Source organism: Streptomyces sp. NPDC107521 (genome assembly GCF_055598485.1).
This window is the reverse complement of record NZ_JBVKAT010000003.1, coordinates 336,652-391,872: the sequence shown is the minus strand read 5'-3', so window position 1 is coordinate 391,872 and position 55,221 is coordinate 336,652. Positions and strand designations below refer to the sequence as shown.

The following is a 55,221-nucleotide window of genomic DNA, read 5'->3' as shown; positions in this document are numbered from 1 at the left end:
ACGACCGGCGACCGGCGACCGGCGACCGGCGACCGGCGACCGGCGACCGGCGACCGGCGACCGGCGACCGGCGACCGGCGACCGGCGACCGGCGACCGGCGACATGGGTTCCGGCCCGGGTGCGGGCGGGCTCCGGTGCCCGGCTCCGGCCTCGGGCCCCCGGGCTCCGGCTCGGCTCCGGTCCCGGCCCCGGGCCCGATACCGTCCCGGGCCCGATACCGCCTCGGCCCCGGCTCCGGTCCCGGCTTCGATCCTGGCCGTGGCGCGGGACCCGGCCCCCGGTCTCTCGGCTCCGGCCCCCGCCCCGGCTTCGGTCCTCGCCCGGCGCCGGAACCGGCCCCGAGGGCGGGGCCGAGGCCGGTTTCCGCGTGACCGGTGGGCCTTCCGGCTGCGGCGCGGGCCGGGAAGCGGGCCCCGGCTAGGGTCTTTCGTGGATCAGGCCGGACCCCGCGAGCCCGGCGTGATCCGAACGAGAGGCCCTAGCTAGTGACCTGAGTCAGAGATATTCGGGTAGTTCTCGCGAGCTGCCCGGCGTGCCGGAGGCCGAATGTCAGCAGGCCGGGCCGGACCTGCCGGCCGCACGGCATCCGGCTGATGGCCGCGATCTGGCGAAGAATCTCTGACTCAGGTCACTAGGGTGTCGGCCCGGAGGCGGGAGCCGTCGAGGACGTCGCGACCGGTGCCGGTGCCGGTGCCGGGGCGGCGACCGGGGCCGGGTCGGCCTCTGACTCCGCCCCTGGCTTCGCTTCCGGCTTGGGCTCTGATTCCGCTGCGGCCTTCGCTTCCGCCCCCGGCTTCGCTTCGGGTCCCGGCTTCGGTTCCGGTGCTGCCGCGGGGGCGGGTGCTGCCGCCGCCGGAGGCTTCGGCGCTGCCGCGGGCTTCGGCTTCGGCTTGGGCTTCGCCGGGCCGCCGGTGAACTTCTCGTACTCCTTGAGCACCTCCTCCGTCGGCCCGTCCATGCGCAGTTCGCCCCGCTCCAGCCACAGCACCCGCTCGCAGGTGTCCCGGATGGACTTGTTGCTGTGGCTGACCAGGAAGACCGTGCCCGCGTGGCGCCGCAGCTCCCGGATGCGCTCCTCGGACCGCTTCTGGAAGGAGCGGTCCCCCGTGGCGAGCGCCTCGTCGACGAGGAGGACGTCGTGGTCCTTGGCGGCGGCGATGGAGAAGCGCAGCCGGGCGGCCATCCCGGAGGAGTAGGTGCGCATCGGCAGGCTGATGAAGTCGCCCTTGTCGTTGATCCCGGAGAAGTCGACGATCCCCTGGTACCGCTCCCTGATCTGCGCCCGGGACATGCCCATCGCCAGGCCCCCGAGGTGCACGTTGCGCTCACCGGTGAGGTCGTTCATCAGGGCCGCGTTGACGCCGAGCAGGGAGGGCTGGCCGTCGGTGTAGATGCGGCCGTTCTCCACCGGGAGCAGCCCGGCGACGGCCTTGAGCAGCGTCGACTTTCCGGAGCCGTTGGTACCGATGAGCCCGATGGCCTCGCCCCGATGGGCGACGAAGGAGACGCCGCGCACGGCGTGCACCCGGCGCACCCCGGCGGCCCGTTCGGCGGCCCCCCGGCGCAGGATGCGGTTGAGGGCGGCGGTCGCGGAGCCGCGCCCGGCGCCGGTGCCGTTGACCCGGTACACGATGTCGACGCCGTCGACGACGACGGTGGGGACGCGCTCGTCCCGCTGCGGGGTGGTGCCGGCGTTGTCAGCCACGACCGTACGTCTCCTCGGCCTTCCAGAAGTAGATGAAACCGCCGACGCCCGCCAGCAGGGCCCAGCCCGCGGCCAGCGCCCACACGTGGGGCGGCAGGGCGTCGGCGCCGAAGCTGTCGATGAGGGCGAAGCGCATCAGGTCGATGTAGACGACGGCGGGGTTGAGCTGGAGCAGCGGCCCGAGCCAGGACGGGCGGCCGCTGTCCGGGCCGGTCATGTGGTGGATGCTGAACATGACGCCCGAGGCGTACATCCAGGTGCGCAGCACGAACGGCATGAGCTGGGAGACGTCGGGGAGGCGGGCCCCGACGCGGGCCAGGACCATCGCCGCCCCGGCGTTGAAGACGGACTGGAGCGCCAGCGCCGGGGCCGCCAGCAGCCAGGACGGGCGCGGCGGCACGCCGAAGGCCAGCAGGATCACGGCCAGGGCGGCCATCGAGAACAGGAGCTGCTGGAGCTGCTGGAGGCAGAAGGAGACCGGCAGCGCGGCGCGCGGGAAGTGCAGGGCCCGGACGAGCCCGAGGTTGCCGGAGACGGCGCGGGTGCCCGCCAGGATCGAGCTCTGGGTGAACGTCCAGACGAAGACGCCGGTGACCAGGAAGGGCACGAAGTCCTCGACGCCGCGCTTGGTGTTCATCAGCACGCCGAAGACGACGTAGTACACCGCCGCGTTCAGCAGCGGCGTCATCACCTGCCAGACCTGGCCCAGCTTCGCCCGGCTGTACTGCGCGGTGAGCCGGGCGGTGGCGAAGGCGCCGATGAAGTGCCGGTGCGCCCACAGCCTGCGGGTGTAGTCGGGCAGGGAGGGGCGGACGCCGCCGGGGGAGAGGCCGTGGCGGGCGGCGAGCGCCGCGAGGTCGGTGCCGGGGCCGCGGTCGGCGGCGGCCCCGGCGGTGGCGGCCGGGGTGGTGGCGGCCGGGGCGGTGGCCGGCGGCGGTGGGGAGAGGGCCTGGCTCACATCCGCTCTTTCGCTCGGAGGAGGGGGGAGCCGCACGGGCCGCCGGAGAGGGGGCGCCGGTGCGGCGGGAGCGGCGCCGCCCCGCGTTCGCCGGGAGGACCCCGGACGTTCACTTACGTCGGGACGGCACCGTATCGTCGTGACGGGAGCGTAGGGCGTGCGGGCGTCGGAACGCAACCGTGCCGTCGTCCCGTCCTATGCTGGCCCGCATGACGACCGAAGCCGACGAGCCGCAGCCGCAGCCGCGCCCGCGCCGGGCCCCCGCCGGGGCGGCGGTGCTGCGCGAGGACGTGACGGAGGCGATCCGCGCGGCGGTCTTCGGGGAACTCGCGGCCGTCGGCTACGCGCGGATGTCCATCGAGGGCATCGCCCGGCGCGCGGGCGTCGGAAAGACCGCCGTCTACCGGCGCTGGCGCTCCAAGCTGCACCTGGTGCTCGACGTCGTCTCGGCGCTGGCGGTGCGGGGGCTGCCGGCGCCGGACACCGGTTCCCTGGAGGGGGACCTGCGGCTGCTGTACGAGGTCATGTCCCGGGCGCTGCGCCACCCGGTGGCCTCGCAGATCGTGCCCGACCTCCAGGCCGAGGCGGCCCGCAGCCCGGAGATCGCGGAGGCGCTGCGCAAGGCCCTGCGCGAGGGGCAGGACGGTGCCGCCGGGCAGATCCTCGCGGCGGCGGCCGGGCGCGGCGAGGTCCGCGCGGACCTGGATGCGGAACTGGCCCTGGACCTGATCTCGGGTCCGCTCTACTGGCGCGCGATCGTCATCCGCGCCCCCCGGCTGCCCGCCTCCCACCTCCCGGACCTGGCCAGGGCGACGGCCGCCGCGCTGAAGGCGCTCTGACCCCCGTCGCCCGTCGCCCGGCCCCGGTGCTGGCGCCCGGCGCGGGGGCCCGACGCCCGCGCGCGAGTCCGCCCGGCCCGACGCGCGGGATGCGGGGGCGCGGCGCGGAACGCGGCGGTAGGGGCGGCGGCTCCCGGTGTCATGGGGCGGCACCGGTGGGGAGGCGCCCCGGCATCGCTGCCGGGCCCGGCCACCGGCCCGCCCGGCCCCGCCGTGCCCCGGCCCGCCGCGGGCGACGCCCGGTGCGGCCGGGCGGGGGTACCGGTGCCTCGGCGCGGGCCCCGGAAGCCCCGGGGCGGGGAGCGGCGCGGCGCCGGACCGCCGGACCGCCCGTGCCGCCGGGACCGTGAACGCCCGCCGGCGGCCCGCCCGCGCCACCGGCGCCGGCCCGCCCCCCGATGTACGCCCGTCCCGGGCGCCGCGCGGTGTCCCGGCGCTCACCGTCCGCGGACGGTGCCGGGAGCGGGCGAACCCGGCACCGTGACCGGCACCGTGACCGGCCCCCGAGCGGCGCCCGAGCGGCGCCCCGAGGGCGGCGCCCAGCGGGGGGATGCCGAGGACCGGGCGCCCGCTGGGGCCTCTCGTTTGGATCAGGCCGGGCTCGCGGGCCCTGGCGCCGCACCTCGCCGCGTTGTCGTCGGTCGCCGGGGCTCCGCCCCGACCCCCTCCTCCGCCTCGCGACGCACGGCGCCGGACCCCGCTCCCCGATCCGGCCCGACCCGAACGAAAGACCTCAGTGACCTGAGTCAGAGATTCCTCGTCAGATCGCGGCCATCAGCCGGATGCCGTGCGGCCGGCAGGGTTCCGGCCCGGCCTGCTGATATCCGGCCTCCGGCACGCCGGGCAGCTCGCGAGAACCACCCGAACATCTCTGACTCAGGTCACTAGCCGCGGGCCGCCTCCGGGTGGCGGTGGAGCCAGCCCTCCCAGGCCGAGGTGATCATGGCCTGGACGTCGTACTTGGCCTTCCAGCCCAGTTCGGCGGCGGCGCGGTCGGCCGAGGCCACGACGCGGGCCGGGTCGCCGGGGCGGCGCGCGGTGACGGCGGCCGGGCGGTCGTGGCCCGTGAGGGTGTTGATCCGGTCGATCATCTCGCGGACCGAGACGCCCTCGCCGCGGCCGATGTTGAGGGTCAGCGCGCGGCCCGGGGAGGCCGTCAGGGCGCGGGCCGCGGCGACATGGGCCTCGGCGAGGTCGACCACGTGGATGTAGTCGCGGACGCAGGTGCCGTCCGGGGTCGGGTAGTCGTCGCCGAAGACGCGCGGGGCCTCGCCCGCGGTGAGCCTCTCGAAGACCATCGGCACGAGGTTGAAGACCCCGGTGTCGGCCAGTGCGGGGCTCGCCGCGCCCGCCACGTTGAAGTAGCGCAGCGAGGCCGTGGACAGGCCCGAGGCCCGCCCGGTCGCCCGCACCAGCCACTCACCGGCCAGCTTGGTCTCGCCGTACGGGGACATCGGCAGGCACGGCGTCTCCTCCGTCACCAGGTCCACGTCCGGCATGCCGTAGACGGCGGCGGAGGAGGAGAAGACGAAGGACGGGACGGCGGCGGCGGTGACCGCCTCCAGCAGGACCCGCAGGCCCTCCACGTTCTGCCGGTAGTAGTGCAGCGGCAGCTCGACGGACTCGCCCACCTGCTTCTTCGCCGCGAGGTGCACCACGCCGGTGATCCCGTGGTCGCCGAGGGCGCGGGCGACGCGCTCGCCGTCCAGCACCGAGCCCACCACCAGGGGCACCCCGTCCGGGACGCGGTCCGCGATCCCGGTGGACAGGTCGTCGTACACCACCGCCCGTTCGCCCGCCTCGGTCATCGCGCGGACGACGTGCGCCCCGATGTAGCCGGCGCCGCCGGTGATCAGCCAGGTCATGTGGGGTGGTCCCCTCGTTCGGTGGTTCCGGTTGGTCGTGCGGTGGTCCCGGACGGCCATGGTCCGTCATGGCGCTCGTCGCCGGAGCCCCGCCCCCCTACAACGTGCCGGACGGCCCGGTGGTGCCGTGGGCGTCCAGGGCGGCGGTGAGCAGGTCGAGGCGGGCGCGCAGGTCCGCGATGTCGGCCGCGCCGAGTCCGGTCGCCGCCATGACCCGGCGCGGCACCCCCGCGGCCCGCTCGCGCAGGGCCGTGCCCGCCTCGGTCGGGCCCACCCGCACCGAGCGCTCGTCCCGCGCGCTGCGCTCGCGCCGGACGAACCCGGCCGATTCCAGCCGCTTCAGCAGCGGCGACAGGGTGCCCGAGTCGAGGCGCAGATGCTCGCCGAGCCGCTTGACCGGCAGCTCGCCGTGCTCCCAGAGCACCAGCATCACCAGGTACTGCGGGTAGGTCAGCCCGAGGTCCTTCAGCAGCACCCGGTAGACGCCGCCGAAGGCGCGGGACGCGGCGCTCAGCGAGAAGCAGATCTGCTGGTCCAGGCGGAGCCGGTCCACCGGGTCCGCCCCGTCCGGGGAGAGCCCGGGGCCGGCCGGGTCCGCGGGGGCCGCCGGGTCCGGCGCGGGTGTGGCGGGCGTGGTCATGGCTCCAGCCTAGCTTTGGCGGAATTCGATCCCGGGCACCCTTTTCGCGCACCACTGGAACGCCCACAAGTGAGTTGTGCACAACTTAATTGTCTGATCTACTCATGGGCGCCCGACAACGCTTCCTCCGAGGGACGGTCACCCATGGACCCGCTCTACACCGCAGCAGCCACCGCCACCCACGGCCGCGCCGGCCGTGCCGTCACCTCCGACGGCAGGCTGGACCTCGGGCTCGGCGCCCCGGTGGAGATGGGCGGCGACGGGGAGGGCACCAACCCCGAGCAGTTGTTCGCCGCCGGGTACGCGGCCTGCTTCGGCGGCGCCCTCGGCCTGGTCGGCCGCCGGGCCCGGGTCGACGTCGGCGAGGCGGCGGTGACGGCCGAGGTGACCCTCGGCAAGGAGGGCGAGGACTTCGCGCTCGCCGTCACCCTGCGTGTCGAGCTGCCCGAGGGCATCGACGCGGAGACCGGCCGCAAGCTGGTCGAGGAGGCCCACCAGGTCTGCCCCTACTCGCGCGCCACCCGCGGCAACGTCCCGGTCGAGCTGATCGTCGAGTAGCCCTCCGCTCCACCCGGCCACCCGTCCGCCCCGCCGTCCGCCGTCCGCCGTCCGTCCGCCTCCGGGAGCGCCCGCGGGAGCGGGTCCGGCGCCCCCGGTGCCGGGGCTCAGCCCCCGACCCGGGCCAGCACCTCGCCCGTCCGGCCGCTCCACGCCACCACCACGGCCTCCCCGGGCACCCGCTGCCACCGGGTCAGCAGCAGCCAGCGCACGTGGTAGCGGCGGACGACGGCGGCCCGCAGGGCGGGGGTCGACTCCGGCGAGAGGTACGCCCGGACGTCGGCCACCCGCCGCCGCCGCTCCGTCTCGTCCAGCGCCGGGTCGGGCCAGGCGGGCGCCGCGAGGTCGGGCCCGTACCCGGCGATGAGGTGCCCCGCGTAGTAGCCGTCGGTGATCACCGCCTCGCCGGGGCCGATGTACCGGGCCGCCCAGTCGTACGTCGGCCAGCGCGGCGGCTGGTCGAAGCCCACCGGGTCCAGGGCGCGCGGCAGCACCGCCCCGGCCTGCACCGTGAGGAACCCCAGCAGCGCCCCCGCCCCCGCCACCGCGCCCAGCGCCCGCCGCCAGCGCGCCCACGGCCGGGGCGCGGCCAGCTCCACCGCCAGCGCGAACTGCGGCGGGACCAGCGCCAGCCCGAGGATGCGCCCGTAGGTGTAGTGGCCGCTCCACCAGCCGTACGCCACCACCGCGCACTCCAGCGCGAACATCAGCACCAGCGGATCGCGCGCCGAGCGCCGGGCGCGCAGCCACAGCGCCGGGAGCCCGAGCAGCGCCAGCCAGAACTGCCCCGGCAGGTCCCGGTACAGGACCCGGTGCATCGCGTCCACGCTGCCGTCCGAGGCCAGCGCGAGGACGTCGAAGTACGGCCAGGCCGCCGCCGACGCCACCGCCGCGGCCCCCGTCACCGCCCAGCGCGCCACCACCGGCCCGCGCCGGTCCCGCTGCCACCCGGCGACCAGCGCCACCGCGCCCAGCACCGCGGCCACCGCGGTGATCGGGTGCACCAGCAGGATCAGGCCGTACAGCAGGCCCAGCGCCGCGTACCCGGTGTAGCCGCGCAGTCCGCTCGGGCCCACGTAGCGCACCCGGTGCTCGTCGCGGGCCCGCGCCCCGGTCAGCGCCCACGCCCAGAAGGTCAGCCCGATCGCGAACGCCGAGGGGTAGCCGAGGTTGCCGGTCATCGACATCAGCCCGAGGTAGCCGCTCCACCAGGCCCGCTCGGTGCCCCACAGCAGCGTCATCGCGCCCAGCGCCAGCACCGGCGCCCACGGCCGCGGGGTCAGCACCCGCACGAAGCGGTTCAGCCCGGTCAGCAGCACCAGCAGGTTCAGCGGACCGGCCAGCCGCACCACCTCCCAGCCGCCCAGCCCGGTCAGCCGGGCGAACACGCCCTCGGCGAGCGCGTACGGCGAGTAGTAGGCGCTGCCCGCGCCCGGCAGGTCGGCCATCGGGTGCCGGGGCCGCAGCAGGGACGCCCGCAGCCGCTCGACGACCGCCGCGTGCTGGCCGGCGTCGCAGCACAGCGGCACCTGCCAGTAGGCCAGCGTCATCACCAGGAGGAACAGCAGACCGGCGGCCTGGAACGGGGTGGGACGCCACGAGCGGCCGCCGCGCAGCGCCGTCGCGCCGCGCACCGGCCGCCGGACGAGGAGGCCGCCGCTCACCGGGTGGACGGAGGAAGGGACTTTCGGGGCATTTGCCCTATGTTCCCGGCGAGGTCAAGGCTATGACCTCGCCTCACCTCAACGGGTGATCCTCAGCCGGGGGCGCCGACCCGCCGCGGCGGACCCTGCGCGGGCAGCGCCACCCGTCCCCGCACCACCGGCTCCAGCAGCAGCGGCACCCCCACCACCGGCAGCAGCCAGGCCAGCACGATCAGCCGCCCGCCCCAGATGGAGATGTCCGGGTGCGCGGCCTGGGTGAGGAACCCGGTGAACGCCGCCGCCACCAGGAACACCCCGGCCGCGCCGCCGCGTCGCAGCGCCCCCCACGCCCCCGCGCAGAGCGCCGCCGCGAACAGCGGCTCCCACGCCTGGCGGCGCAGCCACTCCACCCAGAAGTTCCCCTGCAACTGCCGGAACTCCGCCCAGGGGCGCTCCCGGTCCGGCCGCGCGAAGTGGTCGGTGAGCAGGTCCTGGAGGCTGTCGCCCTCCGACGGGTAGCCCAGCAGCCGCGCCAGGACCAGCGTCACCACCACCCCCGCGGCCCCCACCGCCGCCAGCGACAGCACCCCCCGGCCCGGGGGGCGGCCCCGCCTCCGGCGGCGCAGCGCGACCAGGGCGCCCGCCACCGCCAGGCACAGCCCCAGGAACATCGCCTGGGAGTGCTTGACCGTGAACAGCGCCAGCAGCGCCCCGGCGACCAGCGCCGGACCCGACCGGGTCCGCCCGGCCCGCAGCGTCAGCGCGCAGCCCCAGACCGCCACCAGGGTCAGGGCCATCAGCAGCCCCTCGGTCATCGGGCGCATCGCCGTCGTCCCGCACGGCAGCACGTAGTAGAGCGCCTGCCCCACCAGCGCCGACGGCACCGGCGCGGACAGCGTCCGCAGCACCAGCGCCACCAGGGCCCCGCCCGCGCAGGCGATCACCACCCCCGCCGCCCACAGCCCCCACACCGGCCCGAGCGCCAGCACGAAGGGGACCAGGAACACCGGGTACCCCGGCCGCGCCTCGAAGATCGCCATGTAGCGCTCCGTCAGGTACGGCACGGTGTGCCCGCCGGTCCGCCCGGCCGCCAGCCGCGGCTCCACCTGCCGCCACTCGGCCGCCCGGCACCGCTCCGTCACCGCGCCGGCGGGGTCGGCCCGGTGGAAGCGGACGACGTCCACGCCCTGCGCGCGCCGCGCGGTGTCCGCCCGGCTCGCGCACACGTAGTCGATGGTGGCCTCCGCCACCTCCCGCTTGCCCCCGCCGGCCAGGCTCAGCGCGTACGACAGGTAGTTCTTGGTGTCGGGGGTGTCCCGGCCGGTGACGTTGGCCAGTTGCAGCACGGCGAACAGCGCGGCCAGGACCAGCACCGGGGTGCGCGTCCTCACGGGGACGTCAGCAGATCGCGCCCGGCCGGTTCCGCACGGGAACCGGGCACCACCGGGCCCGGCGGCGGGGCGGGCATCTCCTCGCCCAGCATCAGCGTCCGCACCACCCGCTCGGCCGCCCGCCCGTCGTCGAAGGCGCAGAACCGGCTCCGGAACACCGACCGCCGGCGCTCCGCCTCCGCGTCCCGCCAGGCCCCCGACTCCAGCAGCCCGACCAGCTCCCGGTACGACCGGGAGACCGCGCCCGGCGCCTCGGCCGTGATGTCGAAGTAGGCGCCCCGGCTCGCCGTGTACGCCTCCCAGTCGTCGGCGTGGACCACGACGGGCCGGTCCAGCAGCGCGAAGTCGAACATCAGGGCCGAGTAGTCGGTGATCAGCAGGTCCGCCGCGAGCAGCACCCGCTCGGCGTGCGGCTCGTCGGTCGCGTCGATCAGCACGCCCCGCCGGTGCAGCTCCGACAGGCCCAGCCCGCGCGCCGGGCCGGTGGCCAGCGAGGGGTGCAGCCGCACCACCAGGGTGTGCCCCGGCCCCAGGTCGGAGGCGAGCCGCGCCGGGTCGATCCGCTCCACGTGGCCGCCGCGCCGGTACTCCCGCCGGGTCGGGGCGTACAGCACCACCCTGTCCCCGGCCGGGACCCCGAGCAGCTCCCGGGCCCGGCGCACCTCCTCGGGCCCGGCGCCCACCAGCACGTCGTTGCGCGGACTGCCGGTGCGCGCGGACGCGAAGTGGCACGGGTACGCCCGCTCCCACACCCGCTCCGAGTGCAGGTTGGCGACCAGGCTGTGGTCCCAGCGGTCCGCCCGGCGCAGCATCTGCGGCACGTCCAGCCCGTGCCGGGCGCCCGGCTTGCGCAGCAGGTCGGCGCCCATGTACTTCAGCGGCGTCCCCTGGTGGGTCTGGATGTGGACGCTGCCGGGGCGCTTGGCCAGCGCGCCGGGCCAGTTGACGTTGTTGACGAGGAACGAGGCCCGCTCCGTCACCCGGCGGTACTCCGCCCCGCCCACGACCACGTGTTCGGTGTCCGGCGGCAGCAGCGCCGCCGTCTCCTCGTCCCGCACCACCCACACCCCGCGCAGCCCCGGCGCGAACTCCCGGGCCGCGCGGTGCACCGCCGCCGGGTCGCCCAGCACGCCCCGGTGCGAGAACGCGGAGTAGACCACGAGGTCCGGATCGAGCGGACGGCGCCCGCGCACCGCGGTCCGCGCCCGTTCCAGCCGCCCCGCGACCGCGCCGCGCGCCTGCCCCGCCCGCCGCTCCAGCCCGGCCCCGGCCCGCCCGGCCCGCAGCCGCAGGCGGTAGGCGGCGTATCCGTGCTCCAGGACCCGCAGCCCGGCGGGCACCTCCGCGTCCGCCGGGCGGTGGCGGCGGAACATCTCGGCGGTGCGGCGGAAGAACTCGCCCTTGTCCGAGGGCGGCAGCCGGTCCGGCTTGGACAGGATGTCCAGGCAGTGCTCGCCCATCTTGGCGTGCAGGAACGGCCGCCAGTGCGCCAGTTCCGGGCGGGCGTCCACGAAGGCGAAGACCCGCTCGTACTGCTCGTGGATGTCGAAGTGCTTGCGGCTGGTGGTGGACAGGATGTTGCCGCTGCGCCGCTGCCGGTAGTTGAGGCAGACGCGGTCCAGGGCGGCGATCCGCCCGGCGCTGAGCATCACCGGGAACGTCCACGGGGTGTCCTCGTAGTAGCCCGGCGGGAAGGCGAAGCCCTCCGCCTCGACGAAGTCCCGCCGGTAGAGCTTGTTCCACACCACCATCAGCAGGTCGAGGATCTCCGGACGCCCGGCCGCGGTGAAGGTGCCGTCCCCGGCCTCCGCGAGGACCCGGGCCAGCGCGTTGCGCCGGGTCCCGCCCCACCAGTAGGTGCGCGCGTAGTCGAAGACCAGCACCTCCGGGTCGTCGGTCTCGGCGAGCCGGTCGGCCATCGCGGCCAGCGCGCCCGGGGTGAGGGTGTCGTCGCTGTCCAGGAAGAACAGGTAGTCGCCGGTGGCCGGCGGCATCCCGGCGTTGCGGGCCCGGCCGAGACCGGCGTTCTCCTCCAGGTGCAGCACGCGCACCCGCTCGTCGCGGGCCGCGTAGGCGTCGAGGATCGCGCCGCAGCCGTCCGGCGAGCAGTCGTTCACGGCGATGACCTCGATGTCCCGGAAGGACTGGGTGAGGACCGAGTCGAGGCACTCGCCGAGAAAGCCCTGCACCCGGTAGCAGGGGACGATGACGCTGAAGCGGGGCACTGCGGGGTCAGCTCCTTACGAGGGGGACGGCGGCGGGCGCCGGACGGCGCCGCGCGAGCGGGATCACGGGCGGGATCGCCTCCTGCGGCTCACCGAGCAGCACCCGGCGGACCACCCGCTCGGCGGCCCGGCCGTCGTCGAACGCGCAGAACCGCTCGCGGAACGCGGCCCGCAGCGCCGTGGCGCCGGGGCCCGCCCAGTCGCCGTCGCGGAAGACGCGGGCCAGTTCGCCGGGGGTGCGCGCGACCGGGCCCGGTGGCTCGGCCATCAGGTCGAAGTAGACGCCCCGGGTCTCCCGGTACACCTCCCAGTCGTCGGCGTACACGACGATCGGCCGGTCGAGGCAGGCGTAGTCGAACATGATCGACGAGTAGTCGGTGACCAGCGCGTCGGCGGCCAGGCACACCTCCTCCGAGGAGCGGTGCCCGGTCACGTCGATGATCCGGCCGCCACCGCCGCCGGGGGCGCCCCGGTCGTAGAAGTAGTGGGCGCGCAGCAGCACCACCACGTCCTCGCCGGCCGCCTCGCAGAACGCCTCCAGGTCCAGGCGGCCCGCGCCGAACCCGTCCTCGTGGTCGCGGTGCGTGGGCGCGTACAGCACGGCCGTCGCCCCCTCGGGGACCCCCAGTTCGCGGCGGACCCGGGCGACGTCCGCGGCGGTCGCCGTGAGGAACACGTCGTTGCGCGGATAGCCGTACTCCAGCTGCTCGTAGGAGCCGGGGAAGGCCCGCTCCCACATCCGGGTGGAGTGCGGGTTGGCGGACAGGTTGTAGTCCCAGCGGTCCACCCGGCCCAGCAGCCGGGTGAAGCTGCCGCTCACCGCCGCCACCACGGGATACGTCGACTGGTCCACGCCCATCGTCTTCAGCGGGGTGCCGTGCTGCGTCTGGAGGTGGACGCTGCCGGGGCGCTTGACCACGTCCTCCGCGAAGTTGGCGTTGTTGACCAGATAGGTGGCGCGGGCCAGCACGTCCCAGTAGCGGCGGCTGCCGATCACGGCGTGGTCCACCCCCTCGGGCACGGTGTGCGCCTGGTCCGGCTCGACCAGGAACACCCCGTGCAGGTGCGGGGCGAGGGCCCGCGCCTTGGCGTGGATCGCGGCCGGGTTGCAGGCGTAGCCCCGTCCCCAGTAGGCGCAGTACGCGACCAGCCGGGGGTCCAGCGGACGGCGCAGCCGGGCGCGGTAGTACAGCCGGGTGCGCAGCCCGCGCGCCCGCCGCAGCCGGGCGGGCAGCGCGCCGGCCACCCGTCCGGCCGCGCGCAGGGCGCGGAAGCCGGTGTACGAGCCGGCGGCCAGCAGCTGGTGCTGCACGCCGATCCGTCCGCCCGGGGGCCGGAACCCGGCGGGACGGTGGCGCCGGTAGAGGCGGCTCGCCCGGCGGAAGAAGGCCCGGCGCTCCCGGCGGGTCAGCCGGCGCGGATGCGTGGCCGTCTTCAGGACCGCGGCGAAGAGCTGTTCGAACAGCGGCCCGCGCCGCTCCGCCGGAAGGTTCCGCCCGGCGGCGCGGTCGAGCGCCTCCTCGGCCCGGTCCAGGAGTTCGGCGTGGTGCCCGCCGGGCAGCCCGAGCCGGCTGCCCTGGCGCCGCACCCGGTGGCGCACGGCCACCGCGCGCAGCACCGCCATCCGCTCGGCCTCCGCCGCGACCCGGGTGCCGAAGCCGATGTCGGTGAAGTGCCCGGCGGGGAAGTCCAGTCCGCGCTCCGTGAGGAACGCCCGGCGGTAGGCGGCGCTCCACGCCGGGAGGACGGCGCCGGTCAGCCGCGGGGCCCGGTCCGGGGCGAAGGCGTCCCGGGGGGCCCCGGCCAGCAGCGGTTCGGCGGGGTACGAGGGCTCGCCCTCCCACCAGGGGACGCGCTCGTGCCCGAAGTACAGGACGTCGGCGCCGGCCGTCTCGGCGAGCCGCGCGTCCAGGGCCGCCAGGGCGCCCGGCGCCAGCAGGTCGTCGCCGTCGAGGAAGAGCACGTACGTCCCCGTCGCCGCCCGCAGCCCGGCGTTGCGCGCCCCGGCCAGGCCCTCCGACGGTGGCGAGTGCACCGGGGCCACCCGGGGGTCGCGGGCGGCGCGTGCGGTCACGGTCTCCGCCGCCGCGGCGTCCGGCGCGCCGTGGCCGGACGTGCCGTGGCCGGACGTGCCGTCCGGGGCGTCCTGGACCGGGATGAGCTGGAGGTCGGCGAAGGACTGGCCGAGGACCGAGTCCAGGGCCTCGGACAGCCGCCCTGCGACCCCATGGGACGGGACGACGATGCTGAAGCGGGGCATTCTGCTCTTTCTCTCGATGGCCGGGGCCGGCGGGCGGTCGCCGCGGAACGGACCGCCCGGCGGCCGGGGCGCCCGGCGGGCGGCCGGGACGGAGTGGGCCGCGACGGGCCGCGGGGCACGCGGACTCCCGGAGGACGTACGGCGGTCAGGGGGCGTCGGCGGGCGGCCCGGCGGGGCGGGGCACGGCGGGGCGGGGCACGGCGCCGTCCGGGCCGGGACGCGGGTCGGGGGCGCGGGGCGCGGCCGCGCGGGGGCCCGGGGCACGGGGGTCCCCGTTCCCGGGCGGTCCGGCGGGGCGCGGCGGCGGTGGTCCGGCGGGGCGGACGGCGGCCCGGCCCGCGGCCGGTGCCGGATGCGCCGTGCCGTGCGCGCGCTGGTCCGCGCGCTGGCGTGTGGGGTGGTGCGCGCGGTGATGCGCGGCGCCGGGCGGGGGCCCGCCGCCCGGCGGCCGGCCGGGGCGGGGGCCGCGGACGGCCGCCGGGCGGTCCAGCGGGTCCGGGCCGAACGGCTGGACGGGGGTGCCCGCCCGGGTCCGCGCGGACACCGGCCCGCGCCGTCGGGCCGGGCGCGCGTCGAGGGCGTCGTCGCGCACCGGGCGGCGGCAGCGGACCGGCGCCGTCCCGTGCGCGGCCGTCCCCGGCGTCGGGCGGCGGACGCCCGGCGGGACGGTGCGGCGGTGGGCGGGCGCGGCGGCCCGGGTGGCCCGGGCGGTGCGGGCGGTGCGGGCGGTGCGGGCGGTGCGGGCGCGCGGGGCGATGTCGCGGAACGCCCCCTCCGGCGCGCCCGGGTCGCCGACGTGCCCCCGGTCGCCCCGGACGCCGAGGTCGCCGAGGTCGCCGAGGTCGCCGAGGACGGCGCGGTCGGCGCGCGGCGGCAGCCGGCGCCGCGCGCCGTGGCGCAGCCGCAGGGCGGTGCCGTGCGCGGCGCGCAGCAGCCGGGCGGAGCGCCGGGCGGCGCGGCGGCACAGGGCGGAGGCCAGCCGCAGGGTCTCGTAGGCGCGGCGCAGGCCCGGGCGGAGCAGGGCGTGGCGGAGCCGGGCGGGCAGAGCGGCGGGGGCGCCGGGGCCCCGGTAGCGGCGGCAGTGGGCGCGGGCGCGGCGCGCGAACTCGGCGCGCAGCGCCCGGGGCGCCCGGCCGGGCCGGGGGCGCACGGCCACCGGACGGTCGGCCACCGGACGGTCGGCCACGCTCCGGTCCGGTTCCGGCCGCCACCGGTCCGGCTCCGGGTCGGCTCCGGGGCGGGCGCCGATCCCGGCGAGCCGGTCCGCCGGCGCGGCCGAACCGCCCGGGGCGAGGGCGGCGCCGCCGTCGGGGAGGACCGGGCGGTCGCCGCGGGCCCCCTCCGCCCCTGCGTCGCGGGCCGGGCCGGGACCGCCGGGGGCGGGCTGGTGCACCGGCCGCACCCGGGGGTCCCGGGCCGCGGTCCCGTCGGCCGGGCCGCCGCGGGCGCCCGGGGAGCGGTCGTCCACGGCGATCGGTCCGGGGCCGGCGTACGACTGGGACGGCACCGGCTCCGGGCACGCGGGCGGATACGCCTGGACCTGGTACGCGGGGACGATGACACTGAACCGGGGCACGGGGACATCCATGGGTCGGCACGGGCGTTCGGCCCGGCAACGGCCAATGGAGTGACTTGGTTACGGCCCTCGTGGCATTCGGGCGACCGCACCCCTCCCCACGTGCGGCCGGACCGGTCAACGCGCCCCGCCCGCAGGGGTGGTGGCGCGGCGCCCGCTTGACGCCCCCCGCGCGCACGGCGGCACCCGTACGGCGGGGGGCGTCCGGAGGCGGCTACTTGACGGCGCCCGCCATCACACCGGAGACGAACTGCCGCTGGAACGCGAAGAACACGGCCAGCGGGACCACCATCGACAGGAACGCGCCGGGGGCCAGCACGTCGACGTTGCTGCCGAACTGCCGCACCTGCGTCTGGAGGGCGACCGTGATTGGCTGGCTCCCCGCGTCGGAGAAGATCAGCGCGACCAGCATGTCGTTCCACACCCACAGGAACTGGAAGATGCCGAGGCTCGCCAGGGCGGGCGCGCCCAGCGGCATCACCACCCGTGCGAACAGCCGGAGTTCACCGGCGCCGTCCAGCCGCGCGGCCTCCAGCAGCTCCCGGGGGATCTCCGCGAAGAAGTTCCGCAGCAGGAACACCGCGAACGGCAGGCCGAAGCCGACGTGGAACAGGACCACTCCGGCGATGGAGCCGAACAGGCCGATGGAGCCGAAGAGTTCGGCGATCGGGATGAGCGCCACCTGCACGGGCACCACCAGCAGGCCCACCACCGCGAGGAACCACCAGTCGCGGCCCGGGAACTCCATCCACGCGAACGCGTAGCCCGCCAGCGCCCCGATCACCACCACCAGCACCGTCGCCGGGACCGTGATCAGCGCCGTGTTGAGCAGCGACGAGGTGATGTCGCTGTTTCGCAGCAGGTCCGCGTAACTGCCGAAGGTGATCCGGGACGGCTCGGAGAGCACCTTCCACCAGCCGCTCGCCGCCATGTCCTCGGGCGAGCGCAGCGAGGACAGCAGCAGCCCGACCGTGGGCACCAGCCAGAACAGCGCCACGAGGACCAGGAACACCCGCACCAGCCCGCCGCTCGCGCGCTCCGCGAGCCGTGCCCCCAGCGGGCGGCGGCCGGCGGCCCTTTGGGCACCCGGGGGCGCCGTCCCCGCGGGGGAGTCCGCTGCCGTGGTCATCGCCGGACCTCCCGTCGCAGTCGCCGCACGTTGAACCACATCACCGGCAGGACCAGCAGCAGCAGGAACACCGCGATGGCGCTGGCCACGCCCGGCTGGTCGGCGGCGAAGCCCTTGCGGTACAGCTCCAGGGCGAGCACGTTCGCGTCGTCCTGGGAGGAGCCGGGGGCGATGATGAAGACCAGGTCGAACACCTTCAGCACGTTGATCATCAGGGTGACGGTGACGACCGCCAGCACCGGCGCCAGCAGCGGCACCGTGATCCGCCGGAACACCTGCCACTCGCCCGCCCCGTCCACCCGGGCCGCCTCCAGCAGCTCCCGGGGGACCCCGGCCAGCCCGGCCCCGATCAGCACCATCGCGAAGCCCGCCCACATCCACACGTACGAGCCGATGATCGCCGGGGTGACCAGGGAGGGACCGAGCCAGTCCAGGCCGTTGTACGGCTCCTGGAAGTTGCCGGCGGGCAGCCGCAGCAGCGCCCCGTCGGCCGCCGCGGGCAGGCTGAACGTGCCGTCGCCCGCCGCCCTGGTGGACGCCACCACCTCGCCGTCCCGGACGGCCTCGATCCGCATCCCCGCGTAGCCCACCTCGGAGGCGTCGACCGCGTTCGGCGTGCCGGAGCCCCGGCCGCGGGTGAAGTCCTGCCAGACGGTGCCGGTGATCCCGCCCTCCTCGGGCCGGGCCGCCGCGGCCGGTCCGGTGCCGTCCGGCAGCCGGTCCGGGGCGACGCCCACCAGCGGCAGCGCGACCGGCACACCGGCCCGCACCGGCAGCTTCGTGACGAACGCGCCGCCCCCGGCCGCCTCCAGCGGGGAATCGCGCCCCGGGTGCGCCCGGGGGAAGGCCGACGACGTGACGAACGTGTCGTGCACCCCGACCCACACCGCGTTCGCCACGCCCTTCTCCGGCGCCTGGTCGTACACCAGGCGGAAGATGATGCCCGCGGCCAGCATGGAGATCGCCATCGGCATGAAGACGACCAGCTTGAACGCCGTCGCCCAGCGCACCCGTTCGGTCAGGACGGCGAAGACCAGGCCGAGCGCGGTGGCGACGGCGGGCGCGAACACCACCCAGACGACGTTGTTCCGCAGGGCGGTGCGGATGCCGTCGTCGGTGAACAGCGCCCGGTAGTTGTCCAGTCCGGCGAAGGAGCCGCCCGACCGGTCGTAGAAGCTGCGGACCACCGAGTACCCGACCGGGTAGGCCACGAGCGCGCCGAGCAGCACCAGGGCGGGCAGCAGGAACAGGACCGCCAGCGTCCGGCGGGTGCCGGTCACGCTCCGGCGCGGCCCGCCCGCCCGGACCGGCGGGGCGGGAGCGGGCGCGGGGACGGCGGGGGCCGGTGGGGGCCCCGCCGCCGGGTTCGGCGCCACCGCGTCAGTTCCCGTAGGCGGCGGCGGCCTCCGCCTCCAGGGCCGCCTGGGCGCCCGCGACGTCCCGGGGGTTCTTCAGGAAGTCCTGGAGGATCTTCCACTCGCCCTTGCCGGGGGTGCCGCCGAAGGACTGCGGGGCCTGGTCCGACATGTCGAAGCGGACGTCGTCACCGGCCGCGACCAGCGCCTCGGCGATCCTGCGCTGCACCTCGTTCGGGTACACTGAGGGGTCCAGGGCCTTGTTCGGGGAGAGGAAGCCGCCCAGCCGCGCCTGGATCGCCGCCGCGTCCGGGGAGGCCAGATAGGTGGCGAGGGCCTGCGCCGCCTCGGAGTCCTTGAGGATCACCGCCGCGTCGCCGCCGGAGACCAGCGGCGCGGTGCCGCCGACCGCCGGGAAGGGGAAGACCTTCGCGTCCTCGCCCACCCCGGCCTTGGTCTCGGCGATGGTGACCTGCACGAAGTCGCCCTCGTAGACCATGCCGGCCTTGGGCTGGTCGCCGCCGGTGAAGGTCTGCGTCACGGAGGCGGGGAACTCCGTCTGGAGGGCGCCGTCCGCGCCGCCCGCCACGAAGTCCTTCTCGCCCCAGATCCCGGCGAGCGTGGTCAGCGCCTCCTTCACGGAGGGGTCGGTCCACTTGATCTCGTGCCGGGCGAGCCGGTCGTACTTCTCCGGGCCCGCCTGCGAGAGGTAGACGTTCTCGAACCAGTCGGTGAGCGTCCAGCCGTCCGCGCCGCCCACCGAGAAGGGGGTGACGCCGGAGTCGTAGACCGCCCGCGCCGCGCCGAGCAGTTCGTCCCAGGTCTTGGGCTCGGTGGCGCCGGCGTTCTCGAAGACCCGGGTGTTGTACCAGATCAGGGACTTGTTGGCGGCCTTGTAGTAGACGCCGTACGGCTTGCCGTCGACCGAGCCGATCTCCTGCCAGGCCCGGGAGTAGTTCCTGGCCAGCTCCCCGGCCGCCGTGCCGCCCAGCGGCTTCGCCCAGCCCTTGGCGACGGCCTGCCGGATGGCGCCGGGCTGCGGCAGCATCGCCACGTCGGGCGGGGCGCCGCCGGCCACCTTCGAGCCGAGGAAGTTGACGATCGGGTCCTGGGCGGGCACGAAGGTCACCTCGGCCCCGGTCCGCTTCTCGAAGTCGGCGAGGACCTTCTTGAAGTTCTCCTGCTCGGTGCCGGACCAGACGGCGGCGACCTCCAGCCGCGCGCCGTCCAGCTTCGGCAGGGCGAGGGCGGAGGCGGAGGCGCTCCCGCCGGTGGGCCCGGCGCCCTCGTCGTTCCCGCCGTCGTCGCCCCCGCAGGCGGTGAGCGAGAGCGCGAGGGCTCCCGCGGCGAGTACGGCGGCGATCCCGGTGGTTCTCGCGGGCCCCGTGGGCCGCCCGGCGGTACCGCGTTTCCGGATGGTGCTGCTTGCGCGCATCACTGCCCCGTTTCGTTCCTCGTCGAACGTCTGGCGCTGTCCCGTGCGGTCCGGTGTACGCCAGGGGGATGGGGGCGGCAAGGGCGCGTCGGCGGTTGGACAGGGGATCGTGATTCCCTTGTGATGAGTCCAACGGGCTTGTGGGCGTGTGCGGTTGGGTTCACCGGCACTTGTCGCGCCGTCGGCCGGGGTGCGGGGTGTGCCCCCATATGTCGTGCGGGGCGGGGGAGTCGGGTCGGAGCGGCACAACGCGCGCTCGGCGCAGGACGGCCGGGGAGGACGACGGGAGTGCGGGACCGCGGGTGCCCCGGCGCACCGCACCCGTCGGCCTCCCGCCCCGTCTCGATCCGCCGTACCCCGCCCCACCGTTCGGCACGGCACGGCACGGCACGGCACGGCAGGGTGCGGTGCGGCACGGCACGGTGCGGCACGGGCGCGGCACGGCGGGGTGGGTGCCCCGCCGTGCCGCGCCGTCGCGCGGGCCGTCAGCCGGAGAGGCCGCCGTTGACCTCGACGACCTGGCCGGTGATGTACGAGGCCCGGTCCGAGAGCAGGTAGGCGACCAGGTCGGCCACCTCCTCGGGCCGTCCCGCGCGGCCGAGCGGGATGTTGGCGAGGTGCCGCTCGGCCACCTCCGCCGGGAGGGCGGCCGTCATGTCGGTGTCCACCAGCCCGGGGGCGACGACGTTGGCCCGGATGCCGTAGCGTCCGCACTCCTTGGCCAGGGACCGGGTGAAGCCGATGATCCCCGCCTTGGACGCCGCGTAGTTGGTCTGCGCGGCGCTGCCGTGGACCCCGGCGATGGACGAGAGCGTGACGATCGCGCCCCGGCGCCGCCGCATCAGCGCGTAGACCGCCGCCCGGCACACGTGGTAGGTGCCGTTCAGGTTGGTGTCCATCACCTCCCGCCACTCGTCCTCCTTCATGAGGGCGAGCGGGCGGTCGCGGGTGATCCCCGCCGAGGTGACGACCGCCGTGAGCGGACCCAGCTCCGCCTCCGCCCCGGCGAGGAACTCCTTCACCCGGTCGAAGTCGCCGACGTCGACCGGCCGGTGGTGGACGCGGGCACCGGCCTCCTTGGCGGCGAGGGCAGTGCTCTCGGCGGCCCCGACGTCCGAGCGGTAGCAGAAGGCGACGTCGTAGCCCTCCCGCGCGAGCCGGAGGACGACGGCGCGGCCGATGCCCCGCGAACCGCCGGTGACCAGCGCGACCGGGCGGTCCGCGACCGGGCTGCCGGGCGGCCGGCGCCCGGTGGCGTCGGCGCTCATGCGGCCGGCTCGGCGCCCAGGCCGTCCGCGACGAGGTCGCGCACCAGGCGGAAGGTGCCCATCTCGGTGAGCCGGGACTCGTCGATCTTCACGCCGTAGTTCTCCTCGACGCGCACCGCGATCTCCAGCGAGATCAGCGAGTCCACCTCCAGGTCCTCCTTGAAGCGGGCGTCGTCGGTCACTTCCTCGACGGGAAGGTCCAGTGCTCCGGCGACGACGGAGCGCAGCTCCTCGACGTCGAGCGGCTTGCCGGTGCGTTCGGGCATGCGATGACTCCTTGTCTGGTACGGGCGGGTCCGGTTCGGGAGGGGCGGGGTTCAGGAGGCGCGGCGGGGGCCGCCGAGCACGACGGCGGCGACCGCGTCGTCCCCGGGCCCGCCGCAGGTGGCGAGGACGGTGTCGGCGGCGTGCCCGTCCAGGTGGGCCACGGCGGCGGCGGCCTGGAGCACTCCGCGCGCGCCCGAGCTGTGGCCGAGGAAGGCGGTCGGGTCCAGACGGCGGGTCCCGGCCCCGGCGGGCCCGGGGGCGCCGTCGTCCGCGAGGTCGGTCAGCCACAGGGCGGCGTCCGGGGAGGTCCGCTCCGCCGCCTCCGGGCGGGCTCCGGGGCCCCCGGCGCGGGCGGCGGCGACGGCGGCGTCCAGCGTCCCGGCGCGGGCGCACCCGGTGAGCGCGGCGCGCACGGTGGCGCCGCGCGCGGCGGCGTGCGCGGCGGACTCCACGACGAGGGCGGCGGCGCCGTCCAGGGCGTCCCCGCCGAGCAGCTTGGCGACGGCCTCGCCGTGCGGCTCGACCCCGATCACCAGGGCGGCGTCGGCCCGGCCGGCGACGATGAGCGCGCGGGCCCAGTACAGGGCGTCCAGCCCGCTGGTCGGCCCGTTGCACAGGGTGACGCTGGGGCCGCGCAGCCCGTGGGCCATGGCCACCGATCCGGCGACGACGTTGCTGGAGGTCTGCGGCAGGCCCAGCGGGCTGAGCCCGGTCACGGTGTCCCGGGCGATGATGTCGGCGAAGGAGCAGACGCTGTCCAGGATGCCGGCGTTGGTGCTGACCAGGACGGCGGTGCGGTCGCCGGCGCCCCGGTAGCCGTCGTCGCCGAGGAGCCCGGCGTCGCGCAGCGCGGGGGCGGCGGCGCGCAGCGCGAGCCGCGAGGCGCGGTCCTTGTGCCGCAGATCGCGGCCGGTCAGCCCGGTACGGGGGTCGAAGCCGCCCTCGCGGACGGTGCCGAGGAGTTCGTCGGGCAGGGTGAGGCCGGGGACGGCCAGGCCCACGCCGGTGACGACGGGCGGGCCGGGGGCGGGCCGCGCGGGAGCGTGTGCGGTGGTCATCGGGCAGCCTCCAGGATGGCGGCGGCGTTGATCCCGCCGAAGCCGAACGCGTCGATCTGGGCGAGCGTCAGGTCCGCGGTGGCGGCCCGGTCGCGGACCAGGCGCAGTCCGGCGGCCTCCTCGATCGGGTCGGTGAGGCCGAGGACCGGCGGGACCTGGCCCCGTCGCAGGGCGATGGCCGCCACGACCAGGCTGAGCAGTCCGGAGCCGCCGAGGGTGTGCCCGGTCATCGACTTGACGGCGGTCATCAGCGGTCCGTCGTCGCCGGGGAAGAACCGGGAGAGCACGGCGGCCTCGGTGGAGTCGTTCTTCGGGGTGCCGCTGCCGTGCAGCATGACGAGGTCGACGTCCTCGGGGGTGACCTCCGCCCGCCGGTGGGCCTCGCGCAGGACCCGGGTGATGCCCTCGGGGTCGGGCGCGGTGGAGTGGAAGGCGTCGCAGTTGATGCCGACGGAGCGCACCCGGGCGTGGACCGCGCGGCCGGGTGCGGCGGCGCGGGTGAGGACGACGGCGACGGCGCCCTCGCCCATCAGCATGCCCCGGTGCGAGCGGTCGAAGGGGCGCAGGGCGTCCGGCACCTCGTTCTGGACCCGGTCGAGGGTGCCGTAGGCGCTCTCCCCGATGGAGTCGGTGCCGGCCACGACCACGGTGTCGGCCTCGCCCAGGCCGATCAGGTCGGTGCCCATGGCGAGCGCGTAGAGGGTGGCGGCGCAGGCGTTGGCGAAGGTGTACGTCCGGGTCGCGCCGAATCGTTCCCGCAGGGCGGTGCCGAAGTGCAGGGAGGCCGGGTCGAGGGGGGCGCCGTGACGCCACCACAGCTCGGCGCTGCGCTGCTCCTGGAGGGTGGTGCCGACCAGGACGGGCACGTCGGCCAGGTCCTCGCCGTGCCCGGCGTCCGCGAGCGCCTGCTCGACGGAGGCGATCAGCCAGCGGGTGGCCCGGCCCGGCTCGTCGGTGCCCGGCACGGCCCGGTCGCCGATCTCGTACGCCTGCCGGGCGCGGTACTTGTCGTGGTCGAAGACCTCCAGCGGGCGCAGCCCGCCGCGGCCCGCGCAGAGCGCGTCGAAGATCCGGGACGGGGTGTCGCCCACGCAGGCGACCGCTCCCATCCCGGTGATGTCCCAGCTCATGCCTGCTCCCGAAGTCGGTAGGCGGCCACCTTGCCGGTGGTCGTGGTGGGCAGCGCGTCGACGAACTCCAGCCGGGCCGGGCGCTTGTAGGGGGCGAGCCCGGCGCGGATGCGGGACCGCACGGCGCGCCGGAGGCTGTCGTGGTCGGCGGCGGGATCGGTGGTGAGGAAGGCCACGGCGCTCTCCAGCCCGCTCGCGTCCGGGCTGCCGACCACCGCGCAGTCGCGCACCCCGGCGACCTGGCGGACGACCGCCTCGATCTCGGCCGGGGGCACCTTGTAACCGCCGAGGTTCAGCACGTCGTCGGCGCGGCACAGGTGGGTGAGGACCCCGTCGGGATCGCGCCGGACGAGGTCGCCGGTGTAGGCGCCGCCCTGAGCGAAGGTGGCGCGCTCGGCGTCGGGCCGGTTGAGGTAGCCGATGGAGACGGTGGGGCCCGCGATGTGCAGGCGGCCCTCGGTGCCGTCGGGCACCGGGCGGCCGTGCTCGTCGCGGACGGTGGCGGTGACGCCGGGCACGGGCAGTCCGGCGCGGCCGGGCAGCGGGCGGCCGGGCGGGGTGGCGATGACGACGTGCATCACCTCGGTGGCGCCCAGGCAGTTGAGCACCGTGGCGCCCAGGGCCTCCCCGATCCTGGTGTGCAGGGGGGCCGGGCAGCTCTCCCCGGCGGTCAGGCAGAGCCGCAGCCCGGCCGTGGCGGGGTCGCCGGGGGCGAGGGTGTCGAGCAGCGCGGCGTACAGCCGGGGCACGGAGCACAGCACCGTGGGGCGGTGGCGGCGCAGCGCGGCCCCGACGGCGTGCACGTCGACGGCGCCGCGGATCAGGGCGGTGGCGGCCCCGGCGTCGAGGGGGCACAGGACGGAGCTGCCGAAGCCGTAGCCGAAGGACATCCGCGCGGTGGACAGGACGACGTCGTCGGGGCGCAGGGCGAGCAGCGCGCCGAAGCCGTCGAGCATGGCGGCGATCGCGGCGGCGGTGTGCCGCACGCCCTTGGGGGCGCCGGTGCTGCCGGAGGTGTACTGGATCAGGGCGGCGCGGCCCTCGGGGTGGGGCGCGGGGGCCGGTGCGGCGAGGGCGGGGCGGTGGGCGGTGGTGGGGCCGCCGGTGCGCATCCCGGCGCGCACGTCGTCGCCGGTCAGCAGGACGGGGCCGGCCGGCGGGCCGGGCCGCTCGGGCAGGGCGTCCAGGTGGAGGACGGCGGCGTCGCAGTCGGCGGCGATGAAGTCCCGCTCGGTCTCCGCGAGCAGCGGGCTGACGGGGACCGGGACGCAGCCGTGCCACCAGAGGCCGAGCACGGCGGCGACGGTGGCGGCCGAGTCCTCGGCGACGACCAGCGCGCGGCTGCCGGGGGGCACCCCGTGCGCCCGCAGCGCACCGGCGTAGCCGAGGGCGGCCTCGTACAGGGCCCGGTAGCGGACGGTGCCGAGCTGGGGGTCGAGGTAGGCGGTCCGCTCGCCGTGCCCGGCCGCGAGGTGGCGGCCCACCAGCCGGTGGACCAGCCCGGTGCCGCCGGTGACCTCGCGGGCCCGGGGGGCGGCCGGGGAGGGGGGAGCGGTGCGGGGGAGAGCGGCGGAGGCGTGCGGGGCGGCGGGGGAGTCGGGGCTCCGCGTCGAGGGGTCCGCCGGCGTGCCCGCGGTCGCCGTCGCCGGGGCCGGGGCCGGGACCGGGGCCGGTGAGGACAGGACCGCCGGCCCGGGGAGGCCGTCGGGGGCGTCGGCGGCGGCGCTGATCAGGGCGGCGAGGTCCAGGACGCTGTCGGCCGAGCTGATCGCCTCGTTGCCGAGCAGCACCCCGAGGGTCTGCTCGACGCGCGCGGCGATCTCGACCTTCTCCAGCGAGTCCACCTTCAGCTCCCGCTCGAAGGAGGCGTCGGCGGGCACCGAGTCGAGGTCGAGTTCGAGGACGGACGCCACGATGACCCGCAACCGCTCCACAGGATCGGATATCCGCTCAGGCGGCATGGGTGCACTCCTTGTCGGGCAGGACGACTTGTCGGGCAGAACGACGGCAGGTCGGGGCTGGCTCCCGGAGGCCACAAGGACGGTATCCACGCCGGATTCGGCCCGTCAGCGGATGCGGAGGGAGTCCGTCAAGTCCGCCCGCACCCCCGCCCACCGGCCTCTAAAGGCTGTCAACAGGCTTGTGGGACAACGATATTGACGCGATGTCAGGATCGTTTCGCGCCGACCTGACGCACTGTGCGGGGCGCGCTGGCGACGGCCCCTGGCCCCCCCTAGCGTCGGGAGCCGAGCCGCCGGTGCGGGCTGCCCGCACTGGATCGCACCGGGGGCCGGACCGTCCGGTGCCCCGCGCCGGGACGCGCGGCACGCCGCGCGCCCACCTGCGTTCCGGCCGCGCGGCCCAGGCGGAGTCGGACGTCCACCGAAGTCTTCCCCCGATCGGAACCAGGTGATCCCATGCCGCTCACGTCCAAGACCCTGCTGCCCCCGGAGACCCGCGCCCGTCTCGCGGCGATGCCCGGACTCGGCGGCGGCAACGCCTGGCGGATCGCCGCCGAGACGAACCCGGCGGCCGACCTGCCCGTCCTGCTCGCCGACCGCCCCCTCACGGGCCTGGACGGACGCCCCAAGGAGGAGTTCAGCCTCCGCGAGCTGGACGCGCTCGCCGACGGATGGGCCGCCTGGTACCTGGACCGCGGGATCGGCCCCCGCGACCGGGTCGCCGTCTACCTCGCCGACACCTTCGCCTACCAGGTCCACCTGACCGCCCTGGCCCGGATCGGCGCCATCGGGGTGCTGATCAACGGCCGGATGGTGCCGGAGACCGCGCTCGGCCTGGTGCGCCGCACCGGCGCCGTCGGCCTGTTCACCGACGGTGAGCGCCGCGAGGGCCTCGCCGGCGCCGAACGCGCGCTGCCCGACCTGCGCTGGACCGCCCTCGACGAGGAGACCGGCACCCTCGGGGCGCGCGCCCCGCGCCCCGCCGACCTCTTCCGGCACAGTGACGACGACGCCGTCGTCATCTGCCACTCCTCCGGGACCACCGGCAACCCCAAGCCGGTGATATGGGCCCACCGGCAGAGCGTCTCGGGCGCCTGCTACCGGCTCCTCAACCACCCGGAGCCGGACACCGTGCGGGTGCTCGCGGGCGCCCCCCAGTCCCACTCCAGCGCCATCGCCTTCACCTTCTACTCCCTGCTCGCCGGGGTGCCCACCGTCGGCTGGTCGGACCCGACCGGCCCCGGCATCGCGCGCGGCAGCGCCACCCACCGCCCCACCGTCGTCCTCGCCTTCAACGAGGCCCTCTCCCACCTGGCCACCCACGAGCCCGACCCGGCCGACGTCGGCACGGTCGAGGTGTGGGTGAACCTCGGCGACTGCGGCCACGACGCGCACATGCGGCGCCTGATGGCGCTGGGCCGCACCACCACCCCGGACGGCCACGTCCCCGGCTCGGTCGTCGACGACGGCCTCGGCTCCTCCGAACTGGGCTGGGCCGCGCTGCGCAAGGTCCTCACCCCCGACTCCCCGGCCCGCGCCCGGCACCTGGGCACCGTCGTCCCGATCGCCGAGGTGGCGGTGCTGCGCGAGGACGGCAGCCACGCCGCCGACGACGAGGTCGGCATGCTCGGCGTGCGCGGCGAGGCCGTGGCGCACGGCTACTGGAACGACTCCGACACCACCTACCGCTCGATGCTCTCCGGCCACTGGCTCTCCGGGGACCTGGTGCGGCGCACGGCGGACGGCGAGTTCTTCCACGTGGACCGCGTGGTCGACCGCATCCGCACCGACGCGGGCGACGGCCACTCGGCGCTGATGGAGGAGGAGATGCTGATCGGCCTGCCCGAGCTGGCCGACTGCTCGGTGGTGGCCGGGCGGGACCGGGGCCGCACCGTCCCCGTCGCCCTGGTGACGCTCCGCGAGGAGGCCGACCCCGCCGACCTGCTGGCCCGTGCCAACAGGGTGCTGTCCGCCGCGGGCGAGCCGCGGCTCGCGTACCTGGAGATCGCGCCCTCCGCCGCCGACATCCCCCTCGGCCCCACCGGCAAGGTGCTCAAGCGCCGGCTGCGCGAGAAGTACGCCGCCCTGGAGGAGTACCGGCCCGCGGGACCCGCCGCCGCGGCCCCCGGCACCCCGGCCCCCGTCACCGCGGCGGCCGGCGCGTGAGCGCCCCCGCCCCGGAGGCCCCCGGCGGCATCCTCCCGGCCGGACCGCCCGAGGCGACCGTCGCCTGGGTCAACGAGGCGGGCGCCGGGACGCTGGCCGGCCGGATGGGCGTGACCTTCCAGGAGGCCACCGCCCAGCGGGTGGTCGCGACCATGCCGGTGCGGGGCAACACCCAGTTGCAGCGCATCCTGCACGGCGGCGCCTCCGCGGCCTTCGCCGAGTCCCTGGGCTCGCTGGGCGCCGCGCTGCACGCCGGGGAGGGGCGGATCGCCGTCGGCGTCGACCTCAACGCCACCCACCACCGCCCGGTCCGCGCCGGGACGGTCACCGGCGTGGCCACCGCCCTCCACCTCGGCGCGACCACCGCCAGCTACGAGATCGTCGTCTCCGACGAGGCGGGCCGGCGGGTCTGCACCGCCCGGATCACCTGCGCCATCCACGGCGGACGCGGCACCAGGGGCGCCCGCGGACGCGGCTGACCGGCCGGGCCCGGCCGCCACCGGCGGCGCGCACCGGGCCCGGCCGCCCCCGCCCCTCCCGGCCGGTGACGGCCCCGGACCCGCCCCGCACCACCCCGACACCACACCCCGAGGAACCCCCCATGACCACCACCCACGATCCGCACGAGACCCAGACCGGGGCGCCGCCGACCGTGCAGCGCACCGGCCCGGTCCTCCTGGTCCTGCTGTCGGCCATGTTCTTCGCCCAGTTCGACTTCTTCGTCGTGAACGTGGCCGCGCCCTCCATGGAGGAGAGCATCCACGCCACCTCCGGCCAGCTCGAACTGGTCGTGGGCGGCTACGCGTTCGCCTACGCGGCCGGAATGATCACCGGCGGGCGGCTCGGCGACGGCTTCGGCCACCGCCGCCTCTTCATCATCGGCACCCTCGCCTTCGGGGTCACCTCGCTGCTGTGCGGCCTCGCCGACACCCCCGCGCAGCTCATCGTCGCCCGCCTCGCCCAGGGCCTGGCCGGAGCGGTCATGGTCCCGCCGGTGCTCGCCGTCATCACCGCGTACTTCCCGGACGAGAAGAAGGGCCGCGCGATGGCCTGGTACGGGGTCGCCGCCGGCCTCGGCTCCATCGCCGGACAGGTCCTCGGCGGGGCGCTCGTCGCCTCCGACTTCGCCGGGCTCGGCTGGCGCACCATCTTCCTCATCAACGTGCCGTTCTGCCTGCTGATCGCGCTCGCCGCGCTGCGGGTGCTGCCCGCCCGCACCCGCCTCGGCAGGACCGGTCTGGACCCGGTCGGCGCCCTCGGCGTCTCCGCGGCGCTCGCCCTGCTGCTGGTGCCGCTGACCACCGGACACGCCTCCGGCTGGCCCGCCTGGACGTGGATCAGCATGGCCCTGGCCCTGCCGTTCGGCGCCGCCACCCTCTGGTACGAGCGCTCCCTGGCCGCCCGCGGCGGCAACCCGGTGCTGGTGATGTCCCTGTTCCGCAGCGAGTCCTTCCGCAGCGGCGTGATCGCCGGCGTGGCCTTCATGATCTACTTCGGCAGCTTCATGTTCACCCTGACCCTGCTGCTCCAGTCCGGCCTCGGCCTCGACCCGCTGGAGGCGGGCCTGGTCTTCTCCCCGATGGGCGTGCTCTTCACCGCCACCTCGATGATCGGCGGCCGGCTCACCGCCCGCTGGGGCATGAACGCCCTGGTGGTCTCCGGCGGGGTGACCGCGCTCGGCCTCGCCCTGCTCGCGCTGCGGCTGGCCGTCGCCGGGGCCGACACGGGCCTGCCCTGGATCGTGTTCTGCCTCTGCCTGATCGGCGGCGGCAACGGCGTCGTCCTGCCCGCCCTCTTCGGCGCCGCCCTCACCACGGTGCGCCCGCAGGACGCGGGCACCGCCTCCGGCATCCTCACCACCACCCAGCAGTTCGCCAGCGCCGCCGGTGTCGCGGCGGTCGGCGCCCTGTTCTTCGCGACGGCCGGCAAGGCCCCCACCGACGGCGACTGGGCGGGGGCGATGGCCTGGGCGACCTGGGTGTGCTTCCTGCTCGTCCTCGTGGTGATGGTGACGACCTGGACCTTCAAGCGCTTCAGCCCGCCCCCCGTCCGCTCCTGACGCCCCCGGGGGCGGGGTCCCGCCCCGCCCCCCTTCCCGCCCCGAGAGGTGGCACCCATGTGTGGAATAGCCGGCTGGGTCTCCTTCGACCCGGACCGTCCCGTCACGGCCGAGGCCGCCCGCGCGATGACCGCCACCATGGCGTGCCGCGGGCCGGACGCCGAGGGCCTCTGGACCACCCCCCTGGTCGCCCTCGGCCACCGGCGGCTGTCCGTCGTCGACCCGGTGGGCGGCACCCAGCCGATGTTCGTCGAGCACGAGGGCGAGACCGTCGTCGGCCTCACCTACAGCGGCGAGCTCTTCAACCACCGCGAGCTGCGCAAGGACCTGACCGTCCGCGGCCACGCCTTCCGCACCTCCAGCGACACCGAGGTCGTGCTGCGCGCCTACCTCGAATGGGGCGAGGACTTCACCGAACGCCTCAACGGCATGTACGCCTTCGCCGTGTGGGACGCCCGCACCCGGGAACTGCTCCTGGTCCGCGACCGCATGGGCATCAAGCCGCTCTACTACCACCCGGTCCCCGGCGGCCTGCTCTTCGGCTCCGAGCCCAAGGCGATCCTGGCCCACCCCGCGGTGCGGCCGGTGATCGACTCCGAGGGCTTCGCCGAACTCCTCGGCTTCACCAAGACCCCCGGCCACGCCCTCTACCGAGGCATGCGCGAGCTGCGCCCCGGCCACACCCTGCGCTGCGGGCGCGGCGGCACCACCGTGCGCCGCTACTGGGAGCTGCGGTCCCACGAGCACACCGACGACCTGCCCACCACCATCGCCCGGGTGCGGGAGCTGCTGGAGGACATCGTCGACCGCCAGCTCGTGGCGGACGTGCCGGTCGGCACCCTGCTCTCCGGCGGGCTGGACTCCAGCATCATCACCGCCCTCGCCGCCCGCCGCCGCACCGCGCTCGGCGCCGACCCGATCAAGTCCTACGCCCTGGACTTCGCCCGGCACGCCGACTCTTTCCACGCCGACGACTGGCGCGGCACCCCGGACGCCCCCTTCGCGGAGATGCTGGCCCGGCACGTCGGCTCCGACCACTCCGTGGTCTCCCTCCCGCCCGACGCGCTGCTGGACACCGCCGCCCGCGAGGCCGTGATGCGCGCCCGCGACCTGCCCTTCGACCTCGGCGACGGCGACACCTCCCTGTACCTGCTCTTCAAGGAGGTCCGCCGGCACTGCCGGGTCGTCCTCTCCGGGGAGTCGGCCGACGAGGTGTTCGGCGGCTACCGCTGGTACGCCCACCCCGAGACCGTCGCCGCGGACACCTTCCCGTGGCTCGCGCCGCCCTTCGGCACCGGGATCGCCGGGCCCGGCAGCGGCCCCGGCGAGTCACTGATCGACCGGGGGCTGCTCGCCCGGATCGACCTCCAGGGCTACCGGAAGCAGCGCTACCGGGAGGCCCTCGCCGAGGTGCCCCACCTGCCGGGCGAACCGGCCGCCGAGCGGCGGATGCGCGAGATCGGCTATCTGCACCTGACCCGGTTCCTGCCGTGGATGCTCGACCGCAAGGACCGGGCCAGCATGGCGGTGGGCCTGGAGGTCCGGGTGCCGTTCTGCGACCACCGGCTGGTCGAGTACGTCTTCAACACGCCGTGGGCGATGAAGTCCTTCGACGGCCGGGAGAAGAGCCTGCTGCGCGCCGCCACCCGCGACCTGCTGCCGGACGAGATCGCCGACCGGGTCAAGGCCCCGTACCCGATCACCCGCGACCCGCTGTACCTGGACGGGCTGCGCGCCTCCCTCAAGGAGGCCGTCGACGGACCCTCCTCCCGGGTGCGCGACCTGCTCGACGAGGAGGCGCTCGCCGCCGCCACCGCCGACGCCCCCGTCCCCGGCTACCGCACGGGCACCGAGCTGGTCCTCGCGCTGGACTTCTGGCTCCGCACCCACGAGGTCGACCTGGACCTCTGACCCGCCCTCCGCCGGAGCCCCGCCGGCCCCCGCCGGGGCTCCCCGCCCCGGCACCGGGGCCCGGCGGGTCCCTCCGGGTTCCTCCCCGGCGGGCGCGCCGGGCCCTTCGGACGGGGCCGCCCGGCGCCTCCCCCACGGCTCCCCCCCACGGCTCCCCCCACGGCTCCCCCCACGGCTCCCGCCGTCGGGCCGCTCCCGCGCCCGGCCCGGGTCCGGCGCCCCCTCCCGCGCCGGACCCGGGCCGCGCGTGCTCCGCCCGGCGCGCCGGTGAGCACCGGCCCGGGCGCGTCACCGCGGGCCGTCCACCGGCGGGCGCGGGACCCCCGGCGGCGCGGACTCCCGGCGGAGCCCGGCGTGCCCGGGCGCTCCGGCCGGACGGCCGGTCCCGGGACCGGCCCCGGGACTGGGACCGGGACTGGGACCGGGACCAGCACAGGGGCCCCGGACGCCGACCCGCCGTCCGCCGACCCGCCACCCGCCGGGCCGCAGCCCTCGGGGCCGCCGCGCCACCGGCCGGATCCGCGTGGCGAAGCCGCCCACGGCCCGACGACCCTTGGGGTTTACCGGAGGAGGGACGGGACCCGGGGGGCCGAGACCTGGCGGGAGGCCCGGTCCAGGGCGCTGGCCAGCAGGGCCAGGTCGGTCGGGCCGTTGCCCAGCTCGCGGACCGGGCGGCGGGCCGGGGGATCGCCCATGCGGTCCCACTCCAGGGCCACCACCGTCGGCCGCAGCGTCGCCGTGCGCGGGATGCGGCCCGTGACCCGGCCGCCCTGGAACCCCACGCCCCGCCCGTCCGCCCCGGTCAGCCGGCCCCGCCCGGGCGCCGGTTCTTCGGGACCGGCGGCGGGCGCGTCGAGCACCACCCGCAGCGCCGCGAGGCGCACCGGCTCCGTCCGGGCCGTACGCCCCCCGGGCCCGGTGGCGGCCACCAGATGCACCCCGAGCCGGTCGCCCTCCCGCGCCACGGCCTCCAGCGCCCGCACCACCGACCCGGCGGCGGGCCGCCCGGTGGAGCCGAGCGAGGGGGCGACGAGGTCGTCGAGGTCGTCCACGACCACGACCAGCCGGGGCAGCGGCGGCACCGGCTCCGTCCGGGCCCGCGCCGCCCCCGGCCGCAGCCGTATCGTGGAACTGGGCGGCGATTCCAGGTCCCCGGTGTCCGAGACGCCGGGCACGACACCGCCGGCGGTGCGCTGGGCGACCATCCGGCCCGACACCGCGCGCCCGGTGTGCCAGGTGGTGAAGTCCGACCGGCCGAGCAACTCGGCCCGCCGCTTCAGCTCCGCGCTCAGCGACTGCGCGAACTCCCGCATCAGCACGGGGTCGTTGGCGGCCAGATGGGTCGTCACGTGCGGCACGTCCGTGCACACCCGCAGTCCCTCGCCCGGGGCGCCGCCGGTGCCCGCGCCGTCCCGCCCGTCGATCAGCACGATCCCGAGCCGGTCCGGGCGCTCGGCCGAGGCCAGCGAGGCGACGACGGCCCGCAGCAGCTCCGTACGGCCGCTGCCGGGCGGGCCCTCGACCAGCAGATGCGGGCCCTCCGCCGCGAGGTCCACCGCGACCGGGCCGCGCGGCCCGGCGCCCAGCACGGCCTGCGCCCGGCCGCCCAGGGTCTGCGGATCGTCGGCCGCCGCGGCCCAGCGGGCCATCAGGGACGCGGGCGTGGCACGGGCCAGCCCCAGCTCGTCCAGCAGCCGGGCCGTCCGGGGCAGCGGCGCCGACACGCGCCGCCCGCCGCCCGCGCCGTCGGTGCGCAGCGGCGCCAGCGCCCGCGCGAACCGCTCGGCCCACGCCGGGGACACGGCGTCCACGGTGCCGAGGACGCCCTCCCCGGCCGGGCCCGGCGGCACGCCGGGGACCCCGGCGTCCACGATCCGCAGCAGCCGCACGGCCGTCGCCACGTCCCCGCTGAGCAGCGCCACCGCCCCGCACTCCCGGAGGAGCGGGGAGACGGCGCAGGCCGCCTCGTACGCCTCCGCCACCGGCGCGGCCGGGGCGGCGGGAGCCGTCTCGGCCAGGCACAGGACATGGATCCCGGCCCGCGGCCCCTCCACCGCCAGCCGCGCCACCGCCTCGCGCAGATCGGCACCGCCCGGGTCCCCGTCGACCACGACCACGGTGTACGGCCCCTGACGGCCGCCCGCCGCGCCGGGCGCCCCCGGGTACGGCTCCCGGCCGGAACCGGGACCGGACCCGGCCGCCTCCGCCCCGGCACCCGGTATCGCGCCGGGGGCCGGCGCCAGGGCGGGGGGCGGCGCCATGACCTGGCCCGGACCGTGGACCGGGACCGGACCGTGGACCGGGACCGGTGCCGGACGGGCCGGGACCTCCGCACGGGGGCCGTCATCCGGACGGTCCTCCAGGCGGCGCAGGAGCTCCCCGATCCGGGCGGCGGCCTGGTCCCGGTCGTGGGCGAGCAGCAGCCGGCAGTCCTGGCCGTGCCCGGGGCGCACCTGCGGCAGCCAGCCCAGCCAGGACCACTCGGCCACCCGCGCCTCCAGGGGCCGGGCGCGGTCCGCGCCGATCAGCACGATCTCCAGGACGTCGGGGGAGTGCAGCGCCGCGAGCTGGGCCAGCACCGAGCGGGCCAGCCCGGACAGCCGCGCCCGCGGCCCCGCCAGCCCCAGCGCCCCGGCCCCGCTCAGCCCGACGGTCACCGGCACGGCGGGCAGCGGCGCGGCCCGGCCCGGCACGGCCCGGTCGGCCGTGCCCAGCCGCACGGCCAGCGCCTCCGGGTGGGCGGCGCCGCGCTCCCAGAGCCGGGGGCCCGGCCCCAGGGCCGTCAGCAGCAGCGCGGCCGGGTCCGGCCAGGTCTCCGGGGCGCCCGCGACCCGCGACGGGACCGGCTCCCCGGGCCCGGGGACGGGGGCCTCGCCGTCCGGGACGTACGCCTCGGGCCCCTCCGCCTCCCGCGCCCCGGCACCGCGCCCGCCGGCCAGCCGCCGCGCCCACGCGCCGAGGCCGCCGCGCCGCCGCCCGCCCTGCGGCGCCCCCGCGCCGGGCTCCGAGGGGTCCCCGGGCTCCGGGACCGCGCCGGGACGGGTGTCGTGGGGGCCGTACGGCCCGGTGAGGGGGGTGCCCGGGGCGGGGGCGGGACCACGGCTCTCGATGCCCGGGGCGCCGCCCTGCCCGGGGACCGTCGGCGGCTGCCCGTACGCCGGGGCGCCGTACCCGCCGCCCGGGGCCGCCGCGCCCGGAAGCGCCGCCCCCTGGTGGACCGAGGTCCCGTACGCGTGACGGGTCGGCCCGCCGGGGGCCCCGGGGTATCCGGGCGCGCCCGCCGGGCCGTACGGTCCCGCCGCGCCGTCCGCCGCTGCGGGGCCCGCCCCGTCCCCGGACGGGCCCGGTGTGCCCGGGACCGGCAGCCGTACGTGCCCCTCGCCGTCCGGCGTGGCCCGCGGTCCACGGGGCTCCGCCTGCCCGGCGGGCACCAGCCGCAGCACCGACTCGCCGATCCGCAGCAGCGCCCCCGGCGGGAAGCGCACCGGGCGGGCGGTCACGGGCACCCCGTCCAGGGTGGTGCCGTTGGTGGAGCCGAGGTCCGCGACGGTGACACCGCCCCCGGCGTCGACGGTGACCGCGCAGTGCGTCCGGGAGACGTCGGGATCGTCCAGCGCCACGTCGGCGTCGGCGGCGCGGCCGAGCCGGACGCACCCCCCGTGCAGCAGGTGGACGCCGCCCGCGTCGGGCCCGGCGACCACGTGCAGCCGGGCCGGGAGGTCGCCGGGGTGCGGCTCCGGCTCGCCGGGGGCGCCCAGGGACAGCACGGCGCCGTCGGTCAGCGGGGGCTCGCCCAGGGTGCAGCGCTGGGTGTCCAGCCGCTGGGCCCCGGCGTAGAGGACCACCGGCCCGGTCCCGCCGTCGCCCGGCAGCGCCGCGGCCAGCGCGGAGGCGACCGCGGCCAGGGCCGTGCCCGCCGGTGCCGTGACCAGCACGTCGCGGCTCGGGGCTCCGCCCCCCGGGGCGGCGGGCGGGCCCTGCGGGTCTACGACGGTCAGCCGGATCTGCATCGCCGTCAGCGGTCCCTTCGCGCGGGCGCCCGCGATCCGGGGGACGAAGCCGTCCGACCGCGGTCCCCCACCACGGACTTCCCCCACCGTCACACGAGCACGTCGGCCAGTAACTGAGAGCATCCTCGCACCTGCCGCCGACACCGCGCCCGCCGACCGCCGTTGAATGATCTTGATTGGTCGGCTCTGCCCGCAAAAGTGCCCGTCCGGTGCCGCGCCGGTGACCGAAAGGCGTCCCCCGGACCGCGGGGCCCCGGACTCCCGGACCTCCGGACCGTCGGACTCCGGGGCCCCGGACTCCCGGACTCCCGGACCTCCGGCTCCTCCGGACCTCCGGCTCCTCCGGACCTCCGGCTCCTCCGGACCCCGCCCCCGGTGCCGGCTCGCCCGCGCGGCCGGGACCGCCCCTCGCGGGCCGCCCGGCGCGCCCGCCCCGGCAACCAACCCGTCCGCCGACGCGTCTTCCCCCCGACGGCGCGCGCCGGACGCTCCGCGGGGGCGCGCGCCCACCGCGCACCGGGCACGCCGGGGCGCGCGCCGGGGAACCGCGCGCGGTCCGCGCGGCGCGTCCGCGGGACGGGAGCGCGGCGGCGGGGAGCATGGGAGGCGCGGCCGCGCGGACCACCCGGTGCCGCACCCCTCGGCACTACAGTGTGTCGGAACAGCCAGCAAGCAACAGGGAGCGCATGACGTGCGGCCGGTCGGCAGCAAGTACCTCCTGGAGGAGCCCCTGGGCCGCGGTGCCACGGGGACCGTCTGGCGTGCCCGCCAGCGGGAGACCGCGGGCGCCGAGGCGGCCGTGCCCGGGCAGCCCGGGGAAACCGTCGCGATCAAGGTCCTCAAGGAGGAGCTGGCCGGCGACCCGGACATCGTGATGCGCTTCCTGCGGGAGCGCTCCGTCCTGCTCCGGCTGACCCACCCCAACATCGTCCGGGTCCGCGACCTGGTCGTCGAGGGCGAGCTGCTGGCCCTGGTCATGGACCTCGTCGACGGTCCCGACCTGCACCGCTACCTGCGCGAGAACGGCCCGTTCAGCCCCGTCGCCGCCGCGCTGCTCACCGCGCAGGTCGCTGACGCGCTGGCCGCCAGCCACACCGACGGCGTCGTCCACCGCGACCTCAAGCCGGCCAACGTGCTGCTGCGGCAGGACGACGGCGGGATGCACCCGATGCTCACCGACTTCGGCATCGCCCGCCTCGCGGACTCGCCCGGCCTCACCCGGACCCACGAGTTCGTCGGCACCCCCGCCTACATCGCGCCGGAGTCCGCCGAGGGCCGCCCGCAGACCTCCGCGGTCGACGTCTACGGCGCGGGCATCCTGCTGTACGAGCTGGTCAGCGGGCGTCCGCCGTTCTCCGGGGCGTCCGCCCTGGAGGTGCTCCACCAGCACCTCAGCGCCGAGCCCCGGCGCCCCTCCACGGTGCCCGACCCGCTCTGGACGGTCATCGAGCGCTGCCTGCGCAAGGAGCCCGACGAGCGGCCCAGCGCCGAGAACCTGGCCCGGGGCCTGCGGGTCGTCGCCGACGGCATCGGCGTGCACGCGAACAGCGCCCAGATCGCCGCCGCCGAGAACGTCGGCGCGCTGCTCGCCCCCGACCCGGCGCCCGCCGCCGCCGACCCCACCCAGGTCCTCCCGAACCACCCGGGCGCGCACGACCCCAACGCCGCCACCAGCGTCCTGCCGCACACCGGCGGGCCCGGGGGTGCCGCCGATCCCACCGCCGTCATGCCCCCGGTGCCGCCGGGGCAGCCCGGCGGCGGGCCCGAGGACCCGCACCCCTGGCAGAACCAGCTCCGTGCCGCCCGGGACCGCAACGACCAGACGCAGGTCCAGTACCTCGACCCCCGGCAGGACCCGCTGCGCCGCCGCCCGCAGCGCCAGGCCGCCCGCCCCCAGCAGCCGCCCCACCAGGCGCCGCCCGGCCCGCAGCCGTACCAGCCGGGTCCGGACGGGTACGGCTACCCGCAGCAGCACCAGTACCAGCCCCAGCAGTACCAGCAGCAGCGGTACGCGGCCCCGCAGCCGCAGCAGCCCCAGCAGCCGCCGCCCCAGCGCTACGCGCCGCCGCCCGCCCCGGCGGCCCCCGAGCCCCGCGCCCCCCGGCAGCCGCGTCAGCGCGGCGCCAACCCCATGCGGATTCCCGGCCTGGGCTGCCTCAAGGGGTGCCTGGTCACGATCCTCGTGCTGGTCGTCGCCGGCTGGCTGATCTGGGAACTGAGCCCCCTCCAGGACTGGATCGGCACCGGCCGGGGCTACTGGTCCCAGCTCGGCGCCTGGTTCGACACCGCCGGCGGCTGGGTCAGGGACCTGGGCGGAACCGGAAACTGAACCGTCCCGGGCCCCGCTCACCGTGCCCGCGCCCGGCCGCCGTGCCCGCGCCCGGCCGGACGCTCCCGTCGGCCCCCTGCCCGCGTACCGTCCGGTGGGCCACCGGCCCCGCCGTGCCCACCCGGCAGGCCCGGACCGGCCCCGTGTCCCGCCCGGTCTCCGGGGCCGTCCGTCCGGACACCCGGCCGCCGGGACACCGGTCAGGGGATTTGTCGACAACCGGCGGGTGATTTCCGCCTCCCCCGTGAAGGCGGGCTCCGCGGACGCGTAGGTTTGGCCGCAACACGCGTCGGTAGGAGCAGCCTTGGCACGGAAGATCGGCAGCCGGTACACCGCCCACCAGATCCTCGGGCGGGGCAGCGCCGGCACGGTGTGGCTGGGAGAGGGCCCCGAGGGCCCCGTGGCGATCAAGCTGCTGAGGGAGGACCTGGCCTCCGACCAGGAGCTGGTCTCCCGCTTCGTGGGCGAGCGCACCGCCCTGCTCGGCCTGGAGCACCCGCGCATCGTCTCGGTGCGCGACCTCGTCGTGGACGGCAACGACCTCGCGCTGGTCATGGACCTCGTCCGCGGCACCGACCTGCGCACCCGCCTCGACCGGGAGCGCCGCCTCGCCCCCGAGGCCGCCGTGGCCATCGTCGCGGACGTGGCCGACGCCCTGGCCGCCGCGCACGCCGCAGGGGTCGTGCACCGCGACGTCAAGCCCGAGAACGTCCTGCTGGACATGCAGGGGCCGCTCGGCCCCGGTGCCTCGCACCCCGCCCTGCTCACCGACTTCGGCGTGGCCAAGCTGATCGACGCCCCGCGCCGCACCCGCGCCACGAAGATCATCGGCACCCCCGACTACCTCGCCCCCGAGATCGTCGAGGGGCTGCCCCCGCGCGCCTCCGTCGACATCTACGCCCTCGCCACCGTCCTGTACGAGCTGCTCGCGGGCTTCACCCCGTTCGGCGGCGGCCACCCCGGCGCCGTACTGCGCCGCCACGTGACCGAGACGGTCGTCCCGCTGCCCGGCATCCCGGACGAGCTCTGGCAGCTCCTCGTGCAGTGCCTCGCCAAGGGGCCGGCCTCCCGGCTGCGCGCCTCCGAGCTGGGGGCCCGGCTGCGCGAGCTGCTGCCGATGCTGACCGGGATGGGCCCCCTCGACGTGGACGAGCCCGGCGACGACGCCGAGGACGGCCCCGAGGAGCCCGCCGCGGCGGCCCCGGCGCCCCCCGGCGACCCGGTCCGCCGCGGGACGGTCCCGCTGGTGCCGGGGGCCCGGCCCGCCGACGCCAACCGCGACACCCACACCTCGATGCGCGTCCCCGCCCCCGACGAGCTGGCCGGCGGCGCCCGCGGCACCGCCCGCGCGCCCCGCGCCGCCGGCGCCCCGCGCCCCGGCTCGGCCCGCAACCGGGTCGTCGCGCGCCGCCGGCGGGCGGTCCTGGGCGCGGGCGCGGTCGTGCTGGCGGCGGCGGTCGGCGCCGGTGCCTGGCTGGCCGGCGGGGGCGACGGGGACGACCCCGGCCCCCAGGACACCGGGAACTCGGCCCCGGCGGCGCCCTGAGGGGCCCGGCGGCCGCGACCGCGCACGCCCTGCGTGGGCCGGGCGGCGGAGCCGTTACGCTGGACACGTGGCAGTCGTCGATGTATCCGAAGAGCTGAAGTCCCTCTCCTCGACCATGGAGTCGATCGAGGCCGTCCTGGACCTCGACCGGATGAGGGCAGACATCGCCGTGCTCGAGGAGCAGGCGGCAGCACCCTCCCTGTGGGACAACCCGGACGAGGCGCAGAAGATCACCAGCAGGCTCTCGCACCTCCAGGCCGAGGTGCGCAAGGCCGAGGCCCTGCGCGGCCGGATCGACGATCTCGGGGTGCTCTTCGAGATGGCCGAGGAGGAGGACGACCCGGACACCCGGGCCGAGGCCGAGTCCGAGCTGACGGCCGTGCGCAAGGCGCTGGACGAGATGGAGGTCCGCACCCTGCTCTCCGGCGAGTACGACGCGCGCGAGGCGCTCGTCAACATCCGCGCCGAGGCGGGCGGCGTGGACGCCGCCGACTTCGCCGAGAAGCTCCAGCGGATGTACCTGCGCTGGGCCGAGCAGCACGGCTACAAGACGGAGGTCTACGAGACGTCGTACGCGGAGGAGGCCGGCATCAAGTCGACCACCTTCGCCGTGCAGTCGCCCTACGCCTACGGCACCCTCTCCGTGGAGCAGGGCACCCACCGGCTCGTGCGCATCTCGCCCTTCGACAACCAGGGCCGCCGCCAGACCTCCTTCGCGGGCGTGGAGATCCTCCCCGTCGTCGAGCAGTCCGACCACGTGGACATCGACGAGTCCGAGCTGCGCATCGACGTCTACCGCTCCTCCGGCCCCGGCGGCCAGGGCGTGAACACCACGGACTCCGCGGTCCGCATCACCCACCTCCCCACCGGCATCGTGGTCGCCTGCCAGAACGAGCGCTCGCAGATCCAGAACCGGGCCACGGCGATGAACGTCCTCCAGGCCAAGCTGCTGGAGCGGCGCCGCCAGGAGGAGCGGGCCAAGCTGGACGCCCTCAAGGGCGACGGCGGCAACTCCTGGGGCAACCAGATGCGTTCGTACGTGCTGCACCCCTACCAGATGGTCAAGGACCTGCGCACCGAGCACGAGGTGGGCAACCCCGAGGCCGTGTTCAACGGCGAGATCGACGGCTTCCTGGAGGCCGGGGTTCGCTGGCGCAAGCAGCAGGAGAAGTAGCGGAGGACCGGCACCGGCCGGCCCCGCCGCTTTGTCGACAAGGCAACTGCCGCCCCGAGTGCGGCAGTTGCCTTTTTTCCACTCGTCAACCAGGCATATACCCCCTCCCGGGGCATCACGTACGCAACGACCTTGACGCCGCTTTGAACATTGGGAAAGGTGAGCCGCGGCGTGCGTAATTTTCCGGGGCGCATGTGAACCGGGGGCTGAGCGGGCACCGTTGCCACCCCTGTCGATCACGGCCCCGTACGCGCCGCACCGACCATTCGCTACTGGGGGTAGCAGCTACATGACGAAGAAGACGCGCATCCGCATCGCGCGGGTGGCGGCGGGCGCCGTGATCGCCGCCGGTGCCTCGCTGACGGCCGCGGGCGCCGCTTCGGCGCTGGACATCAACATCGGCATCCAGTCCGAGGACGAGCCGTCCGGCCCGCCCACCACCATCCCGACCACGGAGGAGCCGACCACCGAGCCGCCCACGACGGAGATCCCCACCACGGAGCCCCCCGTCACGGAGCAGCCCACCACGGAGCCCCCCGTCACCGAGGAACCCACCGAGGTGCCCACGACGCCGCCCGTCACGGAGCAGCCGACCGGGCAGCCCTCGGGGACGCCCACCCAGGGCCCGACGGGCACCCCCGTCCCCACCCCGACCAGTGCCACCACGAGCCCCGGCGGCCCCGGCCCCGGCCCCGGTGAGACCGACGGCACCTCGCCCGACGGCGGCAACAGCGAGGTCGTCCAGGAGGAGGGCTCCTCCGGGCTCATCGACACCGGCGACCAGGGCCCCGGCACCGGCTCCGGCCCCGCCGCGCAGGGCAGCGGCGACGAACTCGCCGACACCGGCGCCGCCGAGAACACCTTCCTGCTGGTCGGCGCCGCCACGATGATCGCCGGCGGCATCGGCTTCCGGATGCTGCCGCGGATGATGAACGGCCGCCGCGGGGTGGCCGCCTGAGAGTGGCCGCACCACCACGCACGGTGAAGGGCCCGGAGCGCGTGGCGCGCTCCGGGCCCTTCCGTGTCCTGGGCGGCCGCTCCGGGCGGTCCCGTCAGACCGTCCGGTGGGCCAGCAGCGCCACCGCGGCGATCAGCACCGCCAGCAGGGCGACCAGCGCCATCGGGTTCACCCCGGCGAAGAAACTCTCCTGCTGCAACCGCTGCCGGTGGGCCCGGCACACCGGGCACCGGCCCTCACTGACGGGCGCCGCGCAGTTCGCGCACACCAGCCGGTCGTACGTCACGCGCCTCGCCTCCTCGCCGCCGCTCTCACTCTCTCCAACGCCCACACCCCGGTGAACGTTCCCGTTTCCCCTCCACTGTGCCAGGTCCCGGGGGCCGCCGCGCGCCGCCCGGAGGGCCCCGTCGGGGTCCGCCGCGGGGACAAAACGCGCAACTGGCGCGCAACGGCCGCCGGTGCCTGCGACGGGCTCCGCGGTTCGCGTAAGGTCACGCACATCTACCCCCGGCGACCCGTGGTGCATCCGTGATCCGATTCGACAACGTCTCCAAGGTCTACCCCAAGCAGAGCCACCCAGCCCTCAGGGACGTCTCCCTGGAGGTCGAGAAGGGCGAGTTCGTCTTCCTCGTGGGGTCATCCGGCTCCGGAAAGTCCACCTTCCTGCGGCTGATCCTGCGCGAGGAGCGCTGCAGCCACGGCCAGGTGCACGTGCTCGGCAAGGACCTCGCCCGCCTGTCCAACTGGAAGGTGCCCCAGATGCGCCGCCAGTTGGGGACCGTCTTCCAGGACTTCCGCCTGCTGCCGAACAAGACGGTCGGCGAGAACGTCGCCTTCGCCCAGGAGGTGATCGGCAAGTCCCGCGGCGAGATCCGCAAGTCCGTCCCCCAGGTCCTCGACCTGGTCGGGCTCGGCGGCAAGGAGGACCGCCGCCCCGGCGAGCTGTCCGGCGGTGAGCAGCAGCGCGTCGCCATCGCCCGCGCCTTCGTCAACCGGCCGAAGCTGCTGATCGCGGACGAGCCCACCGGCAACCTCGACCCGCAGACCTCCGTCGGCATCATGAAGCTGCTCGACCGGATCAACCGGACGGGCACCACCGTGGTGATGGCCACCCACGACCAGAACATCGTGGACCAGATGCGCAAGCGCGTCATCGAGCTGGAGAAGGGCCGCCTCGTCCGCGACCAGGCGCGCGGCGTCTACGGCTACCAGCACTGACGGAGAACGGAAAGGCTTAACCAGACGCCATGCGCGCCCAGTTCGTGCTCTCGGAGATCGGTGTCGGTCTCCGTCGCAATCTGACGATGACCTTCGCGGTCATCGTCTCCGTGGCCCTGTCCCTGGCCCTGTTCGGCGGCTCGCTGCTGATGAGCGACCAGGTCAACAGCATGAAGGACTACTGGTACGACAAGGTCAACGTCACCGTCTACCTCTGCAACAAGAGCGACGCCAAGTCGGACCCCAACTGCGCCGAGGGCGCGGTGACCGACGACCAGAAGCAGCAGATCCTCACCGACCTCAAGAAGCTGTCGGTCGTGGACACGGTGACGTACGAGTCCCAGGACGAGGCCTACAAGCACTACAAGGAGCAGTTCGGCGACTCGCCGCTGGCCAGCTCCCTGTCACCGGACCAGATGCAGGAGTCGTACCGGATCAAGCTGACCGACCCGGAGAAGTACGAGGTCATCGCGACCGCCTTCGACGGCCGGGCCGGCGTGCAGTCGGTGGCCGACCAGCGGGACACCCTGGACAGCCTCTTCGAGCTGCTGAACGGCATGAACTGGGCCGCCCGCGCGGTGATGGCGCTGATGCTGGTCGTCGCCCTGATGCTGATCGTCAACACCGTGCGCGTCTCGGCGTTCAGCCGACGGCGTGAGACCGGCATCATGCGGCTGGTCGGCGCCTCCGGCTTCTACATCCAGGCGCCGTTCATCATGGAGGCGGCGGTCGCCGGGCTCATCGGCGGCGGTGTGGCCTGCGGATTCCTGATGACCGCGCGGTACTTCATCATCGACCACGGCCTCGCCCTGTCGCAGAAGCTCGCGTTGATCAACTTCATCGGCTGGGACGCGCTGCTGACCAAGCTGCCGCTGATACTGGCGGTCAGCCTGCTGATGCCCGCGGCAGCCGCGTTCATCGCGTTGCGCAAGTACCTGAAGGTGTGACACACGCCCCGAGGGTCGTGCGGCCGAGGGGCCGTACGACCCTCTCGGCTTGTCCTAGACTCACCGCCATGTCAGGTCGTGACCCGTTCTGTCAGCCCCGCCGCGCACGCCACGGGGCCGTCCTGACGCTGGTGTTCGCGGGCGTGCTGGTCGCCGGGGCCGCCTCCGGGGCCTTCCCCCACGGCGACCGGAGGGCCGCCCGGGACACCGCCCGCTCCGCCGCCCCCGCCGGGCACCACGAGGACGTGGCGCGGGCCGCCGCCGAGGCCATGGCCGACGGCAAGTCCCCCCTGGAGGCCGCCGAGCGCGCCGTCAGCCGCAGCGGCGACCGCTGGGGCGCCGTCTACTCCCGGGGCGAGTACGAGGAGCTGGAGGACGCCCTCGACGGCCGCTACACCGGCGTGGGCCTGTCCGCGCGCCGCGAGCGGGACGGCCGGATCGCCATCTCCCGGGTCCGCTCCGGATCGCCCGCCGACGCCGCCGGCATCCGCGCCGGCGACCGGCTGCGCAGCGTCGACGGCGAGCCCGCGGACGGCCGCCCGGTCACCGAGGTCGTGGCCGCCCTGCGCGGCGACGCCGCCGGGGCGGGCGCCGGGTCCCCCGTGCGGCTGGGCCTCGAACGCGGGGCGCGCTCCTGGACCGAGACCCTGCGCCGGGCCCGGCTCTCCACCGAGCCGGTCACCGTGGGCGCGCTCGCCGACGGGGTCACCGTGATCGAGGTCTCCTCCTTCAGCAAGGGCGTCGGCGACCAGCTCCGCACCGCCCTGGCGGGGGTCCCGGCCGGCGCCGGGGTCGTGCTCGACCTGCGCGGCAACTCCGGGGGCCTGGTCGCCGAGGCGGTCACCGCCGCCTCCGTCTTCCTCGACGGCGGCCTCGTCGCCACCTACGACGTCGAAGGGGAGCAGCGGGCCCTGCACGCCCGGCCCGGCGGCGACCTGACCCGGCCCCTGGTCGCCCTGGTCGACGGCGGCACCATGAGCGCCGCCGAGCTGCTCACCGGCGCCCTCCAGGACCGGGGGCGGGCGGTCGTCGTGGGCTCCCGCACCTTCGGCAAGGGCTCCGTCCAGATGCCCAGCAGACTGCCCGGCGGCTCCGTCGCGGAGCTGACCGTCGGGCACTACCGCACCCCCTCCGGCCGCTCCGTCGACGGCACCGGGATCACCCCCGACCTGGAGACCGACCCCGCCGGCCCGGCCGCCCTGGAGCGGGCGCGCGCCATCCTCAGCGGGCCGGGCGGCTGAGGACCGCTCCGTGCTCCGCGCCCGCCGGGGACGCGGCACCTCCCGGGGCGGCCCCACCCGTGCAAACGCCTTTCCCCCGGGCGCCCGCCTAGTGCCAAGATGGGCGGCACTATGGCTAAGGAAAAAGGGCGCAAGCTGATCGCCCAGAACAAGAAGGCGCGGCACGACTACCAGATCCTCGACACCTACGAGGCCGGGCTGGTCCTCACCGGCACCGAGGTGAAGTCGCTTCGCCAGGGGCGGGCCTCGCTGGTCGACGGCTTCGTCCAGATGGACGGGCACGAGGCGTGGCTCTACAACGTGCACGTCCCCGAGTACAGCCAGGGCACCTGGACGAACCACAGCGCCCGCCGCAAGCGCAAGCTGCTGCTGCACCGCACCGAGATCGACAAACTGGAGTCGAAGTCCCAGGAGGCCGGGCACACCATCGTGCCCCTCGCCCTGTACTTCAAGGACGGCCGGGCCAAGGTCGAGATCGCGCTGGCGCGCGGCAAGAAGGAGTACGACAAGCGGCAGACCCTCCGCGAGAAGCAGGACCGGCGCGAGGCCGAGCGGACGATCTCCGCGATCCGCCGCAAGCAGCGGGCCTGACCGGCCCGCCCCCGCCGCGCCGCCGCGGGCGGTGGGCCGCGGGGAATACGCTGGCATCGATGTGCGTTGGTCACGTACGATGGCACTCGCACCTCGAAGCGGGTGCGCATCCCTCCTCGGAGGGCCTCTTCGGAGGGTTTTGAAAAAACAACATGGGGATGATCGGTTTCGACAGCGGCTGTCGAAGCAGGGGAAGCGTGTCGAGGAAGCGGCCATGATCTCGTAAACCACAGGCCGAAAACAATAATCGCCAACACCAAGCGCGATTCCTCCCAGCAGGCCTTCGCCCTCGCTGCCTGATCTCAGGTAGCGAAGCGAGCCTCCTATACAGGGAGTGTCAGCCCGGGGATGTTCCCGACCCGGATCCTGGCATCAGCTAGGGGACTAAACCTTGATCCCGGTCACGGGGTGAAGAGGGAAACCAAACAGTGACTGGGCCCGTCGGAGACTTGTTCGCGTGATCTCCGGGGCCGAGAAAATCGCAGCGAACTGCACACGGAGAAGCCCTGGTTCCACATCGTTGGACGCGGGTTCGATTCCCGCCATCTCCACAATTCCCATGTGGGCGAAGGCCCCGCCGCTCCAGCGCGGCGGGGCCTTCGTCATGCCCGGCCCCGGCGCGGGACCCCCTTCGTCCGGCCCTGCGCGGCGGCCTCCTTCGCCCGGCACCTCGCGGCCCCGGGCGCGGCGGTCGGTACGGATGCCGGACGGAGCGCCCGCCGCGCCCTTCACCCACCTCCGCCGCGCCCCGCTCACACTTCACCGCGCCCCGCCCGGGTCCGCCCCGTGCGCCCGGGTCGGCCTCCGTGGGGTGGCCCCCGCGCGCCCGGGTGCGCCCTCGCGTCCGAGTCCGCCGCCGTGCGCTCGAATCGGCCGCCGTGGGCCGCGCCACCGTGCCACGGCCCGTCGGCGGTGGCCCGCACCGGGCGGCGGTGCCCCGATCGGGTGAGACCCCGAGCGGCCGCCGTGGAGTGGACCCGCCGTCTGCGCGGCCCCGCGACCCACGCGCGGCCGCATCACCGTTCCGGCCGTCCCGTAGGCGACGCCACCGGGTGGCGGTCCGGCCGCGCGGGGGGACCGCCGCCCGGAGTGCCGGCACCACCCGGAGACCCTCGTACGGTGCCCGCGCTCCTCCACGCACGCGACGCGAGGACCGGCCCCCGCCCCGCACGCCCACCCACCCGGACATTCCGCCCGCCCCCGGACACACCGCCGACGCGCCGGGCCGCCGGACGCCCGTCGCGGGGCGGAAACGCGCCCGGCCCCGGGTGAACGGGCCCGCAACTCACCTGTTCGGGGGACGGGGAATCACGGGGGCATCACCCGTTCCGATGGCCGTGGGGGAGGGGAAGTGCCGGGGGGCCCACGAGGGAGGGCGCGGTGTCCGGTCCTCGCCGTGGTGGACTTTCCGGCCATGCCGGAAACCGTGGTGTGCCCACTTGTCCGAACCGGCGCCGTTGTCGCCAGTATCACTTGTCCGGCGGGGCGGTCTGGCGCGGCCCGCCCCGGATACGCTCCGACGTGCGGCTTCCCAGGTCACGACCGAAAACCGGTGGCTCACCCCGTCTTCGGGGGGATCACTTTCGGACACCGATCACCTGATCACCTCCGTGCACAGGTGATCCACGGCGATCGGACGTCCCCGGCGTGCGCTACATTCATGGCCCGAGCGCGGTGTGGTACAGGGGGGCGCGAGAACCTGGTGGGGGCCGGTTCGACCGACGGATGCTCGGAGTCGTACGTGCGTCCCGAACCGTCCCCTGGGGGGTGCGCGTAAGCGTGGAGAAATGGCAAGAAGACGACCAACCGGGGTGGCGCGACGCCGTACCGCCTGCCGGTGATCTCCCGATGGCGCCCCCCGACGACGACACCACCCGGGCCCTTCCGACCACCCATCCCTCGTCCGGCCCCGCGCACCCCTTCCCGGGTGCCGCGCACCCCTCACCGGGAGACACGGACGGCGGAGCCGACTGGTTCGCCGCCGGCCGCCCGGCCGTCCGGCGCGCACCGGGCCCGACCGGCGCGGACGTCCCCGGCCCCGGCATGACCGGTGGCCGGACGGAGCGCGGCCGGCCGGACGGCGACCGCCTGGACGCCGCCCCCGTGGTCCGCCCGCGGTTCGGCCGGGCCCCGGCCGGTGCCCCCGGCGCGCCGGAGGCACCCGGCGTCCCCGGCCCGTCCGGAATACGCGCCCCGGGGACCCCCGACGGGATACCCGGGGGCCCCGGGACCTCCCACGGCCCCGGCCTGTCCGCCGGCCTGTCCGGGATACCCGGCCCCGCGGGTCCCGCCGCCCCCGGGACGAGCGGCCCCGCCGCCCGCCCCGGCCGCTTCGCCCCGGGCACCGGCCGCCGCAGGGCCGCGGGCCCCGGCCGCCCCGCCCTCCGCACCGACCGCACGGCCCCCTTCCCCCCGCAGGGCGGCACCGTCCCGTTCCCCCGCACGGACCCCGAGGCCGTCCCGCCCCAGGCGGAGCCCACCGCCCTCCTGCCCCGGACCGGTCCCGACGACCGCTTCCCGAGGACCCCGGGACCGGGCGCGCCCACCACCGCCCTCCCCGCCGGCCACGACCCCGCCACCGGCGGCCCGGCCGGACCCTGGGAGGAGACCCCCGACCCGTTCGGCGACCCGGAGCCCCTCGACGGCATCCCCGGCGCCCGCGACGGCGACACCGGGCAGACCCACGACCCGCACGAGGTGACGGTCCAGCTCGACGCGGTCCAGCTCCGCGACGGCACGCTCCGCAAGGCCGGCCCCGCGCCCGTCGCCGCAGTCCGCTCCGAGGCGTCCGACGGCCCCGTCTTCGTCGACGAGTCCGGCCGCCGGGGGCGCCACTTCCGCCGGCTCGGCATCGTCGTCGGCATCGCCTGCGCGGTCTACGCCGTCGTCATCGTCTCCACCCTGATGTCCGGCAACTCCGACGCGCCCTGGCTGCCCGTGCCCGGTCAGGAGCAGGACCGTCCCGCCGGGCAACTCGACACCACCCCGGGGCCCTCCGTCTCCGCGGAGCCCTCCGCCGACGGCAGCTCCGCCCCCCGGGCGACCCCCTCGGACACCCCCGGGACCTCCGCCGCCCCCACCGGCGGGAGCCCGGCGCCCGGCACCACCGACGCCGTCCGGCCGCCCGGCACCGGCGCCACCACCGGGCCCGGCCCGACCGCCACCGGGGGCACCGGCGGCACCACCAGCCCCGGCGGCGGCACCGCCCCGACGGCGCCGGACCCGACGGCCACGGCGACCCGGGCCCCCACCGTCCCGGACACCCCGACGTCACCGGCGGACGGCGGCGACCCCACGTCCACCGCTCCGACCGCCCCGGCCGGCACCGGCGAGCCGGCGGACCCCACCCCCGACGGCGGCTCCTCCCCCCTCGCCGCGGCGGCGCCCGCGGGCCACCTCACCTCCTCGTCCCTGTCCCCGGAGAACATCCTCTGATGGCCACCCAGTCCCGCCGTCACGGAGCCCCGAGAAAGGCCCGTGACGGCTCCCGGCGGCGCCTGCCCCTGCGGCTGCTGCTCCCGCTGCTGGTCCTCGTCGCCCTGGCCGCGATGCTCATGCTGCGCGGCTACGTGCACAGCGAGATCATGGCCGACCACCGGATCCGCAAGCCCGCGCCGACCACCGAGGTGCCGGAGCGGATCCTGGAGGGCGGCCCGGTCATCGACACCCGGGGCGGCCGGGCCGAGACCCTGCGCGTGCCCGACCAGCACATCGTCCTCACCTTCGACGACGGCCCCGACCCGACCTGGACGCCCAAGGTGCTGGACGTGCTGAAGAAGCACGACGCGCACGCGGTCTTCTTCGTCACCGGCACCATGACCTCCCGCTACCCGGACCTCGTCCGGCGCATGGTCGACGAGGGCCACGAGGTGGGCCTGCACACCTTCAACCACCCGGACCTCTCCTTCCAGTCCGATCGGCGCGTCGACTGGGAGCTGTCCCAGAACCAGATGGCGATCTCCGGCGCGGCCGGCATCCGCACCTCCCTGTTCCGCCCGCCGTACTCCTCCTTCGCCGACGCCATGGACAACGAGTCCTGGCCCGTCACCGAGTACATCGGCTCCCGCGGCTACATCACCGTCGTCAACGACACGGACAGCGAGGACTGGCAGAAGCCCGGCGTCGACGAGATCATCCGGCGCGCCACCCCGGAGCAGGGCAAGGGCGCCATCGTCCTCATGCACGACTCCGGCGGCGACCGCCACCAGACGGTGGCCGCCCTCGACCGTTTCCTGCCCGACATGAAGGAGAAGGGCTACGCGTTCGACAACCTCACCGAGGCCCTGGACGCCCCCAGCGCGATGAGCCCGGTCACCGGGTCCGCCCTGTGGAAGGCCAAGGCGTGGATCTTCCTGGTCCAGGCGTCGGAGATGCTCACCGACGGCCTGGCGGTGGGCCTCGCGGTGATCGGCACCCTGGTCATCAGCCGCTTCGTGCTGATGCTCCTGCTCTCCGGCGCGCACGCCCGCCGGGTCCGCCGACGGCGCTTCCGCTGGGGCCCCGCGGTCACCGAACCGGTGACGGTGCTGGTCCCGGCGTACAACGAGGCCAAGTGCATCGAGAACACGGTGCGTTCGCTGATGGCCAGCGACCATCCGATCGAGGTCGTCGTCATCGACGACGGCTCCAGCGACGGCACCGCCCGCATCGTGGAGGCGATGGGCCTGCCCAACGTCCGGGTGGTCCGGCAGCTCAACGCGGGCAAGCCGGCCGCCCTCAACCGGGGCCTGGCCAACGCCCGGCACGACATCATCGTGATGATGGACGGCGACACGGTCTTCGAGCCGTCCACCGTCCGCGAGCTCGTCCAGCCCTTCGGCGACGCCCGGGTCGGCGCGGTCGCGGGCAACGCCAAGGTCGGCAACAAGGACAGCCTCATCGGCGCCTGGCAGCACATCGAGTACGTGATGGGCTTCAACCTGGACCGCCGCATGTACGACATCCTGGGCTGCATGCCGACCATCCCCGGCGCGGTCGGCGCCTTCCGCCGCTCCGCCCTGGAACCCATCGGCGGCATGAGCGACGACACCCTCGCCGAGGACACCGACGTCACCATGGCGCTGCACCGCGCCGGGTGGCGCGTCGTCTACGCCGAGAACGCCCGCGCCTGGACCGAGGCGCCGGAGAGCGTGCAGCAGCTCTGGTCCCAGCGCTACCGCTGGTCCTACGGCACCATGCAGGCCATCTGGAAGCACCGCCGGGCCGTCATCGAGAAGGGGCCCTCCGGCCGCTTCGGCCGCGTCGGCCTTCCCTTCGTCTCCCTCTTCATGGTCCTGGCGCCCCTGCTGGCCCCCCTGATCGACGTCTTCCTGCTCTACGGCATCGTGTTCGGCCCGACCCAGAAGACGATCGTGGCCTGGCTGGGCGTCCTCGCCATCCAGGCGGTCTGCGCGGCCTACGCCTTCCGCCTCGACCGCGAACGCATGACCCATCTGATCTCGCTGCCCCTCCAGCAGATCCTCTACCGCCAGCTCATGTACGTCGTGCTGCTCCAGTCCTGGATCACCGCGCTCACCGGGGGCCGTCTGCGCTGGCAGAAGCTGCGCCGCACCGGTGTCGTGGAGGCCCCGGTGACGGGCGCGGTGCCGCGCCAGCGAACGCGCGGCGGCAATGATCGGAGGCCCGTGGCATGACCCCCGGACATCCGGCCGGACCGGGGACGCCCCCGGAGCCGGCCGACCCCCGCGGCGGCCCGCACGGGGCCGCCCCCCAGGGCGTCCCCCCGCAGGGCGGCCCCTACGGGGGGACGCACCCGGACGATCCCTACGGGAACCGGTACCCCGGGGCCCCGTACGGGCAGCCCCGGCAGGACTCCCCGTACGGGACCCCCGGGCCGTACGACCCCTACGGGCAGCCGGGCCAGGGCGACGCCTACGGGCAGCCGGGCCAGCGCGACGCCTACGGGCAGCCGGGCCAGAGCGGCCCCTACGGGCAGCCGCGCCCGGCGGACCCGTACGGCACCCCCCAGGGGGGCGACCCGTACGGGCCGTGGCACCGGCCGGAGAACCCCGGCCGGCCGGGCGGGCCGGACCCCTACGGGCGACCGGGCGCGCACGACCCGTACGCGTCCGCGCCCGGGGGCGGCCGCCACGGACCGCCGCACCAGGACGGCCCGTACGGGACCACCGGGCCGGGCACGGACCACCGCTTCCCCGGCGCCGACGACGCCCACGGCATCCCGCGGCAGCGCACGGCCGTGTCCGCGCCTGCGGCCCCGCCCGCACCGGCCGGGTCCCCGGAGCCGGAGGCCGCCGCGCCCGCCGCCCCCGCGAAGCCGGGCCGCGACCGCTACCTCGACCTGCTGCGGTCCGTCGCCCTGGTCCGCGTCGTGGTCTACCACCTGTTCGGCTGGGCCTGGCTGTCCGTGCTGTTCCCGTCCATGGGCGTGATGTTCGCGCTGGCGGGCTCCCTGATGGCGCGGTCCCTCAAGCGCCCGGCGCTCGGGGTCGTCCGGGGCCGTGTCCGACGGCTGCTGCCGCCCCTGTGGGCGTTCAGCGCGGTGGTCGTGACCATGATGTTCGCCAACGGCTGGGACGTCGTCGACGATCCCGACCACGGCGGCACCCTGGGCGTCGTCGGACTGCTCAACTACGTCTTCCCGCTCGGCGCCCCGCCCTTCCCCTGGAGCGTCGGCTCCCAGTCCGGGCTGCTGGAGCAGACCTGGGCGGTGCAGGCCGCAGGGCCGCTCTGGTACCTGCGCGCCTACCTGTGGTTCGTCTTCGCCTCCCCGCTGCTGCTGTGGCTGTTCCGCCGGGCGCCCTGGCCGACCCTGCTGGCCCCGCTGGGGCTCACCGCGGTCATCGGCACCGGCCTGGTGACGATCCCCGGCGAGACCGGCAACGCCGTCACCGACTTCGCGGTCTACGGGAGCTGCTGGGTGCTCGGCTTCGCCCACAACGACGGCCTGCTGAAGCGGATCCCGCGGTACGCCGCCGTCTCCGGGGCGTCCCTCGTGATGGCCTTCGGCCTGTGGTGGGCCTCGGGCCACCTGGGCCCGGACGGCTGGGACCTCAACGACATCCCGCTCGCCCAGGCCGCCTGGTCGTTCGGCTTCGTGGTGATCCTGCTCCAGTACTCCCCGTCCTGGCGGGAGCTGCCGGGGCGCCTGGCGAGGTGGGACAAGCTGGTGACGCTCTCCAACAACCGCGCGGTCACCATCTACCTCTGGCACAACCTGCTGATCCTGGCCACCGTCCCCCTCATCGACCTCGCCTACGACCTGCCGTTCATGCAGAGCGAGCGCGCGACCGCCGCCCTCGACGCGGCCTATCCGCTGTGGATGTTCGCCCTGGTCTGGCCGCTCATCGGCCTGATGATCGTCGCCGTCGGCTGGGTGGAGGACGTCGCGGCCGGACGGCGCCCCCGGCTGTGGCCGAACGGCGCCGGGCGCGCGGAGGCCCGCCGGACCGCGTCCGACGCGGGCCACCGGGGCTGACGGCCCGGCCGCCGGGCGGTGTCCCGGCGGCCGGACCGGCCCTGTCACCCTCCGCACGGGCGTGCGACACTGCCCCCGGCCGCCGGTGGAACAGGGGAGACGGGCGCGATGAGCAAGAAGCAGACGAGCAGGATGCTGGCGCGGATGGCGAGCGGGGAGCCGGTCGAACTGGCCAGTCCCATGGCGTCCGTGAAGAAGCTGGCCCGACTGGCCTTCACCGCCCAGCAGTTCGGCTACGAGTACGCCGACGTGCGGCAGGGCGGCGGCGCCAACAACAGCTCGCTCCGCATGCTGCTCGTCCCCGACCCCAGTCCCCAAGCGCGGGCCAGGGCCGCGCAGAACTGGGCGCAGTACCCGCACGCGGGGGACGGCGTCTCCGTGCCGCCGCCGGTGCCGGACGCCCTCGAACTGCTCAAGGCCCGCATCAACTTCGACCTCACCGGCAGGAACGGCGACAGGCGGATCGGTTACGGGGCGCTCGGCGTCACCGTCGGCTGCGTCGTCCTCGCCTTCCGGGCCGGGGGCCGCTCGGGGCACTTCGTCATGGCCGCGGCCATCTGGCTGTTCGTGATGGTCCTGCTGGCCATCGGCTTCGTCGTCAACCGCAAGCGCAACGCCAGGTTCGCGGCGCTGCTCGGGGCCGCCGGGTTCGTGCCGGTCCCCGACGCCACCGGGCGCACGCGCTACCTCCCGCCGGGGGCGCTGCCGCCGGGCCACGGCCTGCCGGGTGTCGGCCCCGGCTCCCCGTACGGCCATCCCGCCCCGGGCCCCTACGGGCAGCAGCCGTACCCGCAGCCGTACCCGCCGCAGCAGCCGGCCCCCGGCCCGTACGCCCCGCAGCAGCCGTACCCGCCCCAGCCGGCCCCGTACGGGCAGCAGCCGCAAGCCCCCTACGGGCAGGGGGCCCGGCCCCCGTACCCCCAGCAGGACCCCTACGGGACGCGGCCGCCCGCGCAGCAGCCCCCGCACTGGGGCCCGCAGCCCCCTCCGCGCTGACCGGCCGCACCACCGGGGCGCCCTCCCCGTCCCGGCGCCCGGCACGGGCCGTCGGCGCGGCCCGCCGGGGCGTACCCCGAGCCGCGCCACCGGATGGCGCGTCCACGGAGTGACCCCTGAACGCTCCGTCCGGACGGGGTTGTCACACTGGGGCGCACGGGGGAACCGGGCACGGCGCGAGCGGCCGCGGGTTCCGCCGGTGCGAGCGACGGCGGCCGATCGGAGTGCGTGGGACATGGACGACGGGGAACAGCGGACCGGGCAGGGCCCCCTGACCGGATTCACCGTGGGCGTCACGGCCGCCCGCCGGGCCGAGGAACTGATCACCCTGCTCCAGCGGCGCGGCGCCGAGGTGCTCCACGCCCCGGCGCTGCGGATCGTTCCGCTCGCCGACGACAGCGAACTCCTCGCGGCGACCCGGGACCTGGTCGCGCGGGCGCCGGACGTGGTGGTGGCCACCACCGCCGTCGGCTTCCGCGGCTGGACCGAGGCGGCCGACGGCTGGGGGCTGGGCGGGGCCCTGCTGGAGCGGCTGCGCGTGGCGGAGCTGCTGGCGCGCGGGCCCAAGGTCACCGGCGCGGTCCGCGCCGCCGGGCTGAGCGAGAAGTGGTCACCCGCCTCCGAGTCCATGGCCGAGGTGCTGGACCGGCTCCTGGCCGAGGGCGTCGCGGGCCGCCGGATCGCCGTCCAGCTGCACGGCGAGCCGCTGACGGAGTTCGTGGGGGCGCTGCGGGCGGGCGGCGCGGAGGTCGTGGGCGTCCCCGTCTACCGCTGGCTGCCGCCGGAGGACCTCGGCCCCGTGGACCGGCTGCTGGACGGCGTCCTCGCGGGCCGTGTGGACGCCGTGGTGTTCACCAGCGCGCCCGCCGCGGTGTCGCTGCTGGACCGGGCGGGGCAGCGCGGCCAACTGCCCGCACTGGTCGCCGCGCTCCGCGACGGCGTGGTGGCGGGCTGCGTGGGGCCGGTCACCGCCCAGCCGCTGCGGGCCCACGGGATCGACACGGTGGAGCCGGAGCGGTTCCGGCTGGCGCCGCTGGTCCAGGCACTCTGCCGGGAACTGCCCGTCCGGACCCGCCCCCGCCCCTGATCCGGGCCCCGGCCCGATCCGAGTCCCGGCTCCGATCAGGGCCCCGATCCCGGCCCGGGCCCGGCCTCGGCCGTTCCCGGGCTCGGGCCACCCGGCCACAACGTCGGCTCGGGCCTCGGGGGCGGCCCGGACCCTGACCCGACCCGGGTTCCGACCCCGGTCCGGGTCCTGGGCTAGGGTCACCCGGCGTCAACCCGGGCTCCGGCCTCGGGGCGGCCCGATCCTGACCCGACTCGGGTTCCGACCCCGGTCCGGGTCCTGGACTCGGGTCACCCGGTATCAATCCGGT

The 55,221-nt window shown here is 76.1% G+C and carries 36 protein-coding genes, 1 other RNA gene and 2 pseudogenes; 20 read left to right on the top strand and 19 right to left on the bottom strand.

Translation table 11 applies throughout. The features are described from left to right. Positions 1-818 precede the first annotated feature (818 nt). Positions 819-1,706 (bottom strand): annotated as a pseudogene (locus ACZ7LB_RS07650) (ABC transporter ATP-binding protein); the annotation flags it as partial. Next, positions 1,699-2,664 carry an ABC transporter permease gene (locus ACZ7LB_RS07645; RefSeq protein WP_471466009.1) on the bottom strand — a complete coding sequence of 322 codons (966 nt, stop codon included), beginning with the start codon at positions 2,662-2,664 and terminating at the stop codon, positions 1,699-1,701. The gene ACZ7LB_RS07645 and the pseudogene ACZ7LB_RS07650, both read right to left, overlap by 8 nt. Before the next feature lie 209 nt (positions 2,665-2,873). Here ACZ7LB_RS07645 and ACZ7LB_RS07640 point away from each other — a divergent pair, with 209 nt between their 5' ends. Beyond that, positions 2,874-3,503 carry a TetR/AcrR family transcriptional regulator gene (locus ACZ7LB_RS07640; RefSeq protein WP_265294892.1) on the top strand — a complete coding sequence of 210 codons (630 nt, stop codon included), beginning with the start codon at positions 2,874-2,876 and terminating at the stop codon, positions 3,501-3,503. 884 nt (positions 3,504-4,387) lie between these two features. Here ACZ7LB_RS07640 and galE read toward each other — a convergent pair. Both galE and ACZ7LB_RS07630 read right to left on the bottom strand, forming a co-directional pair. Beyond that, complete coding sequence (gene galE, locus ACZ7LB_RS07635) at positions 4,388-5,368, bottom strand: UDP-glucose 4-epimerase GalE (RefSeq protein WP_471466007.1); 981 nt, start codon at positions 5,366-5,368, stop codon at positions 4,388-4,390. Positions 5,369-5,465: 97 nt separating this feature from the next. After that, complete coding sequence (locus tag ACZ7LB_RS07630; protein ID WP_471466005.1) at positions 5,466-6,008, bottom strand: MarR family winged helix-turn-helix transcriptional regulator; 543 nt, start codon at positions 6,006-6,008, stop codon at positions 5,466-5,468. Positions 6,009-6,152: 144 nt separating this feature from the next. On the opposite strand from ACZ7LB_RS07630, the gene ACZ7LB_RS07625 reads away from it, so the two are divergent. Then, a complete protein-coding gene (locus tag ACZ7LB_RS07625) occupies positions 6,153-6,566 on the top strand; it encodes an organic hydroperoxide resistance protein (protein ID WP_471466003.1) in 414 nt (137 codons plus the stop codon). A 107-nt stretch (positions 6,567-6,673) separates the two neighbouring features. On the opposite strand, the gene ACZ7LB_RS07620 is transcribed toward ACZ7LB_RS07625, so the two are convergent. The 13 genes from ACZ7LB_RS07620 to ACZ7LB_RS07560 form a co-directional block, all read right to left on the bottom strand. After that, positions 6,674-8,230: a hypothetical protein gene (locus ACZ7LB_RS07620; RefSeq protein WP_471466001.1), complete on the bottom strand. Its 1,557-nt coding sequence runs from the start codon at positions 8,228-8,230 to the stop codon at positions 6,674-6,676. 92 nt (positions 8,231-8,322) lie between these two features. Further along, positions 8,323-9,600 (bottom strand): hypothetical protein, encoded by a 1,278-nt coding sequence (locus ACZ7LB_RS07615; protein WP_471465999.1) that lies wholly within the window; start codon positions 9,598-9,600, stop codon positions 8,323-8,325. Continuing rightward, positions 9,597-11,825, bottom strand: coding sequence for a bifunctional glycosyltransferase/CDP-glycerol:glycerophosphate glycerophosphotransferase (locus ACZ7LB_RS07610; RefSeq protein WP_471465997.1), 2,229 nt, complete (start codon positions 11,823-11,825; stop codon positions 9,597-9,599). Before ACZ7LB_RS07610 ends, ACZ7LB_RS07615 begins: the two co-directional genes overlap by 4 nt. Positions 11,826-11,832: 7 nt before the next feature. Next, positions 11,833-14,085 carry a bifunctional glycosyltransferase/CDP-glycerol:glycerophosphate glycerophosphotransferase gene (locus ACZ7LB_RS07605; RefSeq protein WP_471465995.1) on the bottom strand — a complete coding sequence of 751 codons (2,253 nt, stop codon included), beginning with the start codon at positions 14,083-14,085 and terminating at the stop codon, positions 11,833-11,835. 145 nt (positions 14,086-14,230) lie between these two features. Continuing rightward, the gene (locus ACZ7LB_RS07600) at positions 14,231-15,661 is read right to left on the bottom strand and encodes a glycosyltransferase (RefSeq protein ID WP_471465993.1); all 1,431 of its coding nucleotides are present in this window, start codon (positions 15,659-15,661) and stop codon (positions 14,231-14,233) included. A 214-nt stretch (positions 15,662-15,875) separates the two neighbouring features. Then, on the bottom strand, positions 15,876-16,790 hold the full coding sequence (locus ACZ7LB_RS07595) for a carbohydrate ABC transporter permease (RefSeq protein WP_471465992.1): 915 nt from the start codon (positions 16,788-16,790) through the stop codon (positions 15,876-15,878). Next, positions 16,787-18,070, bottom strand: coding sequence for a carbohydrate ABC transporter permease (locus tag ACZ7LB_RS07590; RefSeq protein WP_471465991.1), 1,284 nt, complete (start codon positions 18,068-18,070; stop codon positions 16,787-16,789). Before ACZ7LB_RS07590 ends, ACZ7LB_RS07595 begins: the two co-directional genes overlap by 4 nt. 100 nt (positions 18,071-18,170) lie before the next feature. Next, on the bottom strand, positions 18,171-19,580 hold the full coding sequence (locus ACZ7LB_RS07585; RefSeq protein WP_471465990.1) for an ABC transporter substrate-binding protein: 1,410 nt from the start codon (positions 19,578-19,580) through the stop codon (positions 18,171-18,173). A 485-nt stretch (positions 19,581-20,065) separates the two neighbouring features. After that, complete coding sequence (fabG, locus tag ACZ7LB_RS07580; RefSeq protein ID WP_471465988.1) at positions 20,066-20,848, bottom strand: 3-oxoacyl-ACP reductase FabG; 783 nt, start codon at positions 20,846-20,848, stop codon at positions 20,066-20,068. Continuing rightward, complete coding sequence (locus tag ACZ7LB_RS07575; RefSeq protein WP_471465987.1) at positions 20,845-21,114, bottom strand: acyl carrier protein; 270 nt, start codon at positions 21,112-21,114, stop codon at positions 20,845-20,847. Before ACZ7LB_RS07575 ends, fabG begins: the two co-directional genes overlap by 4 nt. Positions 21,115-21,165: 51 nt before the next feature. Further along, positions 21,166-22,173 (bottom strand): beta-ketoacyl synthase N-terminal-like domain-containing protein, encoded by a 1,008-nt coding sequence (locus tag ACZ7LB_RS07570; protein WP_471465985.1) that lies wholly within the window; start codon positions 22,171-22,173, stop codon positions 21,166-21,168. Next, entirely contained in the window at positions 22,170-23,303 is a 1,134-nt protein-coding gene (locus tag ACZ7LB_RS07565) for a beta-ketoacyl synthase N-terminal-like domain-containing protein (protein WP_471465984.1), read from the bottom strand. The genes ACZ7LB_RS07570 and ACZ7LB_RS07565 overlap by 4 nt, the downstream gene beginning before the upstream one ends. After that, entirely contained in the window at positions 23,300-25,264 is a 1,965-nt protein-coding gene (locus ACZ7LB_RS07560; RefSeq protein ID WP_471465983.1) for an AMP-binding protein, read from the bottom strand. Before ACZ7LB_RS07560 ends, ACZ7LB_RS07565 begins: the two co-directional genes overlap by 4 nt. A 456-nt stretch (positions 25,265-25,720) precedes the next feature. Here ACZ7LB_RS07560 and ACZ7LB_RS07555 point away from each other — a divergent pair, with 456 nt between their 5' ends. The 4 genes from ACZ7LB_RS07555 (at position 25,721) to asnB (ending at position 31,400) form a co-directional block, all read left to right on the top strand. Continuing rightward, positions 25,721-27,430 carry a class I adenylate-forming enzyme family protein gene (locus tag ACZ7LB_RS07555; RefSeq protein ID WP_471465981.1) on the top strand — a complete coding sequence of 570 codons (1,710 nt, stop codon included), beginning with the start codon at positions 25,721-25,723 and terminating at the stop codon, positions 27,428-27,430. A gap of 29 nt (positions 27,431-27,459) precedes the next feature. Beyond that, positions 27,460-27,909 carry a hotdog fold thioesterase gene (locus tag ACZ7LB_RS07550; RefSeq protein ID WP_471466071.1) on the top strand — a complete coding sequence of 150 codons (450 nt, stop codon included), beginning with the start codon at positions 27,460-27,462 and terminating at the stop codon, positions 27,907-27,909. Between the two features lie 122 nt (positions 27,910-28,031). Continuing rightward, positions 28,032-29,489 (top strand): MFS transporter, encoded by a 1,458-nt coding sequence (locus tag ACZ7LB_RS07545; RefSeq protein WP_471465980.1) that lies wholly within the window; start codon positions 28,032-28,034, stop codon positions 29,487-29,489. Positions 29,490-29,546: 57 nt separating this feature from the next. Then, on the top strand, positions 29,547-31,400 hold the full coding sequence (gene asnB, locus ACZ7LB_RS07540) for an asparagine synthase (glutamine-hydrolyzing) (RefSeq protein ID WP_471465978.1): 1,854 nt from the start codon (positions 29,547-29,549) through the stop codon (positions 31,398-31,400). A gap of 560 nt (positions 31,401-31,960) precedes the next feature. Here the strand turns inward: asnB and ACZ7LB_RS07535 are convergent. Continuing rightward, the gene (locus tag ACZ7LB_RS07535; protein ID WP_471465976.1) at positions 31,961-35,410 is read right to left on the bottom strand and encodes an FHA domain-containing protein; all 3,450 of its coding nucleotides are present in this window, start codon (positions 35,408-35,410) and stop codon (positions 31,961-31,963) included. A 691-nt stretch (positions 35,411-36,101) separates the two neighbouring features. On the opposite strand from ACZ7LB_RS07535, the gene ACZ7LB_RS07530 reads away from it, so the two are divergent. The 4 genes from ACZ7LB_RS07530 to ACZ7LB_RS07515 all read left to right on the top strand — a co-directional run bounded on the left by ACZ7LB_RS07530 (position 36,102) and on the right by ACZ7LB_RS07515 (position 41,417). Continuing rightward, positions 36,102-37,739, top strand: a complete 1,638-nt coding sequence (locus tag ACZ7LB_RS07530; protein ID WP_471465975.1) for a serine/threonine-protein kinase — start codon at positions 36,102-36,104, stop codon at positions 37,737-37,739. A 304-nt stretch (positions 37,740-38,043) separates the two neighbouring features. Then, complete coding sequence (locus ACZ7LB_RS07525; RefSeq protein WP_471465973.1) at positions 38,044-39,285, top strand: serine/threonine-protein kinase; 1,242 nt, start codon at positions 38,044-38,046, stop codon at positions 39,283-39,285. A gap of 67 nt (positions 39,286-39,352) precedes the next feature. Beyond that, complete coding sequence (gene prfB, locus ACZ7LB_RS07520; RefSeq protein WP_471465971.1) at positions 39,353-40,459, top strand: peptide chain release factor 2; 1,107 nt, start codon at positions 39,353-39,355, stop codon at positions 40,457-40,459. A gap of 289 nt (positions 40,460-40,748) precedes the next feature. Further along, a complete protein-coding gene (locus ACZ7LB_RS07515; protein ID WP_471465969.1) occupies positions 40,749-41,417 on the top strand; it encodes an LPXTG cell wall anchor domain-containing protein in 669 nt (222 codons plus the stop codon). 94 nt (positions 41,418-41,511) lie between these two features. Here the strand turns inward: ACZ7LB_RS07515 and ACZ7LB_RS07510 are convergent, their stop codons facing one another. Next, on the bottom strand, positions 41,512-41,703 hold the full coding sequence (locus tag ACZ7LB_RS07510) for a hypothetical protein (protein ID WP_471465967.1): 192 nt from the start codon (positions 41,701-41,703) through the stop codon (positions 41,512-41,514). A 242-nt stretch (positions 41,704-41,945) separates the two neighbouring features. Between ACZ7LB_RS07510 and ftsE the strand changes: the two genes are divergently transcribed. The 10 genes and pseudogenes from ftsE to ACZ7LB_RS07460 all read left to right on the top strand — a co-directional run. Next, positions 41,946-42,635 (top strand): cell division ATP-binding protein FtsE, encoded by a 690-nt coding sequence (gene ftsE, locus ACZ7LB_RS07505; protein WP_003975843.1) that lies wholly within the window; start codon positions 41,946-41,948, stop codon positions 42,633-42,635. Positions 42,636-42,664: 29 nt separating this feature from the next. Beyond that, positions 42,665-43,582 (top strand): permease-like cell division protein FtsX, encoded by a 918-nt coding sequence (ftsX, locus tag ACZ7LB_RS07500; protein ID WP_265294867.1) that lies wholly within the window; start codon positions 42,665-42,667, stop codon positions 43,580-43,582. Positions 43,583-43,650: 68 nt separating this feature from the next. After that, a complete protein-coding gene (locus tag ACZ7LB_RS07495) occupies positions 43,651-44,823 on the top strand; it encodes a S41 family peptidase (protein ID WP_471465965.1) in 1,173 nt (390 codons plus the stop codon). A 111-nt stretch (positions 44,824-44,934) separates the two neighbouring features. Then, the gene (gene smpB, locus ACZ7LB_RS07490) at positions 44,935-45,414 is read left to right on the top strand and encodes an SsrA-binding protein SmpB (RefSeq protein ID WP_471465963.1); all 480 of its coding nucleotides are present in this window, start codon (positions 44,935-44,937) and stop codon (positions 45,412-45,414) included. A gap of 154 nt (positions 45,415-45,568) precedes the next feature. Continuing rightward, positions 45,569-45,968, top strand: a transfer-messenger RNA (tmRNA) gene (gene ssrA / locus ACZ7LB_RS07485). 1,294 nt (positions 45,969-47,262) lie between these two features. Beyond that, the gene (locus tag ACZ7LB_RS07480) at positions 47,263-48,849 is read left to right on the top strand and encodes a hypothetical protein (RefSeq protein WP_471465961.1); all 1,587 of its coding nucleotides are present in this window, start codon (positions 47,263-47,265) and stop codon (positions 48,847-48,849) included. After that, positions 48,849-51,047, top strand: coding sequence for a polysaccharide deacetylase family protein (locus ACZ7LB_RS07475; protein WP_471465959.1), 2,199 nt, complete (start codon positions 48,849-48,851; stop codon positions 51,045-51,047). The genes ACZ7LB_RS07480 and ACZ7LB_RS07475 overlap by 1 nt, the downstream gene beginning before the upstream one ends. 542 nt (positions 51,048-51,589) lie before the next feature. Beyond that, positions 51,590-52,849 (top strand): acyltransferase family protein, encoded by a 1,260-nt coding sequence (locus ACZ7LB_RS07470; protein WP_471466070.1) that lies wholly within the window; start codon positions 51,590-51,592, stop codon positions 52,847-52,849. A 108-nt stretch (positions 52,850-52,957) separates the two neighbouring features. Continuing rightward, positions 52,958-53,845, top strand: coding sequence for a hypothetical protein (locus ACZ7LB_RS07465; protein ID WP_471465958.1), 888 nt, complete (start codon positions 52,958-52,960; stop codon positions 53,843-53,845). A 235-nt stretch (positions 53,846-54,080) separates the two neighbouring features. Then, positions 54,081-54,929: pseudogene (locus ACZ7LB_RS07460) on the top strand (uroporphyrinogen-III synthase); the annotation flags it as partial. Positions 54,930-55,221: the final 292 nt, after the last annotated feature.

Excerpts from the sequence above, each read along its gene's own strand:
- ACZ7LB_RS07640 (WP_265294892.1), top strand. The coding sequence starts at position 2,874 with ATGACGACCGAAGCCGACGAGCCGCAGCCGCAGCCGCGCCCGCGCCGG.
- galE (WP_471466007.1), bottom strand. The coding sequence starts at position 5,368 with ATGACCTGGCTGATCACCGGCGGCGCCGGCTACATCGGGGCGCACGTC.
- ACZ7LB_RS07630 (WP_471466005.1), bottom strand. The coding sequence starts at position 6,008 with ATGACCACGCCCGCCACACCCGCGCCGGACCCGGCGGCCCCCGCGGAC.
- ACZ7LB_RS07625 (WP_471466003.1), top strand. The coding sequence starts at position 6,153 with ATGGACCCGCTCTACACCGCAGCAGCCACCGCCACCCACGGCCGCGCC.
- ACZ7LB_RS07605 (WP_471465995.1), bottom strand. The coding sequence starts at position 14,085 with ATGCCCCGCTTCAGCATCGTCGTCCCGTCCCATGGGGTCGCAGGGCGG.
- ACZ7LB_RS07595 (WP_471465992.1), bottom strand. The coding sequence starts at position 16,790 with ATGACCACGGCAGCGGACTCCCCCGCGGGGACGGCGCCCCCGGGTGCC.
- ACZ7LB_RS07585 (WP_471465990.1), bottom strand. The coding sequence starts at position 19,580 with ATGCGCGCAAGCAGCACCATCCGGAAACGCGGTACCGCCGGGCGGCCC.
- fabG (WP_471465988.1), bottom strand. The coding sequence starts at position 20,848 with ATGAGCGCCGACGCCACCGGGCGCCGGCCGCCCGGCAGCCCGGTCGCG.
- ACZ7LB_RS07575 (WP_471465987.1), bottom strand. The coding sequence starts at position 21,114 with ATGCCCGAACGCACCGGCAAGCCGCTCGACGTCGAGGAGCTGCGCTCC.
- ACZ7LB_RS07570 (WP_471465985.1), bottom strand. The coding sequence starts at position 22,173 with ATGACCACCGCACACGCTCCCGCGCGGCCCGCCCCCGGCCCGCCCGTC.
- ACZ7LB_RS07565 (WP_471465984.1), bottom strand. The coding sequence starts at position 23,303 with ATGAGCTGGGACATCACCGGGATGGGAGCGGTCGCCTGCGTGGGCGAC.
- ACZ7LB_RS07560 (WP_471465983.1), bottom strand. The coding sequence starts at position 25,264 with ATGCCGCCTGAGCGGATATCCGATCCTGTGGAGCGGTTGCGGGTCATC.
- ACZ7LB_RS07555 (WP_471465981.1), top strand. The coding sequence starts at position 25,721 with ATGCCGCTCACGTCCAAGACCCTGCTGCCCCCGGAGACCCGCGCCCGT.
- ACZ7LB_RS07545 (WP_471465980.1), top strand. The coding sequence starts at position 28,032 with ATGACCACCACCCACGATCCGCACGAGACCCAGACCGGGGCGCCGCCG.
- asnB (WP_471465978.1), top strand. The coding sequence starts at position 29,547 with ATGTGTGGAATAGCCGGCTGGGTCTCCTTCGACCCGGACCGTCCCGTC.
- ACZ7LB_RS07535 (WP_471465976.1), bottom strand. The coding sequence starts at position 35,410 with ATGCAGATCCGGCTGACCGTCGTAGACCCGCAGGGCCCGCCCGCCGCC.
- ACZ7LB_RS07515 (WP_471465969.1), top strand. The coding sequence starts at position 40,749 with ATGACGAAGAAGACGCGCATCCGCATCGCGCGGGTGGCGGCGGGCGCC.
- ftsX (WP_265294867.1), top strand. The coding sequence starts at position 42,665 with ATGCGCGCCCAGTTCGTGCTCTCGGAGATCGGTGTCGGTCTCCGTCGC.
- ACZ7LB_RS07495 (WP_471465965.1), top strand. The coding sequence starts at position 43,651 with ATGTCAGGTCGTGACCCGTTCTGTCAGCCCCGCCGCGCACGCCACGGG.
- smpB (WP_471465963.1), top strand. The coding sequence starts at position 44,935 with ATGGCTAAGGAAAAAGGGCGCAAGCTGATCGCCCAGAACAAGAAGGCG.
- ACZ7LB_RS07480 (WP_471465961.1), top strand. The coding sequence starts at position 47,263 with ATGGCGCCCCCCGACGACGACACCACCCGGGCCCTTCCGACCACCCAT.
- ACZ7LB_RS07475 (WP_471465959.1), top strand. The coding sequence starts at position 48,849 with ATGGCCACCCAGTCCCGCCGTCACGGAGCCCCGAGAAAGGCCCGTGAC.
- ACZ7LB_RS07465 (WP_471465958.1), top strand. The coding sequence starts at position 52,958 with ATGAGCAAGAAGCAGACGAGCAGGATGCTGGCGCGGATGGCGAGCGGG.